Origin of the sequence: Acetonema longum DSM 6540 (genome assembly GCF_000219125.1) — a bacterium.
Lineage (GTDB): Bacteria > Bacillota > Negativicutes > Sporomusales > Acetonemataceae > Acetonema > Acetonema longum.
On record NZ_AFGF01000007.1, the window covers coordinates 1 to 57,671 of the forward strand.

Consider the following 57,671-nt stretch of genomic DNA (forward strand, 5'->3'; position numbering starts at 1 on the left):
CTCCAGGCCGATGATCGCCACGATCGCGCCCATAGCTGCCGGCGGAAAGATGACGTCGATCCAATCAGTGCCCACCATACGCACAATTTGGGATACCACGATGAAAAACAGGCCGAAAGCGATAAAACCGCCTTGAGCCGCCGCATAGCCACCCAGCTCCGGTACGGCCAGAATCGCGAAAACCGGAGCGATAAATGCAAAACTGGAACCCAAATATGCCGGAATTCTGCCTCTTGACACAATTAGATAAATCAGAGTGCCAACACCATTCATCAATAATGAGGTGGCCGGATTGACCTTAAACAGAAAAGGTACTAGGACCGTTGCGCCGAACATGGCGAACAAATGCTGCAGACTCAGGGGAATTCCCTGTAATACAGGAAGTTTCTCTTCGACTTGAATCATACGTCTTTCCATCCGCTTGCATCATTCCTTTCCTTGGTTCTAGCAATTTTGTACCTAAGATGACCTTCTCTGTCAGATCCGGGTTAACCTTTGTTATTATATTCTAAATTAATTGATTATTCTTTGTTTCGTTTTTACAATCCTGCCACCTCAACCTCTCTGGATCAATTTGCGAATCCGCAAGGCTACCTGCAGGTTCAATCTGTCTTCCGGATCATCCAGATTCATCCCGGTTATTTCCTGTATCCGGTCCAGACGGTAGAGAATGGTATTATAATGGGTAAATAATTTTTCTGATACTTTTTTCGCATTGCCATGATAATGGAAAAACATCTCCAGTGTCAACAGCAAATCTGAATTTTTCTCGGCATCATAGCGCATTAAGGGAAGAATATTTTCCTCTAAAAATTCTTCCAGCTCATTTTTCTTTTCAATCAGGGCAAACAGCCGATAAATTCCTAGGTCTTGAAAATAAACGTTCTGACCGCTGCAACCGGTTTCTTTGCCGATTTTTAACGCTTTGACGGCTTCCTGGTAACTTTTCTGATATCCTCCCGGTTCAGGATAATAGCGGCCTGTACCAATGGTAATCCATCCTTCTTTAACCAGAGGGGTGACCACCTGGCGCAAGGATTCCACTGCTTTCCGGATTTCCCGGTATGCCTGCTTAGACTCCTTGCTCACAACCTCCAGCAACAGCACCACTACATTGCTCTTGGTCCCGGGAATCGCCGTGCAGTTATGCCCCCGGCAGCGCTGGGCTACCTCCAGATAAATCCGGTTATTGATCTCATTGCGTTTTTTTTCAATTTCATTATCGATCTCCATGCCTTGCCAGACAGCATTTTCATATTGAAACAGGATGGCAACATATGGTTTGCATAAGTCCCAGCCAAAAAATCTGGCCCGGTTCCTCAAGTCGTCGTCCAGGGATGAAAAAAGGAGCTGATCCAGAAACTCATTGGCATAACGCCGCTCAATCTGCATGATTGCGTGGCGGTTGGCAATCTCCAGCGCCGCTACGGTCGCCAGCCGTTCAATAATGAGGATATCCTGTCCCGTCAGGGGCCGGTTGGTTTCCGCCACTACCACTTTGCCATACACCTCATGGCCGGAAGCAACAGGCAGCTCCATGATCCGAAAGGTAAAGTCCGGCAGTTCAGTAAGGTAGGTGCGGGATTGAACCGGCAATTCTACCCGGTCTTTGTCTTCACACCGCCAGAGAAGCTGAATGTCCTCGATTGGCCAGTTTACCGTTTCTCCCACTAAGCGCTGGTGTTTGGCATCATAAATCAGAACTGTGTTTTCGATGATTTGCGCCAGGCTCCGGGCCATATCGGCCAAATCACCGCCGAAAGATACGATATCCATAAACAGGCGGTGGGAATTGAGTGAGCGGCTGAGGTAATCATTCTGTTTATCCAGGGTTGCCGTCAGGACGGCATTGATCAAATCCGGGAAGGCTACTTCCGCCGACAGTTCTATCAAGGGAAACTGCAGTTGATCAGCCTGATCCATCATCACGATGGGAATGCGCTCGATATATCGTCCGGGCTTGATCGCCAACCCGACCAATCCCTTACTGGCTAATTCGGGAACCAGGTTCTGCTGTGCCGGCAGGTTATCCCGAATGGAATAGGCAGTGGTCAGCAGCAGCTCGCCGGGTTTGGTCCAGGCCAAAATATCCGGTACCTCCATGATGTTGACACTGCGCACAACCTTATCCAGTCCGCCGTGTCCGGCAACCGGTTTTGATTGGGCAAACGGCAGCAACTCCAAAACTTCTTTCAGGCTCAGACCAATATCCTTGTTCATACGCCCACCGACCTATTCTCGAATCTGATGAAAATACTGCAGACGCGGGCATCTAAAAACCCATTCAGCCCGGTTCATCTTTGCATAACAGAATTCCGCAATCTCTTACAAGAATCCTGCTCTTTTCCATATTTTCAGATAATTATGCGGTTCTTCACCTCATCTTCCGTTATTGGGATGAAAAGAATAAAAATGCCGCCTGTCTAAGCATCAGCCTATCAGGAAGCATTTTTTAACATCATTCGGTATTTATTCTTTATAAAATTCATCCCGCCAATGTTGCAAAATCGGCAGTTCCGACCGGACTTTTTCCAGGAAGGAAAAATCCAGTTCACACGACAAAACAGCCTCATCTTCCTCAGCCCGGACCAGAATATTCCCCCATGGGTCCACCGCCATGGAATGACCATAGGCCTGATATTCAGCGCCGGGGGTCTTGGCCGGAGCAGCGCCGACGATAAAGACCTGATTATCGATCGCCCGGGATCGCATTAAGAGTTCCCAGTGAGCCGGACCGGTAACCGGCCCAAAAGCGGCAGGATAAATCAGCAGCTTGGCGCCTTGCAGCATCATGGTGCGGGCAAAGGCCTGAAAACGAATGTCATAGCAGATCGCCACCCCAAAGGTCAAATCACCCACTGTGACCACGGTAGCCTGATCCCCGGCCGTCAATGTCTTGGACTCCTGGAACACCGTGCCGTCTTTAATATCCACATCGAACAGGTGGACTTTGCGATGACGGGCCACTAGATTGCCCTGTTCGCCAAAAACAAAACTGGTGTTAAAGATTTTTTCATGCTCCCGCTCCGGAATCGACCCACCCACCAGCGTAATCCGATGTTTAGCGGCTGCTGCAGCCAATCTGCGAATCGTCGGCCCGTCAGGCCAGGTTTCGGCATATTCGGGGAAGAGCTCGGATTGATAGGGGCAGTTAAACATCTCCGGCAAAATGACCAGCCTGCACCCCTGACCGGCCGCCTGAGAGATCATGGCGTCGGCTTGATCCATATTCAACGACTTGTCATTCCGCACCGCCAGCTGACAGATCCCGATTTTTAGTTTTTCGCCGGTTGACACAGCATCTACCTCATTTCTTTAATGAAAGTGGGTTCCCGATTCCTGTGGCCATAAACCCGGGAACATCCCGAACGTTTACTTTCTGCCTGGTCTGATCATGAACAAGGGCATTCCCCTGAATACGGTCAATAAACAATACTCCTTCCAAGTGATCCATTTCATGTTGAATGCATCGGGCCAGAAAATCTTCACCTTCGAGAAAATATGATTGTCCCCGTCGGTTTATGGCCTTGATCTTTACGTATTGTGCCCGTTTTACAAACCCTGTATAATCCGGCAACGATAAACAAGCCTCCGGGCCAATCTGCTCCCCTTGCATCTCTATCATTTCGGGATTGATTAACTCAATCAATCCCTTTCCACAGTCCATTACTACAATCCTTTTCAGGCTGCCGATCTGAGGAGCCGCTAAACCTGCCCGGCCATCAGTTGCATATAGTGTATCAACTAGATCGCCAAGCAGGTTTAGCAGCTTTGAATCGATGCCAGTGACCGGTTTTGATATTTTTCTCAGAATAGGATCACCAAAAGGAAGTATTCGTCTTTCCGCCAAAATTTTATCACCTTTCTGTCCCATTAGGATGCACCTGCCAAAGGTGATGGCGTATGAACCCACAAGTCGTTGGGGGTGCACTCCAATGTTGTACATAATGCATCCAAGGTATCAGCTTTCATCTGTTTTGGTTCACCAGTAAGCAAGGCACTGATAGACGGAGGAGATAAACGATAACCAGCCTTCTCTTGCAACAAACGGGCCAATGCCGCTCCGGTCCAGATACCTCTGTCAGCCATTATTTTTCGCAACGACCATACGAGCAATTATGATCACTCCAATTTATTAGTTAACACTTTAAAAAATAAGGTAACAACTAATGTAAAATATATAATAGATGATTCAAAAATGCAAGTTATCTTTGCCGCATTAGGCTGGGTTTTACAGCGAACTTCCATAAATATACAATGTAAAAAATGTACTCAATTATTGTATTTATATGCTACACTATAAATATCGTAATAAATTCTATAAATTGATAATTAACAAGGGAGGAACTACTACATGATTTGGTTAGGCGGAATAATAGTTGTACTTACGTTTTATGCCATTATTAAACGCTGGGAAACGCGGATGGTCTTATTTGCATCCGGCTTAGTCATGGCGGCAATTGCCGGTAAAGTTCCGGATGTAATTGACGCTTTTGCCAAAGCAATGATTAATGGCGGTTTGGTGCCTGTTATTTGTACTGTTATGGGTTTCGCTTTTGTTATGAAATATACCGGTTGTGACAAGCACATGGTTCAATTTTTGACCGGTGGGATTACCCGTATGCAGGCTATTCTGATTCCGGCAAGTGTTATGATAACTTTTGCTATTAATATTGCGTTGCCTAGCGCAGCAGGTTGTTCAGCTGCTGTTGGCGCTATTTTAATCCCGACCCTGATAAAAGCCGGTGTTCATCCGGCAATTGCCGGCAGCGCCATATTGGCGGGAACTTATGGCGGAACCTTAAGCCCGGGGTCAGCCCATCCGCCTTTTATTGCCAAGCTGGCCGGGACGGATGTCATGAGCGTCATTGCCGGTCACACAGTAGCCGCGATCCTTTGCGGTCTGATCGGCGCGATTGTGCTTCTGGTCGTTGCGATAGTGCGCAAAGAGAATAAAGGCTGTAACATCGGAGAATCGGAAGCGGCTGCCGATACATCGGAAAAACTCCAGGTCAACTATATTAAAGCAATCGTGCCAATAGTGCCTTTGGCTTTGTTGGTGCTGGGAAGCAAGCAGATCAATGTGCTGCCGGCTGTCTCAGTGCCCGAGGCTATGATCTTTGGCACCATTTTAGGATTAATTGTTTGCCGCTGCAATCCTCAGACCATTTCCAAAGAATTCTTCAACGGTATGGGTGAGGCCTATGGCAGTGTCATTGGTATTATTATCGCCGCAGCCGTATTTACTAAAGGTATGGAACTGATTGGACTGACCGGCTCGTTGATTGAGGTTATGAAACACTCAGAACAAATCGCCCGGTTTGCCGCTGCGTTTGGCCCTATGATTGTCGCGATTTTATCCGGTTCAGGCGATGCTGCCACACTGGCCTTCAACGGTGCGATTACGCCTCACGCTCAGGATTTTGGCTTTGGCATATCACAAATGGGCTCAGCCGCCTTTTTAAGCGGTTCATTTGGCAGAAGCATGTCGCCGGTTGCCGGAGCGGCTATTGTTTGTGCTCAGTTAGCAGGAGTTGATCCTATCGAACTCGCTAAACGCAATGCACCGGGAATGATTCTTGCCGCGATTGCCGGCATGCTGCTGCTTTTGTAAATAGGGTGATCGTCCACTTAGCTGATTTACGCAGAACCCAGGCTGCAATTATTGTGCGAACTGATTGCAGAACTGGCTGCGAAAGCTGGACACTAAAATACAGGTAACAAATCGGGATAATGTATAATCGGGGATGTTCCTTTTGGGCAACATAGTTGCGACGAAAAAGGGACATCCCCGGTTTGCTCTGCCGCACCTGGATGCCCTGTCTAGCGGATTCGGCGTCTCCCTTTACGAATGCTATCAGACGCGTCATAATAATTTTCTCGGCCTTTTTACAGGTTTCTGATTTTGATAGATTTCTACTTCCAGAAAAAGTCGTTCAATAATAATCCTGTTGACCATTGTATTGATTTGTTCGGCAGCCGCGTCAACTCCCTTTTCCAGCGAGAGCAGCAGTGCATTTGCCTGTTCTTTTGACATCGGCGGTACAACCAAATCAAAGGCTGGATTAAACCATATGTTAAGATAATTGTCGATAAAAAACATCATCCGTTCCGCTACGGCCTCAATACTGTCAGGATCGTCCATCATCTCGGCCAGATATTTGCGTATCAGCCCTTCTAATGCCTCCGGACCCTGTCCGGACTGTGCCGGAAAGCGCGTTATTTTTGCCATCAAGACCAATCCTCCTGTGCGCGGCAGCTAAATGTATTCTCTATATTATCCCCACGTATTCTTGGAATCGGATTTAGGATTGCCGCCGCGGGGACTAAAAATTTTGATGCAAAAAAAATCACTAACTGTCTCGTTAGTGATTTCAGCAATAAAATCGTATGGATATTGCAGTTTACGCCTGCTTAACGCACCGCCGCAAAAAATCCGACGCCACCCCGGCCATAACCCGGTACCCGGCTTCATTCGGATGAACGCCGTCGAAATACAGTCCTTCTCTGATTCCATCCCCGGCCGGATTGAGCATTGCCGAATAAAAGTCAATCAAGCCAATACCATTAGCTGCTGTATACCGGCGCAACAATTGGCGGTACTGCCCCAGCAGAGCTTCTTCCGCAAAATTACTACAGGGAGTCGGCAGCCCAATCCATGGCACAATACCGCTTTCCCCGGCCATCCGCGCCATTTTCCCGACATTATCCAATACTTCATTGGGGATAACCCCTTCGAATGCGTCATTCGCCCCGCCCAGGATAATTACATGCGACGGTTGCCGGGAAATCACATCCAAAGCGAAACGTTCCAGCATTCCCCAGGTAGTATCACCATTCATCCCTTTGTTCAGCATGGCTATGTCCAGTTCGTCGGAAACCAGGCGAACCCAGGAGAACTCCGGCAAATAGGGGAAGCCATAGGTAATGGAATCACCCAATGCCACGATTTTCATACATCCATCCTCCCCAAGATGAACCAAAGCGGAGCCAGTATGCAATAGGATAGCTGACTTTTTATGAAGGTGATTGCTTTATTGATTTCAGGAATTACTCCCAGTTCACCGGTCTTATTTTTATTCCTGTAATAACTGAATAACTTAGCGCCGTCCAATTTGCCCTCTGAGAATAGAGCATCATTCGATGTATCTGTCAGCCAGCGATAGCGCGGGAAAATATGAAAGTGCAAATGGCTTGTCTCCTCTCCCAGGCTCAATATATACACCTTCTCAACATCCGGCAGCCTGTAAAGAATACTCACCGTATTTTTCATTCCCTTTGTCATTGCCATCAGCTCTGCATCGACTAACTCCTGATACTGAGTGACATGCCTAATCGGTGAAATGATTAGATACCCTGGTATATTGACATCCAGACAATGATGTATGATGATCCTGTCATTTTTGTAAATCAGTCCTCCCGGCGGGGTTTCCTTCCCTTCTGCAATACTGCAGGTTATGCACATAGCCCCAACTCCTTGTTAAACATTATACCCCGATTTCAGACACCCCTATTGCTCAATGCCAAGCGCTGCAAACAGGCTGGCCACGAGGGCGCCGTTGAGCAAAACAGAGTTTTGTTCAACCAGTCTAAATGTATCGCGTTTAATTGGCTGATGCGAAAAATGCGCGGATGTTCCTGTTGACTTCCGGCATAATACTATGCTCAGCCACCCAACCGATTCATAAGCTTAATGAGGGATTTTAGCTTTTCTTCATTGATTCCCCCATAGGCGGAGCTGTTATCACGAATCGCCGTTCCAAAATGATATTCAGGCGCCCCGGTTTCTGTAACAATCCGCCCGATATTTTCAAAATTCAGCCCGCCGCCTACTAAGACGCGGATCTTCCCGGCATTCTCCACCATTTCTTTTATGACGGCCAGATTTTCTTGTATATCACCTTTACCACCTGATGTCAGTACCGTTGTGATCTCTGGATACTCAGCCAATACCTTTATGCCTTTTACCGGGTTTCTAAGTTCGTCAATCGCCCGGTGAAACGTGACATCCAACCCACTGCAAGTTTCCAGCAACTCGGCTAAAGACTTCTCGTCAACCGCATTATTTTCATCCAGAACCCCAAGGACCACGCCATTTGCCTTGAGTTGTCGGGCTATTTTAATATCTTCTTTCATTATATTTAGTTCGGCTTCTGTATAAACAAAGGACTTGGCGTGCGGCCGGATCATTACATTAACGGGAATCCTGACGCTTTCCACCACTGTTTTGATCAGTCCGTAACTTGGGGTAAGGCCCCCCTCGGACATAGCACTGATCAGTTCGATTCGGCTGGCACCGAAAGCCTCTATCCTTTTGGCGTCTTCGATTGTTGTCGCTATAATTTCAATCATTGCTCAGTTCTCTCCATACCAACAAGCCACTCGCCCATTCGCCCGGCTTCTGCCACCACTTCGGTTTGCGCGTGAAAATCCTCTGGCTTATGTGTTCCGCCAACGATAATGATTTTATAAGCACCAAAGCCGAGGAACAAAAGATTCTTGCCCATGTGCTCAAAATAGTGGCGGAACATAGACGTATCCGGCCTGGCCTGTGTTACCGCCAGCAGAACTTTCTTGCCAGGAGCTAAGTAACTGGAATAGTCGGGTTTTATATATGGATATAAACGATCAACCACCTGTTTCAATTGTGCCGTCATCTGCCACATGTAGACCGGTGTGGCAAAGACAATACCGCTGGCAGCATCAATCTCATCATACAATTCTTGCATATTATCCTGCAAGCTGCAGCGATGCTCTTTGCCTCTACAGGCATAACAACTCTGACAGCCTTTAATATTCATACCATTAAGGTAATAGGATTTAATTTCAGCCCCCCGGCCAGCTGCCGCCTTACTGACAACTTCCGTCAGTGCAGCAGTTGTGCCTTGCTTACGAGGACTGCCATTCAGAATAATGATTTTCTTCATACTTATCCCCCCGCCTTCGGCCTATTCTCAGCCGTTTTTCCAGCATCATCCCGATAGCGGACAGGCCCGCACTGCACAAAAATGATTGGATAATGTCCATCCTTCCTAATTGGAGTAGCAGCCAAGCTGTACTTAGGGAAAGATCTCCACCGGAGTCCCTATTGTGAGATACTCTTTAAGAATCAATATGTCGGCATCGCTGACCGCTACACACCCTTGCGTCCAGTCCCACAAACTACCGCCCCCATGAATACCCACTTCACCGCCTAAAGGGGTCTTCCATAAAGGAATTCCGCCCATTTGAGCAGCGGACACAATCTGTTGATATTCTGATGAAGAAATCAGCCCTTGTTTTAATCCCCGTTCCGCATCTTTGACATTTGGATAATTTAGACCATAGAAATAGACATATGGAGTCTTATCATTGATATAGCAGATAACAAAATTGCCTTCCGGCGTTTTGCCGTCTCCTTCTTTTTCCTTATTTCCCACTGGAGCGAATCCTCTGGCGATCCGGAAAATGCCAATAATATTTCCATCACCATACAGCATAAGTCTTCGCTCGGATTTATATATTTTTACTTCTATTTGCTTTGGCTGCCTGTTTGTTTGATGCAATAAACCGGGAAAAGCAGAAGTATGCAGTTGAAACGGGGGAAAGCCGCGCCATACTGCAAAAGCCAAAACAAAAATAACGATCAAAACAATTAGGATGGCTAACCGATTATATCGCATGATCAAAATTCCTCTTAATATTTTTCCAACTGCAAGGTGTTCATAAATTCTTCAATCCGCTTATAGTGGTTTCACTGCCACCACTATTTCCTCATCGTTTGAACCCAATATTTTCTGTGACACGAAACAAATTGCCAATGAATGTAAAGTTCATGTGGAATAATTCACCTGCTAAAACAGATTTCTGTTATCATACCATAATCTGCGCTCTCTATAAAGCCAAATTACTGTGCAAATAAAAAGTTCCTGCAAACATCAAATTGCAGGAACTCTGCTGCTCTATACCGTTTTGTTCGCATAACAATCTATTTTCGCCATTACCAAGGGGATGATTCCTTCTAACTGATTTCAGCAGCCATACGTCATTCCGTCTGGTGCCGCTCAGCCATATTATTCTATGCATTCCGCCTATACCCTACCTGCCCTTTTCATCCTTTTTCCAATTACAGTTAACCCGATAGCAACCGTCATCAGCCCCATCAGCACTGCACTAACCAGCAATGACATCTTTACATTGAAATATTGTTTGCACAGACTGGCCAGTACAAAGGACAGAATGCCGCCGGAGGCGCCAATGGTGACAAAAAAGGTCATCAAGCGGCTTGAAACTGTTTTCAGTTGGGATGTACCGTAGGAAACGATGGATGCATATACTCCGGAGTAGCCCAGCCCCATGAATGCAATCCAGAAATAGATCTCCCATATGCTATCGGAATGCAGCAGCATGGCATAGAAAAATACCGCCAGTAAGGAACCGCCCAAAATATACTGCTCAATAGGAAAGATCGTAACAAGATACGTGGACAGCAGCCGGCCGACTGCAATGAATATCCAAAAACTGACAGGGAAAAACCGGCCTGAGCTATATCCAAAGCCAGGGAATCAGTCAGATACACAATAAATCCAGTAGGTAAAAATCATTTCAGACAGAACATAACATAGTAATCCGAAGCCGATCAGATATATTTTTACGCCCCAGGGCTGGGAACATTCGCCGGAAAGGACCGGCTGCTGCCGGGAAATCAGCGAAAAGGGGGCAGACACCAGTCCATAGCATATTGCCGCCACCAGCACCAGCGTCAGTTGATATAGAGCTTCCCAGGTTACCTGGAAATATAACAGGAAACCGGCTAGCGCCGGCGAGAAGACGGCGCCGCAGCTATAGAAAAAATTCAGCAGATTCAGTTTGGCGGTCCTCTGTTCGTCCCGGTAGAGAGAAACCATGGTATAATTGCCGATCGAGCAAAGAATTCCCAGACCCAAGCCATAGGTTAGGATAAAGCAGGAAAAAATGACTAAATTCGGCGACAGCAAGGTAGTGCCGCCAATGCCGGCACATATCAAAACAAGGCCGGCTATCATATCCTTCTGTAAATTGACCCGGTCCAGCAGGCAGCCATTTCCTAAAATAGCCAGGCTGTTACCCAAAGTAAACAATGCAAAAACATACCCGACCATGTAGGTGTCCACCTGATATTTTCCGGCAATCTCAAGCGGTACAACCCCGGCCAGGCTAAAAGTGACACCCAGAAAGAAAAAATTAAAATAGGCCAGCCTGTTAATATGTTGCAAAATAGCACCTCTGGCGCCTTGCTTTTAGGCGGCTTAATATACGAAAATTATTCAGCCATAAGCATGGGAAGCAAATCCTGAACGGAGGCAGCCATAGCCTTGGGATTGGCCTCCCGGAGTTCTTCCGGGCTGCCATAGCCGAATGCCGCTGCAATGCAGCAGATCCCGTTTTTCCTCGCTCCGATCACATCATGTTTCCGGTCACCGACCATAATGATTCTACCCTTGGGAATGTCAAGACATTCCATCAGCGCGAAGGCAATCACTTCGTCTTTGTCAACTCTGGTTCCGTCCAGGTTACTGCCGGCAATCCGGCTGAAATAATGGGCCAGCTGAAAATGCTGCAAAATCTTTTCAGCAAAAACCGTGGGTTTTGATGTGGCAACTATCAGGGTTTTGCCGGCTTGTTTCAAATTAGCCAATAGTTCCGGTATCCCGTCAAAAACCGCATTTTCATACAGACCCTTTTCAGTAAAATATTCCCGGTAGTACTCTACCGCTTTTTTGGCATCTGCCTCACTCAGGCGATAAAACACCTGAAAAGACTCGCTCAGCGGCGGGCCGATAAACGGGATAAGAGAATCTAAATCCGCAACATGGATGTCAAACTTGGCCAGGGCATACTGCACGCTCCGGGTAATACCCGGCTTAGGGTCAGTTAAAGTTCCGTCCAGGTCAAATAAGATCACGTCATACATGTTCAACGGCCCCTTGTTAATTTTGGGCGAAGCGAATCGTCCCCGGCTCCATATATTCGATGGCTGCCAGGGTCTCAATCCGGATGCCGGCAGCTCTCAGTTTTTTGCCGCCCTCTTGAAAGCGTTTTTCGATGACAATACCGGCACCGGCTAACTTGGCGCCGGATTGACGGACAATACTGACCATGCCGTTGAGCGCTTCACCGTGAGCCAGAAAATCATCGATAATTAAGATCACATCATCTTTAACGAGAAATTTGGCAGCAACAGAAATCTGCACCGCTTCTTTACGGGTAAAGGAAAAAACATCAGCCAGGTAGGTCTCGCTGTCCTGAGTGACGGCCGGTTTCTTCTTGGCGAAAACTACCGGTACTCCCAGTTTTAATCCCGCCGCCATGGCTACGGCGATACCGGAAGACTCCACCGTAAGAATTTTAGTCACCCCATCCTGGGTAAACTTATCGGCCAACGTCTCACCCATGCGCATGATAAAGGCAGGGTCAATCTGATGATTCAAAAATGAGTCCACTTTCAAAGTCTGCGTTCCGATTACCTGTCCGTCAATACGGATCCGATCCTGCAATTCTTTCATAAAGTCCTCCACATATACTTGCTTTAACGGTCTTCACGATTATACGGCAGTCCCAGCGCTCCAGGCGCCGTCAGCCTGCCGCCCTGGCGGGCCATAACTATCACCAAGACAATAATAGTAAATAAATAAGGAAGCATACTCAACAAAAACGGCGATACAGAAACCCCGAGCACTTGCAAATGGAAACCTAAGGCATCCACGCCGCCGAAAAAATAAGACCCGATCATAGCCCGTACCGGATTCCACAGGGCGAAGATCACCAGGGCCACAGCAATCCAGCCCCGGCCGGCAGTCATATTCTCCAGCCAACTGGGTGCATAAGCCAGGGAAAGATAAGCGCCGCCGATACCGCATAACATGCCGCCAAGGGTAATGTACAGGTAACGCAGGGCAAATACCTTAACTCCCAGCGCATCCGCCGCCGCCGGATTTTCGCCCAAAGCCCGCAGGTAAAGTCCCGGACGGGTACGATACATAAAAAACCATAAGAGCGGTACCAACAGATAACTCAGGTACACCAATACGTCATGCTGAAAAAACACCGGTCCCACCAGCGGCAAATCAGACAAAAATCCCAGCGGCTGTACAGCAAAGGGACTGGGTACCGGTATGCCGATATAGTCCTTGCCCAGATATCCGCTCAGTCCGGCGCCGAACAAGGTCAAGGCCAAACCGCTGACTATCTGGTTGGCCCGCAGGGTTATGCATAACAACGCATGAATCAGCGCCACCAGCCCTCCGGCCAGCATGGCCGCGGCCAGCCCCAGCCAACTGCTGCCGGTAGTCACGGCCGCAATAAAGCCGCTTACCGCGCCTACCAGCATGATGCCTTCGACTCCCAGATTCAGGATGCCGGCCCGTTCCGTGACCAGTTCTCCCAGTGCCGCGAACAGAATCGGAGTACCGGCCGTAATGGCCGCCGCTAAAATGGAAATCAGTACAGATTGCTCACTCACTCGCCGTCTCTCCTTTCCTGTTGGAAATCACCAGACGATAGTTGGTCAATACCTCACCGCCCACCACGAAAAAGAGAATGGCGCCCTGAATCATCGTGGCAACCGATGCCGGCACTCCCATGGTTTGAACGAAATAGCCGCCAACCTGCAGCGTCCCGAACAAACCGGCTACCAGCATGATGGCCAGCGGGTTTAGTTTTGCCAGCCAGGCCACAATAATGGCGGTGTAGCCGTAGCCCGGACTCAAATGAGGCTGCAGCCTGCCTACGATGCCGCTGACCTCAGCCATGCCGGCAAAACCGCAGATGGCCCCGCTGACGATCATGACCAGATAAATATTCTTCTTGATATTCATGCCGGCATAGCGGGCAGCCCGCTCACTGGAACCGATGACTTTGATCTCATAGCCCCATTTGGAATTGCGGAAAATAATGACGAAAACTGCCATGATGATAAAGGCGAAAATAATGCCGATATGAATGCGTGACCCTCCAAAAGTAGGCAGCATGGCCGCCGCCGGGAACTGGGCTGTCAGGGGAAAATTCATTCCCTGGGGATCTCGCCAGGCTCCGTACACCAGATAGTTCACCCAGAGAATCCCCACATAGTTCAGCATCAGGGTGGTGATGATTTCATTCACCTGCCATTTTGCCCGCAAAGCAGCAGGTATGGCCCCCCAGAAACCGCCGGCGAGGGTGCTCAAAAGCAGCATGCCGGGAAGCATCAGCCAAGCCGGCAGACCGGGGAAAGTCAGCGGCAGCCAGCTAGCCGCCATGGCCCCCAGGTAAAACTGTCCTTCTGCCCCGATATTCCACAATTGCATACGGTATGCCAGGGAAACCCCAAGGCCGCAAATCATCAGAGGAATCGCCTTAACCACAGTCTCCGAGAGGCCATAGGCTGAACCCAGCGCACCGGTGAACATAGCAGTGTAAACCTCTAAAGGGTCCCGTCCGGTCAAGGCGAGAAAGGCGGCGCAGAAAAGCATCGCCAAAATGACCGACAAAACCGGGACCATAACAATCATTGTCTGGGACGGAGCCAAGCGTTTTTCAAATTTAAACGGCAGAGCCGCCATAAGCATCGCCTCCTAGAGAGATGCAAAGCATCTCGAAGTTAGTGGAAAAACAGATTGCGTTTCGGCTACAGAGACGGATGTCAGGGCTGGCAAAAATTCCGAAAAGCAAGGTTTTCCGAGTCTACCGCCCCGGGCGAACCGGCCATGAGCATGCCGATTTTATCAATATCAGCCTGATCAACCGGGAAGTCCCCTACTAATTGGCCATTAAATAAAACACCGACCCGGTCAGCCAATTTCAAAATTTCCTCCAGGTCCTCCGATATTAATAAAATCGCCGTGCGGCTGGCCTTCAAGTCCAACAACAGTTTATGAACGGCTTCAGTCGCTCCCACATCCAGTCCCCGCGCCGGATACACCACAATCATCAAGCGCGGATGGTCGGATATTTCCCGGGCAAGCAGCATCCGCTGCAAATTTCCGCCTGATAACAGTTTAACCGGTTGATTCAGGCTGGCCAGCTTGATCTGATACTGCTTGATCAGCCTGACCGCTTTTTCTTCTATCGCTTGGCTGTTTAAGAGCCAGCGGCCGGAATATTCCGGTTGCTGGTAACTTTTCAACAATAAGTTTTCTATTGCATTCAAATCCGGCACCAATCCCATACCGAGCCGGTCCTCCGGCACATAACTGACGCCACGGCTTATGATGGCCGCCGGCGGCAAATTAGTCACAGTCTCTTCATGCAGCCGGACCTGACCTTTAGCTACCCGGCGCAAACCGGTAATGATCTCGGCCAGTTCCCTCTGGCCATTACCGGCCACCCCAGCCAGCCCCAGGATTTCTCCCTCCCGGATGGTCAGTGAAATCCCCCGCAAGCCGGGCCGTCCCATATCGTTCCAGGCATGAACCTTTTCCAGGGAAAGGACTACGTTCCCCTGTCCCACCGTTTCTCGCGCATACTGAGACGCCACGTCCCGCCCAACCATTAGCCGCACTAGTTCCCGGCTGTTCAGCTGTTCACGCAACAGTGTTCCGGTGACCTTGCCGCCCCGCAATACGGTGACCCGGTCAGCCAGTTCCATGATCTCATTGAGCTTATGAGTAATAAATACAACCGCACAGCCATCATCAGCCATCTTGCGCAGGTTGCTGAAGAGATCGCTGGTTTCCTGAGGCGTGAGCACCGCCGTCGGCTCGTCCATAATCAGGACCCGGGAACCCTGATACAACATCCGCAGGATTTCTACCCGCTGTTTTTCCCCGACCGACAAATGGCCGACAATCGCATCCGGATTTACTTCCAGGCCGTATTTAGCGCTAAAGGATGTGATTTTGGCTTTTAATTTATCCGCTGGCAGAAGCAATGAGCCGTTTTGTTCTCCCAGAGTTATGTTCTCGGTCACTGTAAAAGGATTCACCAATTTAAAATGCTGATGGACCATGCCAATGCCACTGGCAATGGCATCGCGAGGAGAACTGAATTTTTTTTCAACCCCGTTGACTGTAATGCCGCCGGCATCCGGTTTATAAAGGCCGGCCAGAATCGACATCAGAGTGCTTTTGCCGGACCCGTTCTCCCCCAGCAGGGCATGAATTTCCCCGGCATAAATGTCTAGATTTACCTGCTGATTGGCAATAACGCCAGGGAAACACTTTACAATATCCCGCATTTCAATAAATGGTTTTGCCATTACTTCCTCCAGCTTGTAAGACTCGGAAAGCGCTTACTTCCCCGATACCCCGAGAAGCCTCGCCTCTCTCTAAATGCAGAGTGCCGGCAGAAAAAAATCTGCCAGCGCTCTACACCTATAAATAGGATCGCTGTTTACTTACTTATTTACCAAGAGTCCCTTCGACACCTTCTACAAACCAGTCAAACGAGAGCATATCGGCATCAGACATTCTTTGACCGGCCGGAACTTTGACCTTACCGCTTTGATCTTTAATCGGGCCGGTAAAGACGTCCCATCTTCCGCTGATGATGACCTTTTGTGCGTCATCTACCAGTTGTTTTGTCTCATCATTGACCATCGGGCCGAAAGGCGCGAGAGCTATAACGCCGTCACTCATCGGACCCCAGTACTGTTCGGATTTCCAGGTCTTATTCTTCACGGATTCCACTATCTTTACATAGTATGGACCCCAGTTCCAGACAACAGAAGTCAAAACAGCTTTAGGCGCCAGTTTGCTCATATCGGTATTATAACCCACACCGTATTTGCCTGCTTCCTCAGCAGCCTGCTGCGGACCGGGGGTGTCCTGATGCTGGGCGATAACATCGGCGCCGGCATCAAGAAGCGTCTTGCCGGCCTGTTTTTCTTTTGCCGGGTCATACCAGGTATTGGTCCAGATGACTTTTACTTTTGCATCGGGATTTACCGAACGGACACCTTGGGTGAAGGCATTGATACCGCGTACGACTTCCGGAATCGGGAAGGCGGCTACATAACCGATCTGATTGCTTTTTGTGGTTTTGCCGGCGGCAATGCCGCTGAGATAGCGTGCCTGATAAATCCGGCCGAAATAGGTGCCTACATTGGCGGCAGTTTTATAGCCGGAACAGTGCATAAATACTATATCAGGATATTTCTTGGCGACATTGATGGTCGGGTCCATATAACCGAAGCTGGTGGTAAAAATCAGCTTGTTGCCTTGCTCGGCCAGTTGGGTGATAACCCGTTCGGCGTCGGCGCCTTCGGGAACGGACTCAACAATCGTAGTCTGAACGTCCGGTATTTTGCTGATTAAGTATTTACGTGCTTCGTCATGGGAATAAGTCCAGCCGGTATCCCCTACCGGTCCCACATAAACAAATGCAACTTTGAATTTGTTCTCCGGAGCCGGAGTGGCTTGCTTCTGCCCGCAGCCGCTGAGCGCCAGGGTAACCATCAGAACGGCAATAAGCGCGGCGCACCAAAACCTTCTTTTCATTCCTAGTTGACCTCCCATACATTTGTTGAACATTTAATCGATATATTTAAAAATCATTCGGCATTTTTATTATTTTACCTGCTGTCCAACAAAAAATTTTCGCGGAAAATAGTGCTTATAGCCTATTGTACACCCCATCTGCAGCCCGTGAAAGCTGGAATAAAGCAGATCGCTTTTCGGGTAATCAGAGCGAAGTAACCAATCGGCACAAATCCGAAAAGGGACACTTTCTGAACAGCGCGCTCTCGCAGACCTGACAACGCAGACGGGCCTTTTTCAACAGGCCCCTTTTACGTCGACTTTAGTATCATAGAAGGTACTCCCCGCCGCCCGGTCGGCCAGCCGCTGGGAGGTCAGGGCATTCACCGTGCGATCGCCGGGAGCATCCTTTATCCAGTATATGCTGTCGGCTACCACCACTCCGGCCGGGACTTTATCTGTAACTTTTAAAATAAATGGCACTTCGCCCCGAATATTAAATGCCACCACCTGCTGCCGGTCGGTCAACTGCTTCGCGGCGGCGTCAGCCGGGTTCATCTGCAGATACATGGCTTCTTTTTGCATCAGCAAATCGTCCCGTTCGTTAAAAGACGAATTCAGGGAGTATAAGTTAGGCGCCGTCATCAGCCAAAAGGGCGCTGACTCCCCTGCCGGCGGAAAATAACGGGGCAGCGGCTCCTTTTCTTTCTCATTGAGAATTTCGATTCTGCCGCTGGGAGTTCTGTAGTCCAGTTTATAACCCTCCGGCAAGGGCAGCTCCACGGTCAGGCCATTTTTCAGCCGGTCCATATCCACGCCGGCCATCCAGGGCTTGGGATCGGCTAGCAGGGAATCAATCATTTCATCGGCGCTCTGCCGGAAAAACGCGTCCTCAAACCCCATTTCACGGGCTAACAGCTGAAAGACTTCCCAGTTTGACTTGGACTCGCCCACAGCGGGAATAGCCGGATAGGTCCGCTGCAGGCAATAGTGCCCGTAGGACCGGTATATATCCGACGTTTCCAGAGAACTGGCAGCCGGCAGCACAATATCGGCATACAGGCAGGTATCCGTCATAAACCGTTCATGGACGACCGTAAATAAGTCCTGCCGCATCAGGCCGGCTATGACTTTGTTCTGGTCCGGCGCTACCGCTGCCGGATTGGAAGTATATACATAGAAGCTTCTCACCGGCGGATTGGCCGCTTCCGTCAGAGCGTCGCCGATCTGGTTCATATTGATGATCCGGGTCTCTTCGGCCATAAAATCTTCCCGTGTGACTTGTTCCATGGCAAAGGCAGATCCGGTACTAATGGAGCTTAGCAAGCCGCCACCCGACTTTTGCCAGGCTCCGGCCAGGGCTGGCAGACAAGTGATACAGCGGACGGTCATAGCGCCATTGGCATACCGGGAAAGTCCGCTTCCCAGGCTGATAAACGGCGCCCGGGCGCTGGCATAAGTCTTGGCCAGTTCCACAATAACCGCCGGATCCAGACCGGTCACGTCACTGACGGCTTCCGGCGCATAGGCCGGCAGAGTGTCTTTAAACTGTTCAAAGCCATGGACATGCCGCGCAATAAAGTCTTTGTCCACCCAGCCTTCACGTACCATGACCTGCATCATTGACAGAGCCAGCGCCCCATCACTGCCGGGCTTGACCAGAATGACCCGGTCAGCCGCAACCGCCGTAGGCGTTTCATAGGTGTCAATCAGCCAGACCTTGGCCCCTTGCTGTTTCGCTTTCCGCACAATCTGAAAAAAATGAATGCTGGTTGCCAGAATATTTGTGCCCCATAAGATGATAAAATCACTCTTTGGCGCTTCATCCGGATGAAGCGCCAGGGTAGAACCCATAACCGCTTTCCAGCCATAATCTTTAGCTGGTGAACAGATGGTCCGTTCCAGCCGGGAAGCACCCAGGCGATGAAAAAAAGGATGCCCGGCATGACGCTGCACCAGGCCCATGGTGCCGGCGTAAGAGTAAGGCAAAATCGCCTCCGCGCCATACTCGGCAATGATCGTGCGCCACTGACCGCCAATGCGCCGAATAGCTTCTTCCCAGGATATAGGCCGGAACTGTCCCTGCCCCTTGGCGCCTGCCCGCAAAAGAGGCTGAGTCAATCGTCCGGGAGAATGCACGGTTTTTTCGTAATGATTCATTTTCGGGCAAAGACTGCCCCGGGTATAGGGGTGATCTGGATCGCCGGTTACTTTGACCGCGCTGCCGGCCTCAACCTCTACCAGCAAGCCGCAGGCATCCGGACAATCGTAGGGACAAACCGAGCGTTTCACTGTCACCATACCCGACCTCCTGATTTTATATTTTAATTTCTTCCGCCTGAAATACCTTGACTGATCGATCCAGCCTCATATCTTTTACCGTACTGCCAAAGGCGGCAAAATGGGGTGTCTTAAAATGCCGGTCTAAAGCCTCCCGGTCCGTCCATTCCTCCACGAACATAAAACTGTCATTACTAACAGTATCCGCCATCAACTGATAACTGATACATCCCGCTTCCGCCCGGGTAGCCCGGATCACAATTTCTGCCTGCTCTAAAAACGCCTCAATGCATTCGGGTTTTATTTTCGATTTCGCATGCACCACGATCATCATGCAGCCCTCCCCTTTTCTTCATCATCTGCTGCCTATATTCGCGACGATCGGCGCCGATTTCCTCCTAGTCACAACCTTTTTAGGACGGCGCAGAGCGTCTCGCTTACCTAAGCATTTTGTTCTACTGCCTGTGCCTTCTGAACCAGTGTCATATAAAAATAGTAGGTACAGACCAGCACCACAGCTGCAGAGACCCAAAACAGGACCCGATAGCCAAAAGTGTCGGCCACGACGCCCAGAACCGCGGCTCCCATGGCATTGCCCACATCGCCGGCTGTCGAAAGAGTGCCAAGGGCAGTGCCTTTATTGGCGGGATTAGTATGCTCCACCACATATACCGCCAAGGAGGGGAAAATAACCCCAAACCCCAGTCCCACCAAAATCCCGCTGAGAATAAAGGTCATGGTAGAAGGATGAATGGCAATTACCGCCACACTACCGACATTCAGCAGACTGGCATAGGTCGCCGCCCTTTCCGCCGGCCACAATTTCGTAATATATTGCACTCCCAGCCTGGCGCTGATCACCGCCACCATAAAAGCAAAAAAGAAAGGGAAATACGGAATGCCGCCTTCAGCCAGGGCAATCAGAGGAACAAAAGTAAAGGTAGTGATACTGGCAAAATTGGAGGCAAACAGACAAATTGTCGGTGCCATAACATCTTTCGAACGCATGATGTCCATGACCGGAGTGCGTTCCACCCCGGTCATCGGCGCAATAGCCGCGGCGCGCAAGGTCATGACCAGCACCGCAATCGCCAGTATCGCCAGGCTGATCAGGATCAGCCGCTGAAATCCCATAGCTGCAAAGAAAAAAGGTCCGATGCTGGTAGCCACTCCCACTCCTACCATCGTGCAAACGGCATACATAGAAATGGCGCTGGCCGTATTCTCGCGGGTTTCCACCGAACTGGCGAATGTCACCGCACCTGTGCCATAGAGAGCTACGGCAATGCCCTGGCCCAGGCGCAAAACAACAAACGCAAAAAAGCTGCTGACCCAGAGATACGCTGCCAGACACAAGCCAATCATAACCTGTCCCACCAAAAGGACCGGCTTACTTCCCCTCACATCCACGCCAATGCCGGCCAAGGGACGAATCAGCAGTGCACCCAGGGCTGCGATACCCATGATTAACCCGATTTGCGTATCACTAAAATTTTGCAGTTTTAAATATACCGGCAGCACCGGCACCAGTAAATTTGAAGCAAAAGTAGTCAACATCTGGCTAACGGCAATATTTTGAAACTGCCTGTTGGCAAACAGCATTCCCATCTGTGGCATAAAACAACACCTTCTCTGTCCATTATGAATCGATATTCGGAATAAAGAAAATAAAACATAAATCCATCCAGTCGCAACCAGATAAATTTATGCTCTAAATTTTCTCAGTTATATCCTACTGCAGGATACTTCCATATATTATATGATATGCCTTTGCACTGACTTTAGCAACCCATTTTTATCAGGCTATTTCAGGCTGTTCTTATTTGGCAAGCTCCTTCATCATCAGATCAACACCATCAATAAGGCAGTCCCGCCTCCCAGAACCGCCCCTGTCGCCACATCGCTGGGGTAATGGACACCCATATAAATGCGGGAGATGCCGGTGGCGGCAGCTAGAAATAAAAGCGGCAAGGTTAACAGGGGAAAATACATAGCATAGGATACGGCTAAAGAAAATGCCGCCGTGGTGTGGCCGGAAGGGAATGAATGATCCTTCAGCGGACCGGTCAATGTATAGCAGCCGGGCAATACCAGGTAAGGACGCGGTCGGGTAAACAGCAGCTTAACAATATAGGCTACCGCATGACTGAAGGCCAAGGCAAAAATGGCATGTACAGCAGCTTCGGCCAGCATGCCCCTGCCTGCCAGATAGAAAACAGCACAAGAAAGAATGGTAAAAACCGGTCCGCCCAGTTCAGTGATCCAGGGCATAATCGTGTCCAGGCAATTGCGACGCCAAGCATGATTAATGTGATAAAACAGTTTGACATCGCCCAGGAAAGCCCAGGCCGCAAGACGCGACATTTACACCCCTTCTTTCTTATATATTTTCTTAGAATATCACCTTTATTATCCCACTTTGCCGGCTAAATGGAAAGACCTTCGCAGGACATGAGAAGTTAATTTTTTATAAATATTTTTATTGCAGCATAGTCCCCAGCCGTTTGGCAATGGGTGAGAAACCGGGCTGCTCACAACCGTCCTGACAGGAGATCGCAGCTTCATTCAGACGCCAAATCTCAGCCGCATATTCGGCGAAGGTCCGGTCGCTGGAAAACCAGCCGGCATGAGCAATATTATGGATGCACATCCGACGCCATACTTTCTGGTCCTGATATTTGCCATTAATGATCTCTTGAGCAGCCACATAAGCGGCAAAATCTTTCAAGACAAAATACTGGTCCCCATGGTGCAGGAAGGAGTCATAATGGGCACGGAAATCTTCCCGGTCAGAGCTTAGCGATCCGTCCACCAGTTTCTCCAGCATTCTTTTGACCCGCGGGTCGCTATGATAGATATCCCAGGGATTGTAGCCGCCCTGCCGGTAATATTGCAAAACTTCCGGCGCCGTCAGGCCGAAGGTGACAATATTGCTATGTCCCGCTGCCTCCCTGATCTCAATATTGCCGCCATCAAGAGTCCCCAGAGTCACAGCGCCGTTCATCATAAACTTCATATTGGCCGTACCGCAGGCTTCCCGGCTGGCTGTAGGAATTTGCTCGCTGACATCGGCGGCCGGAATGATGGTTTCGGCTAAAGATACGTTGTAGTTAGCCAGAAATACCAATTTGATCTTATCCCGGATCCGCTTGTCATTGTTGATCACCTCTGCCAAACTGTTGATCAGCTTAATAGTGCGTTTGGCAATATAGTATCCCATCGCCGCCTTGCCGCCGATAATGAAGGTTCGCGGCCAGACGGGCAGGTCCGGGTCCTCCAGCAGACGCTGATATAAATCCATGATGTGAAATACATTCAAGCTCTGCCGTTTATAAGCGTGAATGCGTTTTACCTGTACATCAAAGATAGAGTCGGAATCCACTGCTATTCCGTTTTTTTGCTGGATGATCCTGGCCAATACCTGCTTATTGCGCCGCTTGATTTCGGCGATTTCCTTCTGGAAAGCGGCATCGTCGGCATACTGCGTCAAATCCTGCAGGCGGCACGGATCTTCCAGCCAAGCCTCCCCGATCGTTTCCGTGACCAAAGAGGCCAGCTTGGGGTTGGCTGCCAGCAGCCAGCGGCGGTGCGTGACGCCGTTGGTTTTATTGTTAAATCTTTGGGGATATATTTCCCAAAAATCATGCAGAACTTCTTTCTTTAAAATGTCGGTATGCAGCACGGCTACACCATTGGTGCTGTGGCTGCCGGCAATAGCCAGATAGGCCATGTGAATATAGCCGTCAGCAATGATGGCCATATGCCGGATCTTTTCCCAGTTGCCCGGATATTTGTCCCATAGCTCACGACAAAATCGTTCATTAATTTCGTGAACGATCATATAGATCCGCGGCAGCAGCGTTCTAAACAGATCCTCCGGCCATTTTTCCATGGCCTCCGGCAAAATGGTATGGTTGGTATAGGACATGGTCCGGACAGTAATATCCCAGGCATCTTCCCAGCTAAGGCCGGCCTCATCCACCAGCAATCGCATCATTTCCGGGACAGCCAGCGCCGGATGGGTGTCGTTAATATGTACGGCCACTTTGTCTGGCAAATTGGCATAAGGCAGGTTCATCTTCCGGAAGTCCCGCAGGATGTTCTGCAGTCCGGCCGACACCATAAAATACTGTTGCTTGAGCCGGAGGACCTTGCCCTCATGGTAGGTATCGTCCGGGTAGAGTACATGACTAATGCTCTCAAGCGATTGTTTATATTGCAAGGTATTCCGGCAATCAGTCTGACCGGCGGCGCAGGCCTGCTTTGCCAGCTCGGCTTCGGCGCTCCACAGCCGGAGAGTATTGACGGTATTGTTATGATAACCGGTAATGGGAATATCATAGGGAACCGCCGACACGGCTTCGTAATTTTCATGGATATATACAATCCTGCCGTTGGCCTGCAACCGGACCGCGCCGCCAAACCGGACTTCCACCGCCTCATCGGCGGCACGGTATTCCCAGGGGTAATACCCGTATTTCAGCCAGTCATCGGGAAACTCATACTGAGCGCCGCCGATAATCTGCTGCTCAAACAAGCCATAACGGTACCGGATACCGCAGCCGTGTCCATTTAGCTCCAAGGCCGCCATGGAATCAAGATAACAGGCCGCCAGACGGCCTAAGCCGCCGTTGCCCAGCCCGGGATCCTCTTCTTCTTCCCTCAGTTGGGCCAATTCTATGCCCAGTTCTCTCAGCCCCCGTTCGCAAGTATCCTTCAGGCCTAAATTGATCATATGGATGTCCAGCATACGCCCCAGGAGAAACTCTATAGAAAAATAGTACACCTGTTTCTCCTGATTTTCTTGTTGCTGAGCCCGCAGTTTTTTAGCCTGCAGCCATGTTCGGCTAATCTCATCCCTGACCAGGCTGGCCAGAGTCAGGTACTTTTCCTTATCGGACGCCGCTTCAAGAGTCTTGGCATACAGGGAGTACAGTTTGTTCCGGTAAGCTTCTTTGAACTGTTCCGTCGTCATGTCGGCATTGGGTTCCCGGCGTTCGACCGGCTTGTTTGCGTCCTGCCCGGTAACCAAAACGCCGCCAACATGTTTCGCATCGCCGCTTTTCGCCTGGCAGTACGGTTGCTGTCTTTTATACATACTATATAACAATTCCTTTCTTGATCACCAGGGGATAATGAAACTCCCCTCGCAATTGTTTGCCGGATGTAACACGAACATTTTTATCGCATATCACATTCTCCAATATAGTGTTACCCGCAATATCACAATCTTGCATGATGATGCTGTCTTTAATGCAAGCGCCTCGCTGCACCGTAACACCGCAAAACAGGATGCTGTTCTCCACTCGTCCTTCTACCAGACAGCCGCCGGCCACCAAAGAATTGCGCACAGCAGCACTGTTTGCGTACTTGGTGGCCGGTTCGTCCCTGGTTTTGGTAAATATGATAGCCGACTCATGAAATAACTCACGCCATATTTCCGGCTGAAGCAGTTCAAAATTATGCTTGAAGAAACTTTGCAGACAGTTGATCCTCGCCACGTATCCCGAAACAGGATAAGCCGCTATTTTCAGGCGGCTCAGATTTTTAATCAGGCAATGTTTGGCAAAGTCAAAATCACCATGAGCAATGCAGGTATTGACTAAATCAATTAAAAGTTCTCTTTCCATAATATAAGTATCTAAGGAAAGCTTTTGATCTTTCACTCTTCCCGGATTCACCAGCATGTCACGGACCATTCCCCTTTCGTCAAGCCGCAGGGTAGTGGCCTTGGAGCAATCCTGCACCGTACAGTCTTCCTGGCTGTAAAGCAGCGTAACATCCGCCTGGACTTCCTGATGAAATTCCAGTATATCCCGGTAATCAGCCTTATAAATCACATGAACGCCGGCAATCACCACATAGTTTTGGCGGCTCTTTTCGATATAATCCAGATTACTGTGAAAATTCTCCGCGTCTCCCCGGTACGGTCTCCAAGGGTGATTGGCGTAAGCCGGCGGCAGCAGGAAAAGCCCGTCTTGTTTTCGGGCCAGATCCCAGTCCTCACCGGAACGCACGTGGTCCATCAGGGAGCGGTATTTCTGATGCGCCAGAATTCCCACATTATGAATCCCGGAATGGACCATATTAGATAAAATAAAATCAATCATGCGGTACTTGCCGCCAAAGGGCACGGCTGCCAAAGGCCGGTGCAGCGTTAACTCCGACAAATACGAATCATCTTCCATCAAATTGATGATTCCCATCATGCTGTTCATATATTAGAGTTCCTCGCAATCCTCTTGTTCCCTATGAGCAAAACTCTGACCGATAACGGTGATTTCTCTGCTCCCGGGACTCAACAGCCCGATCTTGCGTCCGGCTTCAATCTGAACTTTTTCACCAATGACTGACCGGTCAATTTCCACATCCTTGCCAATGTACACATCGGACAAAATAATGGAGCGGCGAACCCGGGCACCTGTTTCGATGTACACGTTGGCAAAAATGACGGACTGTTCCACTTGCCCGAAAATTTGACATCCCTCGCCGACGATGGACCCTGTAACTTCAGCCCCGGGAGCGATATAATGAGGCGGCTGCCCAGAATTGAAAGAGCAGATCCGCCAACTGTCGTCCCGAATATCAAACTGGGGCTGATCCGACAATAAATCCATATTGGCTTCCCAATAACTTTCAATGGTACCCACGTCTTTCCAATACCCCTGGAACCGGTAGGCATACAGTCGTTTGCCGGCTTTAAGCAGAGACGGAATAATGTTCTTGCCGAAATCGTGGCTGGATGTAGGGTTTTGGGCATCTTCCCGCAGGCAGCGGCGCAGCGCCGGCCAGGAAAAAACATAGACCCCCATGGAAGCCAGGTTACTGTGGGCATTTTTCGGCTTTTCTTCAAATTCGGTGATGCGGCCGTCGCCAGCCGTATTCATGATTCCGAACCGGATGGTATCCTCCCAGGGCACCTCCAGGACCGATATCGTCACATCCGCCTGTTTTTCCCGGTGATACTCCAAAAGCTGCGAGTAGTCCATCTTATAGACATGATCTCCCGACAGGACCAAAACATAGCATGGATCATGCATATCCAAAAAATTAATGTTCTGGTAGATGGCATCCGCCGTACCGGAATACCAATCACCGCCTTTTTCCCGCAGGTACGGCGGCAGCAGAAATACTCCGCCGTATTTTCGGTCCAGGCCCCAGGCGCTGCCGACCCCTATGTACTGATTCAGCACAAAGGGTCGATACTGAGTCAAAACCCCCACCGTATCAATCCCTGAGTTATAGCAGTTGCTTAAAGTAAAATCAATGATCCGGTACTTGCCGCCAAAAGGAATGGCCGGCTTAGCCAAATTCTTGGTCAAAGCCCCCAACCGGCTCCCCTGTCCCCCTGCCAACAGCATGGCCACACATTTTTTTGCCGGCATCAACAGCCGTTCCTCCCTCACATTCCCCTTAACCCGCTTCTGATCCCAGACAGTATAAAATCCCACTGAGCTTAGCATGATTCATGCGTATCCCGATGGGATCCTGGATTCAATAACCGAAGCATTCCGTTTCCTGAATTATTTTGAGTGATTTTGCGGGGTTTTATACTCGAATCCATCCTTAAAAGAAAAAAGCGAATCCCATGCCCGAGGGATTCGCCTCTGCCAAGCTCCCGCTTGTCCCTGTGCTATTCACCGGCTAAAGCGCGTTCCTCCGCCGGAATTCTCACCAGGAGCAGCAGTGCGGCATTGACGGTTGTGGCAATAGCAGCCGTATATACCGCATCAAAAATCATCGGCGCCGCCACCAGTTCCAGAGCCACAGCCAGATAGTTGGGATGCCTCAGAAAGCGGTATGGACCGTGCTGCACAGGTTGGCTCCCGGGAATGACCAAAATGCGGGTATTCCAATAATGCCCCAGGCTGATGATGCACCAATATCTGATTACCTGCGCCAACAGAAACAAACTCAGCCAAAGCGGCCAGGAAAAAGCCAGACAGTTGTTGAATCCGCCCTCCGCCATCCAGCCGGCCAGCCATGCAGCGTGCAGCAGGAAAAACGACGGATAATGCCCGACGCCATACTCGCGGGCCCCTTGTTTCAGCGCCCATAGCCGGTTACGATGGGCCAGCAGCAATTCCGACAGGCGCTGGCTAACGATGATGGCGGCCAAACCGGCAATCAGCCACGCTACCATTGAAACAACACCTGCTCAGCGCTAAAACCCGGACCCAGGGCTAACATCAGCCCATATTGCCGGGTCGGCGGCGTAACTGCCAGAAAGCGGTCCAGTACAAACAATACCGAGGCACTCGACATATTGCCGCATGCGGCTAAAACCCTATAAGCATGATTCAGGCTGCCATCAGGCAGTTTTAAGCTGTTGGCGTAAGCCTCAAGGACTTTCGCTCCGCCCGGATGCACGACATAATGCTGCACGGAATGAATATCAATGTTCCATGCCTCACAGGCCTTGCCTGTAAGCTCCGGCAAATAGCGCCTGACAATGGTCGGAATATCCCGGGAAAAGCGGACCTTAAGACCGCTTTCCGCAACATCCCACCCCATAATATCTTCAGTGCCGGGAAATAGAGTGCTATAACTGCCATATACTGCCGGTCCGCCGCCATCCACCGCGATAAGGGCGGCAGCAGCTCCATCACCGAACAGGCTGGCGCCGACCAGATTGGCTTTCGAATAATCGTTCCGCTGAAAAGTCAGACTGCACAGTTCAACGGCTATCAGCAGCACGACCTTGCCCGATACCTGCGCCAACTCAGCCGCGCGGGCAAGGCCGGAAACACCCCCGGCGCAGCCCAGTCCCCAGATAGGGATCCGGACCGTATGGGGTGATAAACCTAATTTCTGAATGATTTTAACATCCACAGTAGGCGTGGCAATGCCGGTAGAAGAAATATAAATAACCGCCCCTATCTCCTCCGGCCGGACGCCGGCCTGCCTAATCGCCTTGGAAGCTGCCTCCCCGCCCAGAGCAACGGCCGTCTCTTCATAAACCTTGTTCGCCTCGGCAAAAGAATGGGCTTCCTGATACCAGGCAAGTGGGCGCGATAGATGTCTGACTTTAATCAGACTATTTTCAAATACGCCCAACAGCCTGTCAAGATGATCCAGCTTTGCCTGAAACAATGTTGCGGCAAATTCCTTTATTTTTTCTTGCCCTAAGGCATAAGGCGGTATCGCCGTTCCCACTGACATAATTTGCGGCTTGCCCATTTTATCCCTCCCGGCTGCATAGTTGAGCTGCTAATATAAGCTATTTCCCTTTTTCTAAAAAATGCTTAAAATAAAAAATGCGACAAGGGAAGATTCCCTGTCGCATTTTTTTCGCACTTATCACGCACTATTGCAGTTGCATTTGATTCGACCGCCATACGGCTTTTTGCCCGGAATCTGTCTGGTGGTGGCCTTCGCGGTGGCTGGCAGCGTAGCGTATACCGGCAAATTCAGCCAGTTCCTTTTCCACCGCCACCAGGTCGGAACGGTCCAGTTCATGGACGGATTGCTTGCCCACCGCCTGCACCGCCAGCTGCATTTCAACCGTGCAGGATGCTAAAAAATTGGCTAAGTGCCGGGCCGCCACGTCAACATCCAGCTTATCGCTGAGTTTTCCTGTGTAAAGAGCAATTTGCACCGGCGGCGCCTGGGGCAGAGCCTTAGCCACCTGGCTTTGCAAAGCAGCCATTAAGGCGATAGTGCCGATATATACTGCATCCGCACCTAATGCCAGAGCTTTTAGAAAGTGACCGGGCGTTGTGAGTCCGCCGGCAATGATCACGCTGAACCGCTCCCGCAAGTGATTTGCCTCAAGCCAGTCAATGGTCCTGACCAGAGTGTGGAAGGTAGGCAGCCCGACATGATCCTGGAGGGTGGGATTGGAAGATGACGTGCCGCCTTCAGAGCCGTCAACCACAATGTAATCGGCTTGTGTCTGGGCAATGACAGCCAGTTCATATTCAATATAGTCTGTCCCGGCAATTTTTACTCCGACCGGCACATCGTACTGTTCTTTCATGCTATTGACCATTTTTATATAATCCTGGGTCGATTGTTTGCCGGGCATGCGGGAATAAATAGTCGCATCCTGCCCTTCTTCGAGCTGCCAGGCCTTTCTAAGATGCTCTCCCATTTGCGAAGCCGGCATGGGTTCATCCACGGCGCCGCCCCATGCGCCTTGCCCCAGCTGAATCTCAATCGCATTCAGCCGGCTCAATTGCTCCTTGCCGCTGAGCTGTCCGCCCCGGTGGTATTGGCCGACCAAATAATGGGCGGCGTCCCGCTCCTCATTTGTAACAGCCGACTCACCTGTATTTGTTGAGGTACCGGCCAGAGCCGAGCCTTTGGCCAAAGCCATCTTCATCAGCAGACTCAGAGAACCGCCGTAAGACATGCCGGTAATCATAATCGGAATGGCCAGCTTCAGCGGCTTTTTAGCATTAGGCCCAATAATCGTTTGGGTCTTAACTTGCGTATAGTCCGGATAAGGCAATTGAAATAGCTGCTTGGGATTTAACAGGATCTTATCCCACGGCGACAGCACCACCGGACTGCCCAGCGGGCGGGTCAGCTCCTTGCCCGATTCGGCCCGCATCGCCGCCTCTACCAGTGCGCGCGGCGACAGTTTCTCCGCCACCGTTACCATGAGAAAAGGGTTGTCCGGATAGTCCTCTGTAAGGGTTTTTGCCATCATTTCATCAGCCATGGGATCCATAAGTTTCATTGTCAGCCAGCTTAATAACATTTAAATGCCACCTCCGTTTTTCCATGGTTAGTTTACCCCTAATACAGAGTAAAAGATGCAATCAAAGGAGTCATCTCATTTTCTCCGTAAGCGTCAAACCCCGGAATACCTGTACAACCAAAATCCTTTCTGAAAAAAGAAACTTCAAAGCCAGCCGGATGTGTGTATCGCGTCCGACTGGCTTTTACCCTGCTTATTCTTTTCTAATTTCGAAATGCCTTCCAAAACCCGCCCGTGGCATCCACCATATCCATCAGTTCTCCCCAGGGAATAACAAACTCAGGGAACCCAGCCGCATAAGGGGCGATTTCATAAGGCTGGAAGATGACTTTCAGCCCTGTCTCGGTAACACTGAACTCCTGGTCCGGCCGGATGGATTCCAGTTGCTCTCCGTAATAGAGTTTCTGTTCGCTGGCGGTGCTGATCATGCTGTTGATGCGCTGGGTAATGGCATCCTGGTAGTCGCTGTCCGGTTGGAACAAGTCCGCCAGATAGTATCTCCGGCCGGTCTTGAAGTTAAAATGATAGTATTGGCGCGACGGCATGCCGTGAGCCGCTCCGACGGGATAGTAATAGCCATTTTTTTCGATAATCAGGAGATCCTGTTGCTGGCGCAAAGAAAAATTAACGGTAGCGCTGGCTGTATACATCCCGTCCTCCTGAGGAGAGACAGGCTGATCACCGACAAACAGCGCCTTTAGCTGTCCGTTCAGCAGATCCCGCACAATCGGGTCTTTATGTTCCAGTACCTGAGGATACTTAATCAGCATAGCCCGGTCAGGGCGGTATTTAAAGGTCCGCAGCAAGCTGCCGGCGAGATTCCATTCAGTGGCAGCCTGCCAAATGACTTTACCGCTCTTGGTTAGATACATTAAATCGTCGTCAATATTAGCCTTGATCACATCTCCTTGCACTATAACCACGCCGACTCCGGCCAGTTGGGGCAGGTCATCGATTTTTTCCCCGTTTTTATTGAGAAAATAGGTAACATGATCTTCACTGACCGGTACTACATTCTGGGAAAAATTACCGATTTCAAAGTAGCGGAAATCGGTCAACTGTTTGCCGTTGCCGTCAAAAATAGCTTTAGGGCTGAATGTGTCGCCGCCGGCGCCCATGCCGCGGGAACTGACGGCAAACAGACCGCCGCCGATGGATTGAATTCTGGCATACTCAGGCTCTATCGCGTAATTTCCTTCTTTATTTATGACCCCATATTGGGGACGCATATAATTGGGGGAAATGTTTACAATCGCCAGATCGTCCTCAAAGGGGCCGGCATAATAAAACCGGCCGGGGAATAGTTCGGTGCCAGTTAGTGCCTTATAGCCAAACTCATCATCCCCATAACGCAGAGTAACAATGCCGCCCGCGGCTTCTTGCGGCGGCAGATCAGACTCCAGCAGCACCCTGCCCTCCCGGTCAATGATCTGATATTGGCCGGATACAGACTGGACAATCGCCCTCTGCTGCCGGAAATCAGAGGCAAATGAAAACTGCGGTTCAATCACTGTTTGCCCCCGGGCATCAATATAGCCGTACAACCGCTGCTTTTGGGGCGTAATTTTGCGAATTACGGCCAGTCCTTCCGAAAATGGGCCAACATAGTCTTCACTCCGGTATATTACTTTGCCGGACTCATGCAAAACTTGATATATTTTTCCGTCAAAAGCCACTGCCACCCCACCGGAAAAGGGCGTGACCGACTGATACACCGGTTCAAATAGATAACGGCCTTTGCCGTTGATGACTCCGACTTTCCCTTTTTCCATCACACGGGCCAGCCCATTGGGTTCATAATCATAAACCCACTCATAACGCGGCGTTATTTGAAACTTTCCCTGCCGGTTAATGTATCCCCACTGTTTGACGCTGCCGTCAGCCACATAGGCAGGAAACAAGCTGGGCGTAATGATCACACTGGCAGCCGGTGAATTTCGTCCTGCCCGTGCCGCCTGAACCTCTGGCGGCGCCCCGCCCAAAACAAAGAGAGCGACCAGACCGCAAAATAGCACCTTGCCCCAATATTTATTCACAGTTCATTACCTCCAACAATCATGCGGAATCAATCAGCTTTATCATATCATATTCGCTGCCTGCGGCATATAAAACAATACAAAAAATTAAAGTCCGGACAAAGAATCCGGACTGATAACTGGTTGTCTATGGCTCTTTATTGTAAAGCCTGTTTTAATTGACTCAGGTTCTCCCGCATGACGGACAGGTAGTTTTTCCCTTGTGCAACCTCCTGATCGGTCAACCCTTCCAAAGGATTCAGGACCAGGACCCTGACGCCGGTTTCACTGGCGATGGTCTGGGCCAGTTTGGGACTCAACAGAGTTTCGGCAAAAATATATTTTATATTGTGAGCTTTGATGTGGCGAATAATTTGGGTCATTTTTTCCGGTGAAGGCTCGGCATCCGGTTCCAATCCCATGATAGCTTCCTGCACCAACCCATAACGTTTGGCAAGATAGCCAAACGCCGCATGGGTGGTAATCAGCTCCCGGCGGGAGACCTGATTGAAGACGGCGATGTATTCGGCATGCAATGCGGCCAATTGGGCTATGTAGGACTGAGCATTGGCTTCATACCGAGTGGCGTTAGCCGGATCGATTTCTTTGGCTGCCTGAGCGATTCGCCCCACTATATCCTGGGCGTTAACCGGATCCAGCCAGATATGAGGGTCCAGATGACCATGGCTATGACCATGCCCATCTTCCTCATGGTCCTCATCCTCTTCAGCGGCAGCGATCAGAGTCACAGCCTGGCTGACATTCACTACATTCTTTCCTGCCAGTACGGTGTTTTTAATGGATTCAACCCAGGGCTCCATACCTGCGCCGTTATAAATAAACAGTTTTGCTTTCTTTACTTTCACCAGATCTGCCGGTCCGGGCTCCCAGTCATGTGGTTCCACTCCCGGCGGGGTCAAAAGGACCACTTCGGCTCTCTGGCCGAACACCTGTCGGGCAAATTCATAAAGGGGATAAATTGTCGTTACTACCGTTGGTTTGCTATCTGAAAATGCCACAGATGAAAAAGACGGTATCATAGCAACCACTAACAGACCAACGATCACTAATCCCCCAAAACGCAGCATCGCTTTTCTCACACAATCACACCTTTGATAATAATATTCCTAATTAGTATTATTCTTGATTTCAATTATATATTCCACATATTGCTGTGTCAACTGCATGATTGGAAAAAGCGTAATCGGGAATCACATACCGGCATTTCATCCTGGCCGGGACAGCTTAACCCGCCCTGCCCGGTCGAGAACAAACTGTTTTGCCAAAAATGACAAAGCAAAAAGAATCACTGCGGTAAGCACAATCGTACTGCCAGACGCCGCATTCAGGTAAAAGGAGGTTACCAAACCTACCAGTACAGAGACTTCAGAAATCAGCACCGCGTTGATCAGGGTGCGGCGGAAACTGCGGGAAATCTGCAGGCTGGCCGCTACCGGGATGACGATAAGGGCGGAAACCAGCAATATCCCGACAATGCGCATGGAGACTGACACGGTAACAGCCGTGAGGGCGGCAAATAAAAGGTTGACGGCTTTGGCCGGCAGTCCGCTGACGAAAGCCACCTCAGGATCAAAGGTCAAAAACAGCAATTCTTTATAAATGACCTTTACTGTCACCAAGACCACTGTCGCCAGGATACCGATGGTCACCACATCCTCCGGGCTGACTGTCACGATGCTGCCGAACAGATAGCCGATAAGACTGACATTGCTCATTTTGCTCATGCTGCTTAATAAAACAGCGATACCGATGCCGGCATAAGAAAAAACAGCCAGAATCATGTCGGCAAACGCCGGCTTGCGGTCCCTGAGTTCTTCAATCCCCAGACCGGCAGCCACCGTAACCGCTGTAGCGGTCAATACCGGATAGAACCCGGTCAGCCAGCCCAGGACCACACCGGCAAAGGCAATATGCCCCAGGCCGTCACCGATCAGGGATTGCCGGCGCATAACGATAAAGGCGCCGATGACCGGACAGATGATCCCTGCTAACAGCCCGGCAATCAAGGCCCTCCGCATAAAGTCAAATTCCAGTATCTCAAGCATGAACTATATTCCCCGCCTTTACATGATTAATCTCCTGGTTTTGAGCCGTCCTGTTACCGGACCGGCCCGGTTCGCCATAATAAGTGACGCCATGGTTAATGCAGGCCACCTGAGTGGCGTAGCGGGAGATGACGTCTACATCATGGGAGACAATGGCGATGGTCACCGCTTTCCCCGCATTCAGTTCAGCCAACAGGGAATACAGATCATCCCGGGCCAAAGCGTCGACACCGGCAGTAGGCTCGTCCAGGGCCAGCACTTCCGGCCGGGAAGCCAGCGCCCGGGCGACAAAAGCCCTTTGCTGCTGTCCACCGGACAATTGGCCGATCATGCGATGACGATAGGAATTCAGTCCTGTTAGATGAAGGGCATTGTCAATACCAGCCTTGTCCTCCGGTCTCAGGCTGCGTCCCATTCCAACCAGCGCCGTTCGTCCCATGGCCACAATCTCCTCCACTGTCACGGGGAATTGCCGGTCTTTCAAGGGATTTTGGGGCACATAACCAATCTTGGCCCAGCCGTCAAACCGGGACACAGGCTCGCCAAAAAGCCTGACCTGTCCGCTCTGAGGTTTGAGCAATCCGACGCACAACTTGAGCAACGTAGATTTCCCCGCCCCGTTAGGCCCCACCAAAGCCACAAAATCCCCCTGTCTGACCGAGAAGCTGATTTGATTAAATACTACTACATTCTGATTATAGGCAAAGGATATATTCTCTAATTCAAATATGTTCAACCAAGGTTCACTCTCCTTAAACTTTTGAAAAAATTTGCCGCAAACTATCTCCATCCTTGAAGCAGGGACCGTTCAAAAAGGTCCGGATGCCAGGAATGGTAGAGAGACGCTCTGCGTCTCCAAACAGTGCAGAATTTAAGTGATTCTTCGGCTCATGGCAGATCGTCATCTGTTACCACTCTCCCGAAAAGTCATAAAGTCTGATACGACGAGGCCGGGCGTGAGACTGTACGTGAGGGTACGTCGAACGCCCGCAGGACTAACAACGCAGATGAGCCTTTTTCACCGGTCCCCCCGACATTGCTGGCAATAGCCGTAGAATTCCAGCGAGTGCCCTACGACTTCAAACTCTTCCTGGCCGGTAACTCTGCTCAATTCTTCCTGGTTCACCGGACAGTAAGACAGGCACTTGGCCTTGCCGCACTTCAGGCAGATCAGGTGATGGTGATGTGGATGGGCCACCAGTTCAAACACGTTGCCATCCCGGCCGGGTACACTGATTTGGTTGACCACTCCCAGGGAAACCAGCAAATTCAGGTTGCGGTAGACTGTATCTAAGCCCATGTCCGGGTGGATTTTTCTGACATACTCCAGGATTGCCTGGGCGGTCGGGAACTGGTCGCTGTCGCTAAGAGCCTGAATGACAGCCCGGCGCTGGGGGGTGATCTTACAATTCTTTTGCCGCAGCAAAGCGATGATCTCTTCCACTGCTTCTAAATCCTCCTGATTTCTAATTAATAATATTACTATTTACAATACTACCTTATTTATATAGCGGAAACAAGAGCCGGCGCTATTCTTTCCTGCAGACATAAAAAACAGGGGGCCCATGCATCAGCATTAGCCCCGTATTTTTCAGGATACCCCTATATTTCTCCAGAGCGGTTTCCCGGCGTTCAATGCTGGCCGGCGATAAATCCAAAGCGTGGATATGTCGGCCGCCCACAGAGCTTCCAGTGTAATACCGGTCAGAATCGGTTGCAGCGGCATAATCGTCTGAGGCATAACTACTCTTTCTCTCATTGCCCGCACAATGGCAATTTTTCAATATGCCTCATAATATATGCAGCAGGGAATACAGGCATGACGGATTGTTGACAAACTATCCAGGGCTTGTTACGATTGAGCCAAAAGATGAGTTCTGTATACTATATTGGAGAGAGCGGGGATTAAATGTGAATATAACAAGGATTGCCGCATGCTGGAATCAATGGTTCGGGCAGCGCATGTTCTATCTGGTGCTGTCAGGAATTTTTTGCGGATTTATACTGGATATCCCAAAGAACGCATTTTATATAAAACCGGTCATCATCGGCGCATTCGCCTATATGACGTTTATAACCGCCTTAGGGACTAGTCTGAAAAAATTTATCGGAGTCCTGGGTAAGCCCTGGCTTCCCTTGTGGATATTGGCGTTAATTCATTTGGCGGCACCACTGTTAGCCTGGCTGATCGGCCTGCTATTTTTTCCGGACAATGAGTCAGTCCGGTTGGGATTCCTCATCAGCGCCTCCATTCCTATCGGGGTTACCTCGCTGATCTGGGTATCCATCACCAAGGCAAACGCTGCCCTGGCCCTGGTCGTTGTTACCTTGGACACCCTTATCGTACCGGTTTTGCTGCCGTTATTTTTCAAAATCATCATCGGCAAGACACTGCAAATCGATTACCTGTCCATGGCTTATCAATTATTGATCATGGTAACAATTCCTAGTTTAATTGGCATGGCAGCCAATGATCTGACGCATGGCAAACTGACTTCCTTCGCCAACAGTATCGGCGGCCTGTCGTCCAAAGTGGCCTTTTTCCTGGTGATTTTCCTGAACGCAGCCATTGTTGCGCCCTCCATCCATTGGAGCATGTCGGTCCTTAAAATCCTTATAGTTGTATTCCTCACGGTTGCTGCCGGCTATCTGCTGGGCTTCCTTGGGTCCCTGCCTTTGAAGGAACACCGCCGGGAATCTGCCTTTACCATGATCTATACCGTCGGCATGCGCAACATCAGTTTCGGCTTGGTGATGGCCATGACCTATTTCCCGCCGGCGGTGGCTATCCCGATTATACTAGCCATGCTGTTTCAGCAGCCCCTGGCAGCCATCATCCCCCAGCTATTCCGGTGCATCGATAAATATAATGAAACAACGACCAACGTATAATTGCATGTAAAAAAGGCAGCGGGTTCAGTTCAAACGACCTCGCTGCCTTTTTTATGTTATTCTGCGTTTTAATTAACGGATGGTTCAGACGTCAGCGCCGTTTTTTTGTCGGGAATCATCGCCGCAATGCCGACAGCCAGTACCAGTGGCACAATCAACAGCAGCAATGCCTGCTGCAGGCCAATAAAATCGGCAATCAGCCCGGTAATGGCAGCGCCCGCCCCCGCCCAAACCGAAAGCCAATCCCATCATCATGCCGGAAGCCATAGCCGCGTTGGCGGGCAGCATTTCCTGAGCCCAGACCACTGACGAGGGCAGTGTGGCCTGCAAGCAGGCGCCGCTAATCCACAAAGCTGCCCAGGTCAGAAGCGTCACCTCCCGGCTGGCCAAAAACACATAAAGCGCCGGAATGCAAATAGCCAGCGAGGCGATAATGCATGGTTTGCGGCCCATGCGGTCTCCCAGATAGCCGCCGAAGATACTGCCGATCGCGCCGCCAAACAGGAAAACCGTAATCATCGAGCCGGCCAATGCCGGCGAATGCCCCTGCTGCAACAGCCACACCGGCATAAAATTGGGGATGACGGACTGCGGCCAGGCGCGTAAGCCCATCACCACATTCAATTTCAGCAAACTGGCCGAACGATACCAGGGAACGGAATTTTGACTGGCCGTATCTTGGATTTGAGGCACCCGGCCCAGAGGCATCCGGTGCATCCCGGTCCAATAGTATCCCCAGGTCACCAACAGGCCGGGTATAGCCAGCCAAATCAGCTGATCGGCGCTAAAGTAAAACAGGAAAAACATGACCACAGCCGGAGCGGCCGCCACGCCGAAATTGCCGCCGCCGATAAAAAACGACATGCCCAGCCCCTTATTTTCCGCTGTGGATACCTTACCGAGCAAAGCCGAAGCAAGGGGGTGAAACAGGGAGGCGGCTAACCCGGACAAAGTAATATAGAGAAACAGGGTAAAAATGCTGTCGGCAGCAGCAGACAGACAAATAAACACCGCACTGACCGGAATGGTCAGCAGCACCATCCAGCTATAGCCGCTTTTATCCACATAGTAGCCGAACACCGGCTGCAGAAGATTGGAGGTAAAGGAATAGATCATGACTAAAAGTCCGCTTAAAGTTAACGACAATCCCAGCCTTTCGATGACCATCGGCAGCAATCCCGGCAAAAAAGTCACATAAAAATCGCTCAGGAAATGGCCGGCGGTTAGTAACGCTATATAACAGCCGCTTTGATACTGTCGGGAATTTTCCATGATATGCTCCTTTCACTTAGGGCCTTTACTTATATACCAAATATAGTCGTTCTTAACAATGTAATGAGTCTAACAAATCCCACTCCCGGTTGCAAGCGGCAATAAACCGCAAAAATGAGAGATAGCGCAAAAGGAAAAGGCTAACTGCCTTAAAGCGGCAGTTAGCGCATCCGCCCGAAACGGGTCTGGGACAATATCGGCCTTAACCCTTATCAAAGCTGTATTTTCCCGCTCCGATCAGCATCAGGCTCACGACTACGATCCCCAATTCCAATGCCTGGCTGGCCCCTGCCAAGCCGGCGCCTGTAGCAAACTTCATCGTCACAGCCACAGCCATGGTGCAGGTTAGCAGGATGCATGCCGGGCGGAACATATATCCCACCGCCAGCAAGAATCCGCCGGCAAACTCAGAGAAAGCCGCGAGAAATCCCCAGAGCACAGGCATAAACGTGATGCCGACATGCTGCATCGCCCCGCCTACCTTTACCCAGGCCGCCTCCCCGCCCATAACCTTAGGATAGCCATGATACATAAACATCAGCCCGATACCTAAACGCAGGAGCAGTAACCCCGCGTCCCGGTATTTGCTCGAAGATTTTCTTACTGAAAGCATAAAAATTCCACTTCTCCTTTTAATAGTATGTGTTTCAACGGTCTCCTAACGATTTACTTCTAATTGGGCTAACTTTGATCCATTTCTCCCATGCTGCCATCTTCAGGTGCCTGCATCATTTCCATAACTAAAGCCGTTGAAAGAAGGGGCATGTCCTATATACAGCCGCCTGATAATGAATACCGGCGAGGTCTGTGGTCGTATTCAGTATACAGCAGATCGTACCGCGTTTAAAGATATCTTTTTATAGTATTCCTCACTTTGTAGAACAATCCTGTCTAAATCCGACCAATCTTGAGGAACTCTTTGGCCAGTCACCGGTGCCGGCAATCCTTGTCAATATTCCTAACAATGGCTCCGCTTCCGGATGAGCACATCCGGGCCCGCCTGAATACAATAGATCAGGAGACTGACCGATCCACGCACCTGTACAAAAGGCGTGGAAATTTTTTCTTGAAGGTTGTGACCATTGTATGAGAAAGGTGCTGATCTTAGGAGGCTCAGGGATGCTGGGACACACTTTGTTCCGTTTCCTTTCGGAAGAGGCCGCCGACCTTGACGTCTATACATCAGTCCGCTCGGAACATGAACTGTCGCGTTGGCTTCCCCCGGACAGAATGAAAAAAGTATACGGCAATGTTGATGTACAGCAACCAGAGAGTCTGGTAAATGTTTTTGCGGCAGTGAAGCCAGACATCCTGGTCAATTGCATTGGCATCATTAAGCAAGTGCCGGAGGCCAAAGATCCGCTCACAGCGATTGCCATGAACGCTTTGCTGCCGCATCGTGTTGCCTTGCTGTGCGCTGCAGCCGGCGCACGCATGATCCATATCAGTACGGATTGCGTCTTTAACGGAGAAAAAGGAGGGTATATCGAACAGGATATTGCCAATGCAGATGATCTCTATGGAAGAACCAAATATCTCGGCGAAGTCGCTTATTCTCACTGCATCACCCTGCGCACTTCGATCATTGGGCATGAATTAAAAGGAAAACGTGGATTATTGGAATGGTTCCTGGCTCAAAAGGAAACGGTACGCGGTTTTAGAAAGGCTATTTATTCCGGCTTTCCCACCATTGAACTTTCGCGCATTATCAGGGATTATATCATTCCCCGGCCGGAGCTGACGGGGCTTTACCACCTGTCTGCCGATCCAATCTCGAAATATGATTTGCTGCAGCTCATCAATGCTCAGTATGAAACCAGCCTGATCATTGAACCGGAAGACAATACCCGGCTTGACCGGTCACTGGACTCTGCGGCATTTCGTGCCCTCACAGGCTATAAACCGCCCGCTTGGCCGGAACTGATCCATGCCATGCACAAGAATCATGCGCAAACAAGCAAAACGATGCAGTTAAGGGGGAATGAGCATGGCGCTGTTTGATAATAAAGTGATTGCAATTACCGGCGGTACCGGTTCACTGGGCAAAGTGCTGACCCGCCGGCTCCTGCAAAAGGAACTCGGCTCTCCCCGGAAGATCATCATCTTCTCGCGGGATGAAGCGAAGCAGCACGCCATGCGGGTAGAATACCAGCACAAAAGAACGGCTACCGATGAGGTAATCTATGATAATTTTGCCCGGCTCATTGAGTTCAGAATCGGGGACATCCGCAATTATCATTCTGTTTGTTCGGTTTTAAGGGATGCGGACATCGTCATCAATGCCGCCGCCCTTAAACAGGTGCCTTCCTGCGAGTACTTTCCTTATGAGGCGGTATTGACCAATGTGCTTGGCGCAGAAAATATCGTCCGGGCAATATGCGAACATAAGCTTCTCATAGAAACAGTGGTGGGAGTCTCTACGGATAAAGCCTGCAAACCGGTGAATGCCATGGGTATTTCCAAGGCCCTTCAGGAGCGGCTGTTTATTGCCGCTAATGTGACCATTCCCCAGACCAGGTTTATTTGTGTACGCTATGGCAATGTGCTGGCTTCCCGGGGTTCTGTCATCCCCCTGTTCCATGAACAAATCAGGCATGGCGGCCCGGTCACAATTACCACCCAGGAAATGACCCGGTTCCTGCTGCCCTTGGAAAGTGCGGTTGATACCATTTTTGCCGCCCTTCAAGAGGCTGCGCCAGGTGAGATATATATACCGAAAATTCCCGCAGCCCGTATTGTCGATGTGGCCAAAGCCATAATCGGGGACAGAAATATATCTCTGACCTATACCGGCATTCGTCCGGGAGAAAAAGTCCATGAAATTCTTGTTTCCGAAGAAGAGTCCTGGCGGACCTATGATCGCGGCAATTATTATGCCATCAAATCAATGCTTCCCGAGCTGGCGAAAACGGCGCCCGGGCTGCAGGCCTTGTCCAAAGAATACAGTTCCGGTGATTTTGTCATGACTTTCGCCGAAACAGCGGCGCTGTTGACAAAACACCATTTGCTGCAGGAAACAGATCAAGATACTAACAGAGACGGGGAATTTTTACGATGAAAAAATATAAGATTGTGTGCATGTGCCAGATCTATAATGAACTGCGCAAAGGAAACCTGGAACGATTCGTAACCTACGTAAAACCTCTGGTCGAGGATTTAGTCGTCTATGACGACGGCAGCACCGACGGCAGCTACGAATATATGCTGCAGCAAACGCCCTATGTCCTGCGCGGGACAGAAAATGATTTCGCCAACGAACAGCGCCATAAACAACTCCTGCTGCAGGAAGCCTTGAAACTGAATCCGGATTACATCTTATGGCTGGATGCGGACGAAGTTTTAACCGCTAATGCCGCAGATTGCCTGCAAAAATGGTGCACCGCATGTGAAGTGCAACAGCTGGACGGCGTATGCTTCCACGAGCTGAATCTGTGGCGCAGCCATTCCTGGCGGCGGTTGGACAGTTTATTTGACCAGGGCTGGTTTTGCCGCCTATGGCGGGTAGTCCCCGGCATTCACTTCTATGAGCCGAAACCAGGGTTGCATCAAAAGCCGCATCCGGTAACAATTCAGCGCATGGCCTGGGCCGAAGACATTCAGGTGCTGCACTATGGCTTCGCTTCCGAGCGAAACCTGGCATATAAATATCTGGTTTATCGCTCCCACGGACAACGCGGTTATAACATGCTTGACCGTTTGATCAGTGAAGAAAGCCTAACGGTGACAAAGGTCCCCCGTGAGCTGTTTCCGGAAGGTCTGTGGCTGGACGATGAAGCTCCGCAGCCTATGAAATTCGTTGAGTCCCTGGCTTATGTGGAACAGTACCGGGAAGAAGTGTTTAAGCCCAAATTCTCCATCATATGTTTAGTCTATAAAAGCGTTGGCTGGCTGGATTTCGTTCGTGAGCAGGTCTTGCGCTATACCGACATGACTGAAAAGGAGTTTTTCTTTGTCGCCAATGATGCTAACACTGCTGTGCTGAGCCATTTGCAGGAACATTATATACCGCACTATATTCATGAGAACACTCCCAAACAGCAAGGGGAATGGTATGTCAATAATGTATACCGGGCCTATAATTTTGCAGTCAGCAAGGCCCGGGGAGATTTTATTGTGTTCATTAATTCCGACATGGCTTTTACGCCGGGTTGGTTTGATCATTTATGGCAGGCCTATAACGGAGCAAACTGCGTCGCCTCCCGCTTGGTGGAATCGGGAAAATTGCCCAGCGGTCAATACGGAGTGGAAAAAAACTTTGGCCGGGATTACGCCTCCTATCAAGAAAGCCAGTTTCTGCAGTATGCCTGTCAATTAGCGGAAGCTAAAACAGCGGACGGCGGCCTGTTTATGCCCCTTCTGATCCGCAAGGAACATTTTGAGCGGGCCGGAGGCTACCCGGAAGGGCAGGTGGCCTTTGGCAGCGATCTTTACCGGCCGGTGATCGCCCGGCGGGGAGAACCTTGCATTTCCGGCGACACAGCCTTGATCTTGAAGCTCCAGGCCATGGGGATCAAGCATCAAACGGCTTTCGGCAGTATTGTTTATCACTTCCAGTGGGGCGAAATAGATAGCCCGGAATCCCCGGAAACTCCGGTGCGTCCGGTAAAAGTCGCCCTAGCCATGGCAGCAGCAGTCGCCCCAGGTTTAGAAGACGCCCTGCTTGCCGCCTTGCCCGCCTCAGTCAGCCTTGGCGCCTCCGCAGCCGACAATCCGGGCGATTATGCCGCCCGGGCCCGCAGTGATCTAGAGGAACAGTATCCCGATACAGAGGTCATTATTCAGGATGCCACCCGCCTGCCGCTCATTGATCCCACTCGTTACACCATCGCTTTGCTGCAGGAGGATCTCCGCGCCAGCGGTACGGCAAGCGAGCAGCAGGAAGCGAATTTACGGCAGGCCAATAGGCTTGCAACCCACTCTATCGATATTGCCCACTCTTATGCCGAATATGATTTCACCATAATTCCCGCTGCGCCGGATTCGGGCGAAAAATGGCGCCAGCTGCTGACTGCAGTTTTTCAGGAGTGCATGATAGCTAAACAGGAGCAGCAAGCAAAAACAGCCCGGCATAAAGTATCGATCATTTTAACTACATTCCAAAGGGTACACTTGTTAAGATGGGGTTTATGGTCCTTAGCCCGCCAGGATATCCCTTTTGATTTTGAAACCATTGTGGTGAATGACGGCTTACAGGATGAAACTGAAGCCGTTTGCAATGAGTTCAAGGAAAAGCTCAATCTGAAGTATGTATTTACCGGGCAAAGAAATCTAAACGGTCAAGTGGTGTGGCGGGTACCCGGTTTTGCCATGAATATCGGCGTACAACAATCCTGCGGCGATATTTTGGTCATCGGCTGCGCCGAAATGTTTCATGTCAATGACACCATCGCCAGGCTTGTGCCGCCCATTTTAGAAAATCCCAAACTGCTGGGCATTCCCACCGGCAAGGATGACCGCGATGGAAGGTTTCTGGCATATATCAATAACCATGACGGAGCCTCTGATCCGGATAGCTATGACCAATGCGCCGCCTTAACTGTCACGCTGCCCTTTCTGATGGCCCTTCACCGCAGCCAGTATGTTGCGATTGGGGGATATGATGAGGATTTTGTCGGCATGGCCTATGATGACAATGACTTTATCCAGCGCTTATTAAGCAATGGCTGCCAGTATTGTCAGACCGACGCTTCCACAATACACTTGTACCACCCCCGGTCAGACAGCTATTATGTGAGCGGTGGCCCCCCTGAATGGGAATATAACAAACACCTCTATTTTTCCCGCATTGGTCAAATCGTCCGGAATGAAGGCCGTGAATGGGGCGTTATCAAATATACGCAAGTCAAGGAGGTCGAAAAATTCGTGAAATTAAACTGGCATGAAGACTTTATTGTTCATCTGGCCGGTCTCATCCGCCCGCGGGTCTATGTGGAGCTTGGGCTATACCGGTGTTACCTCTTTAACCGCATCATCCCCCTAGCGGAAGAGTTAATTGGCGTGGATATCAGCGTCGAAGCCGGGCAGGCCATGCTATCTTCAACGAAAACCCGCTTTTTTAAGGGGACGACGCAGGACTTTGCCAGAGAATTGGCGGTAAGGCCGCTGCAAATCGATATGCTGTTCATTGATGCCGATCATTCGCAGACAGCCGTGTTACAGGACTTTACGAGCTTTTTCCCGTTTGTGGCGCCCCACGGTCTCATTTTGCTGCATGATACCCACCCGAAAGATGAGGCTATGATGGACCCCCAATGGTGCGGCACGGCCTGTCAGGCGGCGGAAATATTGGCGCAGGACACCCGCGCCTATGAATTAATGACGATTCCCGTTCCCCCGGGCCTGACGATTTGCCGCAAGCGGCGAGCGCAGTTATCCTGGCAGGAAGGCAGCATTGATCAAGCAACTCAGCAGCCAGGGAAATAGCTATTTAACAAGCCGGGAAGGGTTCCGTGGAACCCTTCCCCTAAAAATTTAATCCACCAGATCGGTTTTCATGATCATGTCTTTCAACCTGAAATTATAAGGCAACAAAACTGATTTGTCGAAGGTAGTAAAGTTTATGTTTTGCAGCGGACCGATGTCGTATGGATAATCTTCTTCGGCCATTTGCCTGGTTGTCACGTTTCCTTCCTCTCGCCATTTTTTAAAAAAATGATTTTTAGTAAAATTAGTTTTTGCATACTGCCAGGATGTGGGTAAATAAATATAGTCAATTTCCTCGCTTTCATAATAACTGATATTTGCCTCTTTCAGCCGCCTGGTAAAATCATTGTCCTCATAACCGCCGCCGATAAACCGTTCATCAAAAAAACCAATCTTTCTGATCAAGTCCTTTTTGAATCCAAAAAAGCCAAATCGATAAAGGCCCACCAAACCCCAGCCGTCTTGCAGCATAGTCAGAATTTTTTGCACCGCCGCAGGCGTTGGCCGGGCTTTATCATTACAGATGATAATTTTCTCATACCAACTTGACACTATCGCCTCATTAACCAGCTTTGAAAACGATGGATAATTTGTGCCATCAAGAATTCTGCTGTTCAAACCCGCTAAACATGATTGCGCTTCCCGGCTAAGGTGAGGTCTGTTGGATATGATAATTATTTCATAGTCCACGTTTTTAATTGCCTCCACAGTTTAAATTTAGTCTTGATTATAATGTATGTATTACCGTCCCAATGGTGTGAAAAAATGCTACTCCAGGTGACTCTACCTGCATAATCTTTTAAAAACACCCCACGCGCTCGAAAGGCGAAGTGTTTTTTATCAGAGATCAAGCGCTAAGAATACAAGGGAGTTGCTGCAATGAAGATTATGACCATTTTGGGCACACGGCCGGAAATCATTCGTCTTAGCCGGATTATTCCTTACCTAGATGACCTTTGTAAGCATATTCTCGTGCATACCGGCCAAAATTTTGACCGGACCTTAAGTGATATATTTTTTACCGAACTAAAGCTGCGGTCGCCTGATTATCATTTGGACTGCCGCGCCCAGACCGCCATGAGTCAAATAAGCGAAATACTCCGTCGCTGCGAACAGGTGCTGAGCGAGGAAAAGCCTGACCGCCTGCTGATACTGGGAGACACCAACAGCGCCTTAGCGGCGCTGCCCGCCAAACGGCTGCGCATTCCGGTTTACCACATGGAGGCAGGCAACCGCTGCTATGATGACCGGGTGCCGGAAGAAGTCAACCGTCGTATTGTCGATCATTGCAGCGATATTCTCTTGCCTTACACCGAGCGAAGCCGGGCTAATTTGCTGCGGGAAGGCATTGCCGGCAGCCGGATCTATGTTACGGGCAATCCCATTGGCGAGGTTCTCAGCCATTATGCAGATCAAATTAGCCGGAGTCAGGCGCTGCAGACGCTAGGAGTAGCCAATCAAGGCTATTTTCTCGTAACCCTGCACCGGGCGGAAAATGTCGACGACGGGGACCGTCTGGAGAAATTCATCGCAGCCTTGCATAGACTCTATGCAGAATATGAACTGCCGCTGATTTGCAGTCTCCATCCCCGCACCCGCTCCCAACTGATTAAACAAAATAAGACCTTAGCCGGTACCGGTATCCGGATCGTAGAGCCATTAGGCCTGTTTGATTTCGTGTGGCTGGAGCAAAATGCCTTCTGTGTTTTGAGTGACAGCGGCACAGTGCAGGAGGAGTGCTGCCTTTTCAAAACGCCGAATGTAACGCTGCGCGATGTGACCGAACGGCCGGAAACCCTGGAGACCGGCAGCAATCTGATTGCCGGCTGTGATCCTACAGCCATCTTGCGGGCGGTGCAAACGGTTTTGCATCAAGGCCGAAACTGGGAACCGCCGCCTGAATACCGGGTCGCCAATGTAAGCCGGAAGGTTCTTAAAATCCTCCTGGGTGTGTAAAAAGGAATTGGCTGCGCAATCAATCTTTTGACTGAATAAAAGATAGAAAGGGCTGTCTCGAAGAGGTGAAAACTCCGAGATAGCCCTTCCCCTATGGGAATTCGTTTATTATTCTACTGTACACTCTCCCAAAGGACTTCAGCCAGATCTTTGGTCTTCACCGTTTCATCCACGCTTTTGAGTTTGGTCCCGTCTTCCATCATGGTCAGGCAGAAGGGGCAGGCGCTTACGATCATACCGGCTCCCGTTTCCAGTGCCTGTTCGGTGCGTTTTACATTGATGCGCTCGCCGATGGTTTCCTCCAGCCACATGCGGCCGCCGCCGGCGCCGCAGCAGAAGGACTTTTCATGGCTTTTCTCCATTTCTTTGCTGCTGATGCCGGGAATGGAGGCCAAAAGGGCTCTGGGCTCCTGATAGATATCATTGTAGCGGCCCAGATAGCAGGAATCATGATAGGTGCAGGTAGCATCCACCGATTTTTGCGGCTGCAGTTTTCCTTCTTTCACGAGTTGCGCCAGGAAAGTGACATGATGGATTACTTCGTAATTGCCGCCGAATTGGGGATATTCGTTTTTCAAAGTATTAAAACAGTGAGGACAGGTGGTAATAATCTTTTTCACACCATATTCATTCAGAGCTTCAATGTTGCCCTGAGCCAGAGTCTGATACAGATACTCGTTGCCCAGACGGCGGGCCGAGTCACCGCAGCAGGTCTGCTCCGATCCTAAGACACCGAAAGAAACGCCGGCTTTTTGCAGCAGCTTCACAACCGCCGTAGTTACCTTCTTATTCCGTTCGTCAAATACCCCGCTACAGCCCGGGAAGAACAAGTACTCCACTTCCGGCTTTTCCGCCAGGGAAGCAACTCCCAGTTCCTTGCTCATCCACTTTGCTTCGCTGCGGCTGATATTCCAGGGGTTTCCATTCCGTTCCATGCCGGTGAAAGTCAATTTGACTTCATGAGGAAAGGCACTTTCCATCATCGTCAGATTCCGCCGCAGATCGATGATTTTAGGCACATGCTCAACATAGACCGGACACTGATGTTCGCAGGCGGCGCAAGTGGTGCAGGCCCAGACCTCTTCCTCGTTCACTACGTCGGGCACCAATGACGCCGAGGTTTCTTCAGCGGTAGCGCCCTTTACCAGCAAGGGCCCCTTCTGATTCAAATGTGTCTTGAAATCCTGGACAAGCTTTTTGGGCGAAAGGGGTTTGCCGGTCTGATAAGCCGGACAGTTGTCCTGACAGCGGCCACAGCGAATACAGGCATCGCTGTCGAGAAGCTGTTTCCAGGTAAATTGCTGCAGTTCGGCTACGCCAAACTGTTCGACTGTTTCATCTTCCATATCAATGGGCTTCATTTTTTGCGCCGCATTGCCCTGAGCCAATGCTATATTGGCTGAACCGCTCAGCATATGGAACATTTTCGAGTATGGAATATAGGCGATAAATCCAAAGCTGAACAATAGGTGAATCCACCAGACAGCCTGGTGGGCACTTCTCAGACCCGCCGGCGACCCGCCGGAAAATAACGCGGCAACCGCCGCTCCCACCGGCGACCAGGCAGCCCACGGGTCGGGAATGGCGGCCATGCGCAAGCCTTCCAGCAGAAAGCCTGTAACTAAAATCGCCTCAATCAACAGTAACGTATAGAGATCGTCCGGCTTGTTATCCAGCCCGGCAGGCTGCAGCACATATCGCCGGTAAGCGGCAAAACCGATCCCGATCACCGCTCCCAATCCTAACAGATCCATGGCCAATGATAAGATTAAATAATAGCCGCCCTGAAACAAAGGGATTCCTAAGTCTTCGGTCACAGCAATGGACAGTGTGCCGACAGCACATACGGCAAACGCCCAGAAAACGACTGCGTGGGCCACTCCCGGTCCGGGTTCCCGCAGTAATCGTGCATGGCCAAAGCTGTTTTTGATCAGCCGGATCAATCCTGCCATATCTGGCTTGAAGTTTTCCGGGGCTCCAACCTTCCAAAGTTTATACCGGTCATAAACTCCTTTGGCAAATATCGCGAAAGCTACGAGCATCAATACATACATTATCCAATAGCTGTCATGGTACATACCCAATGGTCTCGACGCTGGCATAGTAGTACACTCCTTTTCTGATAATAGCACAGAGGCTCTTCTTCCTATCTAATTAATAACTATACGAGTTTGATTCCAAATTTCCTTCCAGTGTGTGGGCATGAAATGAAAATGTTCATAATTTTCACAGACTGGCACTGTATAAGAATCGTACATAAAATTCTTGCAGTTTTGAGCAATCGATAGTATAATGTATACATAATCGGCCAACCAACTAGAATGGGCTTCCCTATGCCGCCAAGAGGACCGCGTTTTTCGAGAAGAAGAGAGACGCACGAAATCTTGACATGAGGTCTTCCCTCAGATTGAGAAGCTCTCACTAACCGGATGTCCGCCTCACATTATATGGAGGTGCATTCGAGTGACTGTTCAAGAATTAGTGCTACTCATCGTCGTATCCGTTGTATGGATTGTGCTGTTATCGCGCAAAGCCTGCCGGATTCTTGAAAACGAACTAAATTCCAAGTAACTATCAAAAAATCACCAGGATAAAATCCCGGTGATTTTTTTGCATCTTATCCTTTGTTTCATTTGCTTACGCAATTCCTGCCTTGTTCTTTAGCGCGATATAAAGCCTTATCGGCTGCTTTGACGACAGCCTCCGCCGTTTTCAGCCTGCCGGTTGCTTCTGCAGCTCCGATGCTGACAGTAACGAATAGCTTGCGGGGCGAGCGCTTCTGATGTTTGCCGGCGTCCTTGGATATATAGGCTGTTGTTCCCACCTTTTCCCTCAATTCTTCCAAGTAAGGCAGAGCCTGCTGCAGGCGCTTGTCTGGAAACACGATAACAAACTCTTCGCCGCCGTAACGAAAGGGCTTGGCGTCGCCGCCGGTTTCTTTTATAACCGAGGCCACCAGCTGCAGAACTGCATCCCCGGTGGTATGTCCGTATGTATCGTTAAACTTCTTGAAATAGTCGATGTCCAGCATAGCGATGGTATACCGCCCGCTGAGCCGCAGCATTTCTTCCTTTAAAGCACGGCGGGCCGGCAATCCGGTCAACTCGTCAAAATAGGCCATCGAATAAGAATCCTGAATCATCGCTACTGCCAGCATAAGCCCGGCGGCAGCGAAAAATAAAGGAACAGACAGAGCGTTTGCCTGAAAGTGAAAGGCGACGGCCGATGCGGTTAGTACGCCCAGCATGGCGCTATTTAGGTGGAAATCGCCGTAAGAGTGCCTGATGAGCAGGATAAAAGTCAAAACATAGGCAAAAATCGCCGCAGGCGGCAGGGATGTAAAGGCATAGGCCGGCGCCAGGGGACTTGTAATCAGAGAAACCAGCCCGGCGTCACGGGAAAGGATGACCGCCAGTACAAATACGCCCTGCATTCCAATAAACCACATCCGTTTCAGGCCCCAGGCGTTAAAGATGCCCCTCTCTTGTATCCGGGAAAAAACATAAAGATTCAGCGGTATCAGAAAACAGACGACCGGAACCACCGTGCTGCGAAAAAAGGCTTGGTCGCCAACCAGGGAAGAATGCATCAGCAAAAACTGACTAAGCCCCAGAACGACCAACACAAAGAAAGCCCGGCTGCGGTTAAACCACCAGCTAAGAATCATACCGGCCAATATAATGAGACAGGACAGGCTTTTTGCCAATGCAGCCAAGCTCTCCGAACCGGTCCCAGCCCACAAGCCGGCATAGGCCAGAGCCAGCAAGGCAAACGGCATCCGGGACAGGGGCACTCCTCCTGGACTCATCGTTATCCTACTCTCGCGTCATTGGCGTCTTTTGTGAATTGATCCCGCAGCACCCGTTTTAAAATCTTACCGGTCTGATTTTTAGGCAGAGCATCCACGGCCACAAAATCCCGCGGCATTTTATAGGCGGCCAGGTTGCCCTGCAAATATGCTTTCAATGCTTTTTTGTCAAATGCCTGATCCGGAGCCATAACAATATAAGCGCATACCGCCTGACCGCGCAGTTCATCAGCCTGGCCGACAACAGCCGCTTCAATGATGCCGGGATAAGAATGCAACAGTTCTTCAATCTCGCGGGGATAAATATTCTCGCCATTGCTGATGATCATATCTTTCAGCCGGTCCACAATAAAGAGATAGTCTTCCGTATCCTGATAAGCCAGATCACCGGTATACAGCCAGCCATCCCTGAGGGCCAATGAGGTTTCCAGCGGCAGGTTAAAATACCCCTGCATTACAGTGTGGCCCTTGACGATCAATTCCCCCACCTCACCGGGAGGCAGAGTCTCCCCTTTTGAGTTCACTACCCGGACCTCAAGGCCAGGCAGGGCTTTCCCAATGGAGCAAAATTTCGTTTTACCGGCAGGGTTCAGGGTCACGACCGGCGAAGCTTCGGATAAACCATACCCTTCTGTAACGGTCTTGCCGTACTTTTGGCGGAACTGCCGGGCGACATTTTCCGGCAGGGAAGCGCCGCCGGATACAAGCAGCCTGATTCCCTGCAGATCTTCGGGTGTTCCGACCCGGGTGAGCAGATTATAGATAGGCGGCACACCGTACATAACGGTCACGCCGTAGTCTTTAATGGCAGCCAGCGCTTCCTTGGGGGCAAAGGCCTCCAGAACCGTAATCGAGGCGCCGCACAGCAGCGGATTTAACACGGCGCAAGTCCAGGCAAAGCAATGATACATAGGCAGGACGCACAGAACATTGTCCTGGGCCGATATGTCCAGTACCTTCTGCAGTCCCCCGGCGTTAGCGACCAGATTTTTATGGGACAATACAGCTCCCTTGGGGTTGCCGGTGGTCCCTGAGGTATATATGATCACACAGGGCTGATCTTCTTGCAAACGATTGTCAAAGGAGGGTGTCATTTCGCCTATCTGGGATATCTGCTGTTTGATATCGGAAATCAAGCTTTGTCTCACTTCCTGCCGATAGCCGTACCGGTGCAATTCTTCGGCAATGTTCAGGGGCTCAGCCGTCACGATATGCTTCATGCAGGCATCTTTTACGATATAAGCGATTTCACGGCAGGTAAGCTGAAAATTAAACGGTACAACCACCGCGCCTAAACTGGCAATAGCCATATAACTGCAGACATATTCCACTGAATTGCGGGAAAACAATCCTATATTATCGCCAGAGCGGATCCCTATTTGATAAAAATAAGTCCGGTATTTTGCCACTTCCTCCTGCAGCTGGGCGTAAGTAACGTTGTTAACGCCGCGAAAGGCTATGGCATCGGCCATCCCCTGATAAATGAGATGATGAACAAACATTGCGGATCCTCCTCTATTATTTTGAATGCAAGTATAAAAAATGTGCTTACAGAATGCTAGTATATCATAACCAAGCGCATCAAACAAACCAAACATAAAAGGAGAGGTTTTATCCTCCCCTTTTATACAAAGCAACCATCCTTATAGCCCAGATGCCTCAAAGAGTCTTACACGTGACGTTTCGAAACAACCTCTTTCCCAAAGGTCCACTGACATTTCATGCATAAACTGACTCTACGTGACTTGAACAGCAGACAACTACACTCGATGGTTTGATACTGACTTTCCGGTTTAAAACAAAAACACTAACCTTACTGACTGATGAATCGCGAATCGCTTGCAATACCGAAAAACGGATCTCACATTTGCAATACCGATAAACCACTAGTCGCTATAAGGATGGTGCCTGATTTAAATATAGCACACCCTCTGTACTTTTGCAATAGCAAATAAATAAAAACCTATTGCCAAACTCATCCACAGCCACGAATCTGGAACCGTTCAAAAAGGCCCAGATGCTAGACGCGACGAGGACGGGCGTGAGACTGTACGTTCGGGAGGGTACGTCGAACGCCCGCCCGCAGGAGCAACAACGCAGATGGGCCTTTTTCAACGGTTTCCTGGTAGTTTTAACTTGGCTAAAGCGTCAGCTAACGCCGAATTGATTGGCTGGTCCTGGGCCTTTTTCTGTTCCTTTAAATATCGTGACACTTCCTGTTTCGACACCTTGCCATGGTCGGTCTGCCGCCGTTCTTCAAAAGCGGTCAGTTTCTCCCGGTAGCCGCAGACGCAGGCAAACAGGCGATGCTCGCCTTCTCCCCGCAGCTCCAGTTTTTTTATGGCAGTTGGGGCAGCGGGCATTGGTCACCTTGGCCAGGCCTTTGCGGTAACCGCATTCCCGGTCCTGACAGATCAGCATCTTGCCCTTTTTGCCGTTGACTTCCAGCATATACTTGCCGCACTCGGGACATTTGGTCCGGGTGAGATTGTCATGGCGGAACTGTTCCTGACTGTTTTTGATGCCAGTAACCGCTGTTTTTGCGTAATCCTTCATTTCATGAATAAATTTATCTTTTGCTAAGGCGCCCTTGGCAATAGCGGCCAGCTTCTGCTCCCACCGGGCCGTCAGAGTCGGGGATCTCAGTTCTGCCGGCACAAGCTCCAGCAACTGCCGGCCTTTGGCGGTAATGAATATGTCCTGGCTGCCGCCCTTTTTCTCAATCAAAAAACTTCCAAACAGCTTTTCGATGATATCGGCCCGGGTCGCCACAGTACCCAATCCGCCGGTTTCGCCAATGGTTTTTTTCAGGCTCTCATCCACGTTTTGCATATACTTTACCGGATTTTCCATGGCCGACAGCAGGCTGCCCTCATTAAAGGGAGCCGGCGGCTTGGTTTTGCCCTGGGTAAGGGAAACGCCGGATACCGGCAATACATCCCCTTTGCTGCAAGGAGGCAGGAGCTGTTCACCGATCTCTTTCCTGCTGTCTGGGTCTTCTGTTTCTTCTGTATCCTCGTCTGAGTCTGTTTCGCCCTGGTACAGTTCCCGCCAGCCAGCCGCAATGACGGTCTTGCCTCTGGCCACAAAGGCCTCGCTGCCGATCTTGGCCTGGAGCGTAACCTGCTCATATTCAAAAGGCGGATATAATACCGCTAAAAAGCGTTTAACCACTAAATCATACACTTTTCGCTCTTTGTCGCTCAGAGCGTTTAAAATCACGGTCTGTTCCGTGGGAATGATGGCATGATGGTCGGAGACTTTGGCGTCATCGACAAAATGCCTATTGGCCTTGATGGGACTTTTCAGCAGTTTAAAGGCGGCTTTCATGTAAGGGCCCACGCCGCAGGCCTGCAGTCTTTCTTTCAGGGTATCAACGATATCGGAGGAAAGATAACGGGAGTCGGTGCGGGGGTAAGTCAGAAGTTTGTGGTGTTCATACAGCTGCTGCATAATGCTTAAGGTTTCTTTGGCCGAAAAGCCAAAGAAACGGTTGGCATCCCGCTGCAGCTCGGTCAGGTCGTATAACTGAGGCGCAAAGCTTTTCTTGGCCGCCTTGTTGACAGCGGTAATTTCAGCCGGTTTGCCCCCCAGGGAACCCAGGATTTTCTCACATTTTTCCCGGTCAAAGGTCCTGACCTGGCCGGTTTTTCCGTCCTGCCAGGTCAGCCTCAACCCATTGGCTGCGGCTTGAATCCCGTAAAAGGGCTTGGGCTGGAAGGTCTGAATCTCTTCTTCTCTGGCAGCGATGATGGCCAGAGTAGGGGTCTGGACCCGGCCACAGGACAACTGGGCATTATACTTGCAGGTCAAGGCCCGGGTGGCATTGATGCCCACCACCCAGTCAGCTTCGGCCCTGGCCACGGCCGAAGCATAGAGGTTCTCATATTTCCTGCCGTCTTTCAGCTTCCTAAAGCCTTCCTGGATGGCCTTGTCGGTCACGGAAGAAATCCAGAGACGCTTGAGGGGTTTACGGATCTGGGCTTTCTCCAGAATCCATCTGGCCACCAGCTCCCCCTCCCGGCCGGCATCAGTGGCAATGACTACCTCATGGACATCCTGTCGGCCCAGCTGTTCCCGGACGATCTGGAACTGCCTGGCGCTCTGCCTGATGACCACCAGCTTTAGCTGAGCCGGCAGCATGGGCAAATCTTCCAGGCGCCAGGACTTGTACTTATCATCATAAGCTTCGGGATCGGCCAGGGTGACCAAATGCCCCAGGGCCCAGGTCACGATATATCTTGCCCCTTCAAAATAGCCGTTGCCTTTTTGGCCGCATCCCAGCACCCTGGCCAGGTCCCGGCCTACCGAAGGCTTTTCGGCGAGAACAACTGTCTTACTCATGGTTAAAATCCTCTCAAGATGAATTGATTAATCAAGTTTCTCTTTACCTATACTCTCCAGCTGCTGATTAAGTTTATCCGCCTGTTGCCGGACAGCTGCAGCTTTGGCCCTGACGTTATCGGCAAAGGCCTGGTCCTTGATCCCCGGCAGGTTAATCGCTACGTTGTAAAGAGCCCCCCGCAGGCCGGCATAGGCCATCAGCCCGGCGACAGCAGCATCGCTGGCTGCATGAGGATTGCCGTATTCGAGAGTCTTAGCCGCCAATTCCATGACTTTCAGGGCTTCTTCGGCAACCTGCAGAGGCAGGATAGTGGCCTGCTTGGTAGATTCCTGAATTTTTTGCGACCTGGCTTGCTTTTCCGCATCCGTGGCTTTGGGTAGTTTGTAGGCCGCCATAACTTGATTAAAGGCCTGGGTATCTTCGTCAATATACCGGGTCAGGCTAGCCGTAACGGCTTGAGCCTGATTAAGGACAGCAGCCATTTCAGTGTGGACGGCCGCATGCTTTTCACTGTTCACGGTCAGACGGCAAACCATAATTGCCAGAGCGCCTCCCAGGCTGGCGGACAAGGCTGCGACGCTGCCGCCGCCAGGAGCCGATGAGTCGGAGGCCAATTCGGTGATAAAGCCCTGTACGGTTTTGTCGATCAGCATCATAAAATTCCCCTCCTATTTTATAAATTATCTTCCAGGACTTGTTTCCGGTCAAATCCTTCGAAACGCAGATAAAAATCCGCCACGTCCAACAGAGCCTGCATCGGCAGAAGGCCTACCACTTCGCTGCCGATAATGTTTACCCCATAACGGGCGGCTTCGGATTTCACTGTTTCAAACACTCTGAATAACGGAGTTCCGGTATAATCCACCATGTTGATGGAAACCTGGGCTACATTTCTGTCTTCCAGCATGACCCCCATGGCTCGGACATATTTATAGCCGCCCCTGGCTTCCCGGATAGTGTTGGCGATCTTTTTGGCAATGCTCACATCGCTGGTCCCCAGGTTAATGTTATAAGCGATCAAAAACTGTCTGGCCCCCACAGCCGTGGCTCCGGCTGTAGGATGCATCCGGACCGGGCCATAGTCAGGCTGTCTCTCGGGTTTCACGATTTCGGCTTTTAATCCCTCATATTGTCCCTTGCGGACATCCGGCAGGTTTTTGCGGACAGGAGTCTTGGCTGCCGCTTCGTACATGTAAACGGGAATATCCAGCTTTTGTGCAATTTCCTGGGCCAATTCGTTGGCCAGGGCCACGCACTCTTCCATGGTTACGTCTTTCACCGGAATAAACGGGATGACATCGGTGGCACCGATGCGAGGATGCTCTCCCGTGTGCTTTTCCATGTCAATCAGCTGGGCAGCCTTGGCGCAGGATTGAAAAGCCGCCTGTTTCACCGCCGCCGGCTCACCGATAAAGGTCACAACAGTCCGGTTATGGCTGGCGTCGGATTGCACATTCAGCAATTTAACCCCTTCCACCCGCCTGACTTCCGCCACAATGGCATCAATGGCATCCCGTCTCCGGCCTTCACTGAAATTCGGTACGCACTCAACCAATTTCGGCATTTATAATTCCCCCCTATCTTGTTTTTATATATGGGAAGTTTCCTGTCGACACTACTTTTATCTTACATGTTCTGCCTTTATCCCCAATTTCCTCTTACCCGGCTTGTTTCATACAATGCAGCGCAAAAAAAGGCCCTGCAACTCCAGTGCAAGGCCTTTCATACTGAGAAATCATTTGCAAAACCCCACTGCATCCCCGAATCCGGAACCGTTCAAAAAGGTTCAGATGCTAGGCAAGAGTTTCCTAAACTGATTTTTCTTTGAAATATGTAGCCACCGGCGTCCTGCACAGCAGCCAGGCGATCATGCTGCCCCCGGTGGTACTGATCAGGAAGGGCGCGACAAAGAAGAAAGCGCCAACCTGAGACCCGATCAGATATTTGGCAATCGGATACGAGAGAAGCCCGCCGATAATGCCGGTGCCGATGATTTCCCCCAGGACGGCTCCCAGGATGTGATGGGTCCGCTTATAGACAAACCCGGCCAGGGCCGCCCCTGCCATACTGCCGGGGAAAGCCAGCAAAGAGCCGGTTCCCAGGATATTGCGCAGCAGCGAAATGCTGAAAGCTGCGCCCACAGAATAGCGAGTACCCAGCAACACGGCCAGTAAAACATTAATGGCGTGCTGGACCGGAAAACACTTAGACACTCCAACCGGAATATACACCAGGTGCGACGAAAGAACTCCCACTGCAACCAATAAAGCTGTTACCGTCAATTTTCTGACAGGCATGATATCCCTCCTTTAAATTTTAATTGATTTTGCCGTAATGAATCAGAGTATCCGGCTGCATCGTGGATATCGCATCGAAGAGACGCATCCGGAATGTTCCCTGTTCTTCGCCCGTTTTGAGTGTTTTTTGCGCTATTTCGCCGGCAATGCCCATAACCGCCACACCGGCCACGGCGGCCGCAAACAGATCATCAACCGCCC

Annotated in this window: 51 protein-coding genes and 1 pseudogene (1 of these 52 running past the window's edge); 6 read left to right on the top strand and 46 right to left on the bottom strand. The window is 50.3% G+C overall.

The window, feature by feature from the left end; genetic code table 11:
* From ALO_RS00425 to ALO_RS23705, 5 genes are all read right to left on the bottom strand, one after another.
* On the bottom strand, positions 1 to 417 hold a 417-nt coding region (locus tag ALO_RS00425; RefSeq protein WP_040292424.1), incomplete at its 3' end, for a solute carrier family 23 protein.
* 138 nt (positions 418 to 555) lie between these two features.
* Positions 556 to 2,220 carry a PucR family transcriptional regulator gene (locus tag ALO_RS00430; protein WP_004573002.1) on the bottom strand — a complete coding sequence of 555 codons (1,665 nt, stop codon included), beginning with the start codon at positions 2,218 to 2,220 and terminating at the stop codon, positions 556 to 558.
* A gap of 249 nt (positions 2,221 to 2,469) precedes the next feature.
* Entirely contained in the window at positions 2,470 to 3,297 is an 828-nt protein-coding gene (locus ALO_RS00435; RefSeq protein WP_004573003.1) for a carbon-nitrogen hydrolase family protein, read from the bottom strand.
* 10 nt (positions 3,298 to 3,307) lie between these two features.
* Positions 3,308 to 3,850, bottom strand: a complete 543-nt coding sequence (gene def, locus ALO_RS00440; RefSeq protein ID WP_050806948.1) for a peptide deformylase — start codon at positions 3,848 to 3,850, stop codon at positions 3,308 to 3,310.
* A 23-nt stretch (positions 3,851 to 3,873) separates the two neighbouring features.
* Positions 3,874 to 4,116, bottom strand: coding sequence for a helix-turn-helix domain-containing protein (locus ALO_RS23705; RefSeq protein WP_004573005.1), 243 nt, complete (start codon positions 4,114 to 4,116; stop codon positions 3,874 to 3,876).
* A gap of 238 nt (positions 4,117 to 4,354) precedes the next feature.
* On the opposite strand from ALO_RS23705, the gene dcuC reads away from it, so the two are divergent.
* Complete coding sequence (dcuC, locus tag ALO_RS00445; RefSeq protein ID WP_004573006.1) at positions 4,355 to 5,614, top strand: C4-dicarboxylate transporter DcuC; 1,260 nt, start codon at positions 4,355 to 4,357, stop codon at positions 5,612 to 5,614.
* Positions 5,615 to 5,866: 252 nt separating this feature from the next.
* Here the strand turns inward: dcuC and ALO_RS00450 are convergent, their stop codons facing one another.
* From ALO_RS00450 to ALO_RS22280, 30 genes are all read right to left on the bottom strand, one after another.
* Positions 5,867 to 6,232 carry a hypothetical protein gene (locus ALO_RS00450; protein ID WP_004573007.1) on the bottom strand — a complete coding sequence of 122 codons (366 nt, stop codon included), beginning with the start codon at positions 6,230 to 6,232 and terminating at the stop codon, positions 5,867 to 5,869.
* Between the two features lie 172 nt (positions 6,233 to 6,404).
* Entirely contained in the window at positions 6,405 to 6,956 is a 552-nt protein-coding gene (locus ALO_RS00455) for an SGNH/GDSL hydrolase family protein (protein ID WP_004573008.1), read from the bottom strand.
* A complete protein-coding gene (locus tag ALO_RS00460; RefSeq protein WP_004573009.1) occupies positions 6,953 to 7,465 on the bottom strand; it encodes an HIT family protein in 513 nt (170 codons plus the stop codon). Before ALO_RS00460 ends, ALO_RS00455 begins: the two co-directional genes overlap by 4 nt.
* A 200-nt stretch (positions 7,466 to 7,665) precedes the next feature.
* A complete protein-coding gene (locus ALO_RS00465; protein ID WP_004573010.1) occupies positions 7,666 to 8,352 on the bottom strand; it encodes a copper homeostasis protein CutC in 687 nt (228 codons plus the stop codon).
* Positions 8,349 to 8,927 (bottom strand): flavodoxin family protein, encoded by a 579-nt coding sequence (locus tag ALO_RS00470; RefSeq protein ID WP_004573011.1) that lies wholly within the window; start codon positions 8,925 to 8,927, stop codon positions 8,349 to 8,351. Before ALO_RS00470 ends, ALO_RS00465 begins: the two co-directional genes overlap by 4 nt.
* 132 nt (positions 8,928 to 9,059) lie before the next feature.
* The gene (locus tag ALO_RS00475) at positions 9,060 to 9,662 is read right to left on the bottom strand and encodes a L,D-transpeptidase family protein (protein ID WP_004573012.1); all 603 of its coding nucleotides are present in this window, start codon (positions 9,660 to 9,662) and stop codon (positions 9,060 to 9,062) included.
* Positions 9,663 to 10,070: 408 nt separating this feature from the next.
* Complete coding sequence (locus ALO_RS00480; RefSeq protein ID WP_004573013.1) at positions 10,071 to 10,424, bottom strand: hypothetical protein; 354 nt, start codon at positions 10,422 to 10,424, stop codon at positions 10,071 to 10,073.
* Positions 10,425 to 10,544: 120 nt separating this feature from the next.
* Positions 10,545 to 11,234 (bottom strand): MFS transporter, encoded by a 690-nt coding sequence (locus ALO_RS00485; RefSeq protein WP_004573014.1) that lies wholly within the window; start codon positions 11,232 to 11,234, stop codon positions 10,545 to 10,547.
* 47 nt (positions 11,235 to 11,281) lie between these two features.
* The gene (locus tag ALO_RS00490; protein WP_004573015.1) at positions 11,282 to 11,932 is read right to left on the bottom strand and encodes an HAD family hydrolase; all 651 of its coding nucleotides are present in this window, start codon (positions 11,930 to 11,932) and stop codon (positions 11,282 to 11,284) included.
* Between the two features lie 16 nt (positions 11,933 to 11,948).
* Positions 11,949 to 12,524 carry a xanthine phosphoribosyltransferase gene (locus ALO_RS00495; protein ID WP_004573016.1) on the bottom strand — a complete coding sequence of 192 codons (576 nt, stop codon included), beginning with the start codon at positions 12,522 to 12,524 and terminating at the stop codon, positions 11,949 to 11,951.
* 23 nt (positions 12,525 to 12,547) lie between these two features.
* The gene (locus tag ALO_RS00500) at positions 12,548 to 13,480 is read right to left on the bottom strand and encodes an ABC transporter permease (RefSeq protein ID WP_004573017.1); all 933 of its coding nucleotides are present in this window, start codon (positions 13,478 to 13,480) and stop codon (positions 12,548 to 12,550) included.
* Positions 13,473 to 14,558, bottom strand: a complete 1,086-nt coding sequence (locus ALO_RS00505) for an ABC transporter permease (protein ID WP_004573018.1) — start codon at positions 14,556 to 14,558, stop codon at positions 13,473 to 13,475. The genes ALO_RS00500 and ALO_RS00505 overlap by 8 nt, the downstream gene beginning before the upstream one ends.
* Before the next feature lie 80 nt (positions 14,559 to 14,638).
* Positions 14,639 to 16,192: an ABC transporter ATP-binding protein gene (locus tag ALO_RS00510; protein WP_004573019.1), complete on the bottom strand. Its 1,554-nt coding sequence runs from the start codon at positions 16,190 to 16,192 to the stop codon at positions 14,639 to 14,641.
* Positions 16,193 to 16,334: 142 nt separating this feature from the next.
* Positions 16,335 to 17,432 carry a BMP family ABC transporter substrate-binding protein gene (locus ALO_RS00515; RefSeq protein WP_004573020.1) on the bottom strand — a complete coding sequence of 366 codons (1,098 nt, stop codon included), beginning with the start codon at positions 17,430 to 17,432 and terminating at the stop codon, positions 16,335 to 16,337.
* 276 nt (positions 17,433 to 17,708) lie between these two features.
* Complete coding sequence (locus tag ALO_RS00520) at positions 17,709 to 19,712, bottom strand: molybdopterin-dependent oxidoreductase (RefSeq protein ID WP_004573021.1); 2,004 nt, start codon at positions 19,710 to 19,712, stop codon at positions 17,709 to 17,711.
* Between the two features lie 16 nt (positions 19,713 to 19,728).
* On the bottom strand, positions 19,729 to 20,025 hold the full coding sequence (locus tag ALO_RS00525) for a putative quinol monooxygenase (protein ID WP_083820993.1): 297 nt from the start codon (positions 20,023 to 20,025) through the stop codon (positions 19,729 to 19,731).
* A 107-nt stretch (positions 20,026 to 20,132) separates the two neighbouring features.
* Positions 20,133 to 21,308: an MFS transporter gene (locus ALO_RS00530; protein WP_004573023.1), complete on the bottom strand. Its 1,176-nt coding sequence runs from the start codon at positions 21,306 to 21,308 to the stop codon at positions 20,133 to 20,135.
* A 225-nt stretch (positions 21,309 to 21,533) separates the two neighbouring features.
* Positions 21,534 to 22,055, bottom strand: a complete 522-nt coding sequence (locus tag ALO_RS00535) for a phosphatase PAP2 family protein (RefSeq protein WP_004573024.1) — start codon at positions 22,053 to 22,055, stop codon at positions 21,534 to 21,536.
* Between the two features lie 115 nt (positions 22,056 to 22,170).
* Positions 22,171 to 24,666, bottom strand: a complete 2,496-nt coding sequence (locus ALO_RS00540; protein ID WP_083820996.1) for a glycogen/starch/alpha-glucan phosphorylase — start codon at positions 24,664 to 24,666, stop codon at positions 22,171 to 22,173.
* A gap of 124 nt (positions 24,667 to 24,790) precedes the next feature.
* Positions 24,791 to 25,909, bottom strand: coding sequence for a glucose-1-phosphate adenylyltransferase subunit GlgD (glgD, locus tag ALO_RS00545; protein WP_004573026.1), 1,119 nt, complete (start codon positions 25,907 to 25,909; stop codon positions 24,791 to 24,793).
* A 3-nt stretch (positions 25,910 to 25,912) separates the two neighbouring features.
* Complete coding sequence (locus ALO_RS00550) at positions 25,913 to 27,076, bottom strand: glucose-1-phosphate adenylyltransferase (RefSeq protein ID WP_040292422.1); 1,164 nt, start codon at positions 27,074 to 27,076, stop codon at positions 25,913 to 25,915.
* Positions 27,077 to 27,324: 248 nt separating this feature from the next.
* Positions 27,325 to 27,834: an isoprenylcysteine carboxyl methyltransferase family protein gene (locus ALO_RS00555; RefSeq protein ID WP_004573028.1), complete on the bottom strand. Its 510-nt coding sequence runs from the start codon at positions 27,832 to 27,834 to the stop codon at positions 27,325 to 27,327.
* Positions 27,828 to 28,871 (bottom strand): type III polyketide synthase, encoded by a 1,044-nt coding sequence (locus ALO_RS00560; protein ID WP_004573029.1) that lies wholly within the window; start codon positions 28,869 to 28,871, stop codon positions 27,828 to 27,830. The genes ALO_RS00555 and ALO_RS00560 overlap by 7 nt, the downstream gene beginning before the upstream one ends.
* Positions 28,872 to 28,998: 127 nt before the next feature.
* Positions 28,999 to 30,396, bottom strand: a complete 1,398-nt coding sequence (locus tag ALO_RS00565) for an FMN-binding glutamate synthase family protein (RefSeq protein WP_004573030.1) — start codon at positions 30,394 to 30,396, stop codon at positions 28,999 to 29,001.
* A gap of 203 nt (positions 30,397 to 30,599) precedes the next feature.
* Positions 30,600 to 32,432 (bottom strand): WG repeat-containing protein, encoded by a 1,833-nt coding sequence (locus ALO_RS00570; protein WP_004573031.1) that lies wholly within the window; start codon positions 32,430 to 32,432, stop codon positions 30,600 to 30,602.
* Positions 32,433 to 32,569: 137 nt separating this feature from the next.
* Positions 32,570 to 33,511, bottom strand: a complete 942-nt coding sequence (locus tag ALO_RS00575) for a metal ABC transporter substrate-binding protein (protein WP_004573032.1) — start codon at positions 33,509 to 33,511, stop codon at positions 32,570 to 32,572.
* A 126-nt stretch (positions 33,512 to 33,637) separates the two neighbouring features.
* Positions 33,638 to 34,477: a metal ABC transporter permease gene (locus ALO_RS00580; protein WP_004573033.1), complete on the bottom strand. Its 840-nt coding sequence runs from the start codon at positions 34,475 to 34,477 to the stop codon at positions 33,638 to 33,640.
* A complete protein-coding gene (locus tag ALO_RS00585; protein WP_004573034.1) occupies positions 34,470 to 35,213 on the bottom strand; it encodes a metal ABC transporter ATP-binding protein in 744 nt (247 codons plus the stop codon). Before ALO_RS00585 ends, ALO_RS00580 begins: the two co-directional genes overlap by 8 nt.
* 282 nt (positions 35,214 to 35,495) lie before the next feature.
* Positions 35,496 to 35,921 carry a Fur family transcriptional regulator gene (locus tag ALO_RS00590; protein ID WP_004573035.1) on the bottom strand — a complete coding sequence of 142 codons (426 nt, stop codon included), beginning with the start codon at positions 35,919 to 35,921 and terminating at the stop codon, positions 35,496 to 35,498.
* A 147-nt stretch (positions 35,922 to 36,068) separates the two neighbouring features.
* Complete coding sequence (locus ALO_RS22280; protein ID WP_169313110.1) at positions 36,069 to 36,218, bottom strand: hypothetical protein; 150 nt, start codon at positions 36,216 to 36,218, stop codon at positions 36,069 to 36,071.
* Between the two features lie 170 nt (positions 36,219 to 36,388).
* On the opposite strand from ALO_RS22280, the gene ALO_RS00595 reads away from it, so the two are divergent.
* On the top strand, positions 36,389 to 37,369 hold the full coding sequence (locus ALO_RS00595; RefSeq protein WP_004573037.1) for a bile acid:sodium symporter family protein: 981 nt from the start codon (positions 36,389 to 36,391) through the stop codon (positions 37,367 to 37,369).
* Between the two features lie 84 nt (positions 37,370 to 37,453).
* Here the strand turns inward: ALO_RS00595 and ALO_RS00600 are convergent, their stop codons facing one another.
* On the bottom strand, positions 37,454 to 38,641 hold the full coding sequence (locus ALO_RS00600) for an MFS transporter (RefSeq protein ID WP_004573038.1): 1,188 nt from the start codon (positions 38,639 to 38,641) through the stop codon (positions 37,454 to 37,456).
* Positions 38,642 to 38,843: 202 nt separating this feature from the next.
* Entirely contained in the window at positions 38,844 to 39,254 is a 411-nt protein-coding gene (locus tag ALO_RS00605) for a DoxX family protein (protein WP_004573039.1), read from the bottom strand.
* A gap of 473 nt (positions 39,255 to 39,727) precedes the next feature.
* Here ALO_RS00605 and ALO_RS00610 point away from each other — a divergent pair, with 473 nt between their 5' ends.
* Genes ALO_RS00610 through ALO_RS00620 form a run of 3 tightly spaced genes read left to right on the top strand, consistent with a single transcriptional unit; the run spans position 39,728 to position 45,064 of the window.
* Complete coding sequence (locus tag ALO_RS00610; RefSeq protein ID WP_072031792.1) at positions 39,728 to 40,642, top strand: dTDP-4-dehydrorhamnose reductase family protein; 915 nt, start codon at positions 39,728 to 39,730, stop codon at positions 40,640 to 40,642.
* Positions 40,629 to 41,699, top strand: coding sequence for a polysaccharide biosynthesis protein (locus tag ALO_RS00615; protein WP_004573041.1), 1,071 nt, complete (start codon positions 40,629 to 40,631; stop codon positions 41,697 to 41,699). The genes ALO_RS00610 and ALO_RS00615 overlap by 14 nt, the downstream gene beginning before the upstream one ends.
* Complete coding sequence (locus ALO_RS00620) at positions 41,696 to 45,064, top strand: glycosyltransferase (RefSeq protein WP_004573042.1); 3,369 nt, start codon at positions 41,696 to 41,698, stop codon at positions 45,062 to 45,064. Before ALO_RS00615 ends, ALO_RS00620 begins: the two co-directional genes overlap by 4 nt.
* 48 nt (positions 45,065 to 45,112) lie before the next feature.
* On the opposite strand, the gene ALO_RS00625 is transcribed toward ALO_RS00620, so the two are convergent.
* Positions 45,113 to 45,616, bottom strand: coding sequence for a glycosyltransferase family 2 protein (locus ALO_RS00625; protein WP_238528184.1), 504 nt, complete (start codon positions 45,614 to 45,616; stop codon positions 45,113 to 45,115).
* Positions 45,617 to 45,943: 327 nt separating this feature from the next.
* Here ALO_RS00625 and wecB point away from each other — a divergent pair, with 327 nt between their 5' ends.
* A complete protein-coding gene (gene wecB, locus ALO_RS00630) occupies positions 45,944 to 47,020 on the top strand; it encodes a non-hydrolyzing UDP-N-acetylglucosamine 2-epimerase (RefSeq protein ID WP_004573044.1) in 1,077 nt (358 codons plus the stop codon).
* Between the two features lie 113 nt (positions 47,021 to 47,133).
* Here the strand turns inward: wecB and ALO_RS00635 are convergent, their stop codons facing one another.
* From ALO_RS00635 to thiM, 8 genes and pseudogenes are all read right to left on the bottom strand, one after another.
* On the bottom strand, positions 47,134 to 49,122 hold the full coding sequence (locus ALO_RS00635) for a heterodisulfide reductase-related iron-sulfur binding cluster (RefSeq protein WP_004573045.1): 1,989 nt from the start codon (positions 49,120 to 49,122) through the stop codon (positions 47,134 to 47,136).
* 527 nt (positions 49,123 to 49,649) lie between these two features.
* Positions 49,650 to 50,828: a diguanylate cyclase gene (locus tag ALO_RS00640; protein WP_083820995.1), complete on the bottom strand. Its 1,179-nt coding sequence runs from the start codon at positions 50,826 to 50,828 to the stop codon at positions 49,650 to 49,652.
* A gap of 2 nt (positions 50,829 to 50,830) precedes the next feature.
* A complete protein-coding gene (locus ALO_RS00645) occupies positions 50,831 to 52,330 on the bottom strand; it encodes a class I adenylate-forming enzyme family protein (RefSeq protein WP_004573047.1) in 1,500 nt (499 codons plus the stop codon).
* Between the two features lie 609 nt (positions 52,331 to 52,939).
* Positions 52,940 to 55,172: pseudogene (locus tag ALO_RS00650) on the bottom strand (DNA topoisomerase III).
* A gap of 27 nt (positions 55,173 to 55,199) precedes the next feature.
* A complete protein-coding gene (locus ALO_RS00655) occupies positions 55,200 to 55,829 on the bottom strand; it encodes a cyclodeaminase/cyclohydrolase family protein (protein ID WP_004573050.1) in 630 nt (209 codons plus the stop codon).
* Positions 55,830 to 55,846: 17 nt separating this feature from the next.
* A complete protein-coding gene (gene ftcD, locus ALO_RS00660; protein WP_004573051.1) occupies positions 55,847 to 56,737 on the bottom strand; it encodes a glutamate formimidoyltransferase in 891 nt (296 codons plus the stop codon).
* Between the two features lie 244 nt (positions 56,738 to 56,981).
* Complete coding sequence (gene thiW, locus ALO_RS00665) at positions 56,982 to 57,470, bottom strand: energy coupling factor transporter S component ThiW (RefSeq protein WP_004573052.1); 489 nt, start codon at positions 57,468 to 57,470, stop codon at positions 56,982 to 56,984.
* Positions 57,471 to 57,489: 19 nt separating this feature from the next.
* On the bottom strand, positions 57,490 to 57,671 hold the end of the coding sequence (gene thiM / locus ALO_RS00670) for a hydroxyethylthiazole kinase (protein ID WP_004573053.1). 625 nt of this gene lie beyond the right edge of the window; only the last 182 of its 807 coding nucleotides appear in the window; its start codon lies beyond the right edge, outside the window; its stop codon occupies positions 57,490 to 57,492.

Excerpts from the sequence above, each read along its gene's own strand:
- ALO_RS00430 (WP_004573002.1), bottom strand. The coding sequence starts at position 2,220 with ATGAACAAGGATATTGGTCTGAGCCTGAAAGAAGTTTTGGAGTTGCTG.
- dcuC (WP_004573006.1), top strand. The coding sequence starts at position 4,355 with ATGATTTGGTTAGGCGGAATAATAGTTGTACTTACGTTTTATGCCATT.
- ALO_RS00450 (WP_004573007.1), bottom strand. The coding sequence starts at position 6,232 with ATGGCAAAAATAACGCGCTTTCCGGCACAGTCCGGACAGGGTCCGGAG.
- ALO_RS00455 (WP_004573008.1), bottom strand. The coding sequence starts at position 6,956 with ATGAAAATCGTGGCATTGGGTGATTCCATTACCTATGGCTTCCCCTAT.
- ALO_RS00460 (WP_004573009.1), bottom strand. The coding sequence starts at position 7,465 with ATGTGCATAACCTGCAGTATTGCAGAAGGGAAGGAAACCCCGCCGGGA.
- ALO_RS00465 (WP_004573010.1), bottom strand. The coding sequence starts at position 8,352 with ATGATTGAAATTATAGCGACAACAATCGAAGACGCCAAAAGGATAGAG.
- ALO_RS00470 (WP_004573011.1), bottom strand. The coding sequence starts at position 8,927 with ATGAAGAAAATCATTATTCTGAATGGCAGTCCTCGTAAGCAAGGCACA.
- ALO_RS00475 (WP_004573012.1), bottom strand. The coding sequence starts at position 9,662 with ATGCGATATAATCGGTTAGCCATCCTAATTGTTTTGATCGTTATTTTT.
- ALO_RS00490 (WP_004573015.1), bottom strand. The coding sequence starts at position 11,932 with ATGTATGACGTGATCTTATTTGACCTGGACGGAACTTTAACTGACCCT.
- ALO_RS00495 (WP_004573016.1), bottom strand. The coding sequence starts at position 12,524 with ATGAAAGAATTGCAGGATCGGATCCGTATTGACGGACAGGTAATCGGA.
- ALO_RS00505 (WP_004573018.1), bottom strand. The coding sequence starts at position 14,558 with ATGGCGGCTCTGCCGTTTAAATTTGAAAAACGCTTGGCTCCGTCCCAG.
- ALO_RS00510 (WP_004573019.1), bottom strand. The coding sequence starts at position 16,192 with ATGGCAAAACCATTTATTGAAATGCGGGATATTGTAAAGTGTTTCCCT.
- ALO_RS00515 (WP_004573020.1), bottom strand. The coding sequence starts at position 17,432 with ATGAAAAGAAGGTTTTGGTGCGCCGCGCTTATTGCCGTTCTGATGGTT.
- ALO_RS00520 (WP_004573021.1), bottom strand. The coding sequence starts at position 19,712 with ATGGTGACAGTGAAACGCTCGGTTTGTCCCTACGATTGTCCGGATGCC.
- ALO_RS00525 (WP_083820993.1), bottom strand. The coding sequence starts at position 20,025 with ATGATGATCGTGGTGCATGCGAAATCGAAAATAAAACCCGAATGCATT.
- ALO_RS00530 (WP_004573023.1), bottom strand. The coding sequence starts at position 21,308 with ATGCCACAGATGGGAATGCTGTTTGCCAACAGGCAGTTTCAAAATATT.
- ALO_RS00535 (WP_004573024.1), bottom strand. The coding sequence starts at position 22,055 with ATGTCGCGTCTTGCGGCCTGGGCTTTCCTGGGCGATGTCAAACTGTTT.
- ALO_RS00540 (WP_083820996.1), bottom strand. The coding sequence starts at position 24,666 with ATGACGACGGAACAGTTCAAAGAAGCTTACCGGAACAAACTGTACTCC.
- glgD (WP_004573026.1), bottom strand. The coding sequence starts at position 25,909 with ATGAACAGCATGATGGGAATCATCAATTTGATGGAAGATGATTCGTAT.
- ALO_RS00550 (WP_040292422.1), bottom strand. The coding sequence starts at position 27,076 with ATGCCGGCAAAAAAATGTGTGGCCATGCTGTTGGCAGGGGGACAGGGG.
- ALO_RS00555 (WP_004573028.1), bottom strand. The coding sequence starts at position 27,834 with ATGGTAGCGTGGCTGATTGCCGGTTTGGCCGCCATCATCGTTAGCCAG.
- ALO_RS00560 (WP_004573029.1), bottom strand. The coding sequence starts at position 28,871 with ATGGGCAAGCCGCAAATTATGTCAGTGGGAACGGCGATACCGCCTTAT.
- ALO_RS00565 (WP_004573030.1), bottom strand. The coding sequence starts at position 30,396 with ATGTTATTAAGCTGGCTGACAATGAAACTTATGGATCCCATGGCTGAT.
- ALO_RS00580 (WP_004573033.1), bottom strand. The coding sequence starts at position 34,477 with ATGCTTGAGATACTGGAATTTGACTTTATGCGGAGGGCCTTGATTGCC.
- ALO_RS22280 (WP_169313110.1), bottom strand. The coding sequence starts at position 36,218 with ATGCCTCAGACGATTATGCCGCTGCAACCGATTCTGACCGGTATTACA.
- ALO_RS00600 (WP_004573038.1), bottom strand. The coding sequence starts at position 38,641 with ATGGAAAATTCCCGACAGTATCAAAGCGGCTGTTATATAGCGTTACTA.
- ALO_RS00605 (WP_004573039.1), bottom strand. The coding sequence starts at position 39,254 with ATGCTTTCAGTAAGAAAATCTTCGAGCAAATACCGGGACGCGGGGTTA.
- ALO_RS00610 (WP_072031792.1), top strand. The coding sequence starts at position 39,728 with ATGAGAAAGGTGCTGATCTTAGGAGGCTCAGGGATGCTGGGACACACT.
- ALO_RS00615 (WP_004573041.1), top strand. The coding sequence starts at position 40,629 with ATGGCGCTGTTTGATAATAAAGTGATTGCAATTACCGGCGGTACCGGT.
- ALO_RS00620 (WP_004573042.1), top strand. The coding sequence starts at position 41,696 with ATGAAAAAATATAAGATTGTGTGCATGTGCCAGATCTATAATGAACTG.
- wecB (WP_004573044.1), top strand. The coding sequence starts at position 45,944 with ATGAAGATTATGACCATTTTGGGCACACGGCCGGAAATCATTCGTCTT.
- ALO_RS00635 (WP_004573045.1), bottom strand. The coding sequence starts at position 49,122 with ATGCCAGCGTCGAGACCATTGGGTATGTACCATGACAGCTATTGGATA.
- ALO_RS00640 (WP_083820995.1), bottom strand. The coding sequence starts at position 50,828 with ATGAGTCCAGGAGGAGTGCCCCTGTCCCGGATGCCGTTTGCCTTGCTG.
- ALO_RS00645 (WP_004573047.1), bottom strand. The coding sequence starts at position 52,330 with ATGTTTGTTCATCATCTCATTTATCAGGGGATGGCCGATGCCATAGCC.
- ALO_RS00655 (WP_004573050.1), bottom strand. The coding sequence starts at position 55,829 with ATGATGCTGATCGACAAAACCGTACAGGGCTTTATCACCGAATTGGCC.
- ftcD (WP_004573051.1), bottom strand. The coding sequence starts at position 56,737 with ATGCCGAAATTGGTTGAGTGCGTACCGAATTTCAGTGAAGGCCGGAGA.
- thiW (WP_004573052.1), bottom strand. The coding sequence starts at position 57,470 with ATGCCTGTCAGAAAATTGACGGTAACAGCTTTATTGGTTGCAGTGGGA.